Here is a 57,671-nt window from a genome sequence, read left to right on the forward strand (position 1 = left end):
TAATAAGTATGGACATGAATATTGGCATATCAATTAAATTTTTTACATAGTCATCAAAAAGATAAAACACCACAATCAACAAATTTAACGAGGAAGAATAAAAAATAAATCAACATATTAAATTGTAGTGTTATTCAACTCCGTAGCTAACAATTCTCTATGCATATTAAACAAATTGTCGAAAATATATCATAAATCTTCAAGCACAGACTTAGCGCATCAATCACTGAACTGTTATAATAGTTTGGGATTAAAGGAGGCCGGAACAATGCAAAAAGTTGAAAGTATCATAATTGGTGGAGGGCCATGCGGATTAAGTGCGGCTATTGAACAAAAAAGAAAAGGTATTGATACCTTAATTATTGAAAAGGGTAATGTCGTTGAATCAATCTACAATTATCCTACTCACCAAACATTTTTCTCATCAAGTGATAAATTAAGTATTGGGGACGTACCGTTTATTGTTGAAGAAAGTAAACCAAGACGTAATCAAGCGCTAGTTTATTACCGAGAAGTTGTAAAGCATCATCAATTAAAAGTAAATGCATTTGAAGAAGTATTAACTGTTAAAAAAATGAATAATAAATTTACTATTACTACGACGAAAGATGTTTATGAATGTCGATTTTTAACAATCGCGACAGGCTATTATGGTCAGCATAATACATTAGAAGTTGAAGGTGCGGATTTACCTAAAGTGTTCCATTATTTTAAAGAGGCACATCCGTATTTTGATCAAGATGTTGTTATTATCGGTGGTAAGAATTCGGCTATCGATGCTGCTTTGGAGTTGGAAAAAGCTGGTGCTAACGTGACGGTTCTATATCGTGGTGGAGATTATTCGCCTTCAATTAAACCGTGGATACTTCCAAATTTCACAGCATTAGTAAATCATGAAAAAATTGACATGGAATTTAATGCTAATGTTACCCAAATAACTGAAGATACTGTGACTTATGAAGTAAATGGTGAAAGTAAAACGATACACAATGATTATGTATTTGCGATGATTGGTTATCATCCCGATTATGAATTTTTAAAATCTGTAGGCATTCAAATTAATACAAATGAATTTGGAACAGCGCCTATGTATAATAAAGAAACATACGAAACAAATATCGAAAATTGCTACATTGCAGGTGTGATTGCTGCAGGGAACGATGCGAATACCATTTTTATTGAAAATGGTAAATTCCACGGTGGTATTATTGCTCAAAGCATGCTAGCTAAGAAACAAACGCCGTTAGAATCATAAAAATAAAGGTCTATGTACTAAATAACTTAGTTTTACAACGACTGACATTCATGATATGTCAAATGAGGTTGATGACTAATTATTGTACATAGACCTTTTTATGTTACGTAATCATTATAATTCAAAATATGATTTGATTTCAGCTTTATCTAAATTATTGCTTAACGCGACTAATAATTTTAATCTTGCTTTTGGACCATTCAAACCGTTAGAAAAAATAAAACCTTGTTGTGCGAGTTGGTAACCACCACCATCGTATGCGTAAGTTGGACTCACAATACCATTAAAGGAACGTGAAACTAGCACAATAGGTATATTTAAAGATACTAATTGTTGAATGCCTTCTAATGCGCTTGGAGGCATGTTGCCTTGCCCTAACGCTTCAATAACCATACCATCGATACCTTCACGACTATAAAAACTAAAAATGTCACCTGGCATACCCATATATGCTTTTACTAATGGTACATTTAGTTTCTCATTGACATTTTCCAATGCTTGTTGGCGATATGGCATATGATGGAATTGCACACGATCCTTTGTCAATACACCTAGCGGACCATGATTTGGACTTTGAAATGTGTTTGTATTAGACGTATGTGTTTTGGTAACATTACGCGCCGTATGTATTTCATCATTAAATACAACCATCACGCCTTTATGTCGGGCCTTTTCATCAGAGGCAACGCGAATAGCGGAAATATAATTATATAATCCGTCAGAACCAATTTCATTAGACGAGCGCATTGCGCCAGTAATAACAACAGGTTGCTCGATACCTAATATTAAATCAAGTAAAAAGGCAGTTTCTTCTAACGTATCGGTACCATGCGTGATAACGAAACCATCATAATATTTATTTGTTACTGCTTCTAAAATAATATCCTTTAATTGTTTAACATGTTGGATTGTCATATGAGGTGATGGTACATTAAAAGGATTTAATTCATCTATTTGTGCATATTGATTTATGACATCTTGATGCAGTGAAATAGGGTTAATATCATTTGTTACTACTTTATTAGATTGGTCTTGTGACATACTAATGGTGCCACCAGTATGAATAACAAGTAGATGTTTCATATATTTCCTCCTATATTTCATTTACCTAATTATGATAAAATATTATTCATAAAACGACAAGGAAGGGAAATGACGCATGAAAGCCATTAATATTGCATTAGATGGTCCAGCTGCTGCCGGAAAAAGTACAATTGCAAAACGTGTAGCCAGTGAACTATCAATGATTTATGTTGATACAGGAGCAATGTATCGTGCATTAACATACAAATATTTAAAATTAAACAAAACTGAGGACTTTGCAAAACTAGTTGACCAAACAACATTAGATTTAACTTATAAAGCAGATAAAGGTCAATGTGTCATTTTAGATAACGAAGATGTAACAGACTTTTTAAGAAATAATGATGTGACGCAACATGTTTCATACGTTGCATCTAAAGAGCCAGTACGTTCATTCGCCGTTAAAAAACAAAAAGAGTTAGCTGCAGAAAAAGGTATCGTAATGGATGGTCGCGATATCGGAACTGTAGTGCTACCAGATGCAGATTTAAAAGTATATATGATTGCATCAGTTGAAGAGCGAGCAGAAAGAAGATATAAAGATAATCAATTAAGAGGAATCGAATCAAATTTTGAAGATTTAAAACGTGATATTGAAGCACGTGATCAATATGACATGAACCGTGAAATATCACCATTAAGAAAAGCAGATGATGCAGTGACATTAGATACGACAGGCAAGACGATTGAAGAAGTTACTGACGAAATTTTAGCGATGGTGAGTCAAATTAAATAATCTAGTAAGTCATAAATATCTATTTGTAATGTGCAACGCTTAATGCATATACAAATTGAATGTGCTGATAATGATTTACTCAACTTAAAAGGTGATTTTTATTCAACGATGAATGAAAGTTGCCTTTTTACTTTTGGTAAAAGTTAATGCGTCAGTCAAGTGTGTATGTTTTTCAAAAAGTTAACAGAAATAATAAAGGTAAATTATTAGAATTCCAAAAATAATTCATTAAATTCATAAAGCATTTTACAAATGGTAAGAAAATGAGTGTTACAAATCTAAGAATTGCAAAAGAAGCTGATTTAGTCACAAAAAATGTCCTATGTAATAATTCGAGAAAGATGCACTATATACGGTCTTCTTACTATTCAAATGTAAAAGTTGCTTATTTGCGTGGCTTTTTGTTTTATAAAAGTATAAAATTTTACTATAATATATCTTGTAGAGAACAATGAAATGACAGACTTATAAAACAAAATAGTGAGCTATGCTAATTTTTATACAAAAAATATGTATAAACATAGCGGACTTTATTACTTGTTTGAATATATGGTTGTAATAAATATATGTCCAACTAATACACAGAATGAGATTAAGTGACATATTTATGGATACGACTAATTTACTAAATGTAATAAAGGTAGAATTTCTTGACAATTCTGTCAGTTTATAAGATGTTATAAATATGTAGTGTATAAGGAGGCAAACAAGATGACTGAAGAATTCAATGAATCAATGATTAACGATATTAAAGAAGGTGACAAAGTCACTGGCGAGGTACAACAAGTTGAAGACAAGCAAGTTGTTGTTCATATCAACGGTGGTAAATTTAATGGGATTATTCCTATTAGTCAACTATCTACGCATCATATTGATAGCCCAAGTGAAGTTGTAAAAGAGGGCGACGAAGTTGAAGCATATGTCACTAAAGTTGAGTTTGATGAAGAAAATGAAACTGGAGCTTACATCTTATCTAGAAGACAACTTGAAACTGAGAAGTCTTATAGTTATTTACAAGAAAAATTAGATAATAATGAAATCATCGAAGCGAAAGTAACAGAAGTAGTTAAAGGTGGTTTGGTTGTTGATGTAGGACAAAGAGGTTTTGTTCCGGCTTCACTAATTTCAACAGACTTCATTGAGGATTTCTCTGTGTTTGATGGACAAACAATTCGTATTAAAGTTGAAGAATTGGATCCTGAAAATAATAGAGTCATTTTAAGCCGTAAAGCAGTTGAACAAGAAGAAAACGATGCTAAAAAAGATCAATTATTACAATCTTTAAATGAAGGCGATGTTATTGATGGTAAAGTAGCGCGTTTAACTCAATTTGGTGCATTTATAGACATTGGCGGTGTCGATGGTTTAGTGCATGTATCTGAACTTTCTCACGAACATGTTCAAACACCAGAAGAAGTAGTTTCAATTGGTCAAGATGTTAAAGTTAAAATTAAATCTATTGATAGAGATACAGAACGTATTTCATTATCAATCAAAGATACGTTACCAACACCTTTCGAAAATATTAAAGGTCAATTCCACGAAAATGATGACATTGAAGGTGTCGTAGTAAGATTGGCAAACTTTGGTGCATTTGTTGAAATTGCACCAGGTGTACAAGGGCTTGTACATATTTCTGAGATTGCACACAAACACATTGGTACGCCAGGTGAAGTATTAGAACCTGGTCAACAAGTAAATGTTAAAATATTAGGTATTGATGAAGAGAATGAAAGAGTATCACTATCTATTAAAGCAACATTACCAAACGAAGATGTTGTTGAAAGTGATCCTTCTACGACTAAGGCGTACTTAGAAAGCGAAGAAGAAGATAATCCAACAATTGGCGATATGATTGGTGATAAACTTAAAAATCTTAAACTATAATTTAATATTTAATAGTCAACTCCACATGTTTATGATTGCATGTGGAGTATTTTTATGTAACAAAATATATCCGGAATGATAACGTGGACAAATTTAACTAAGTGTTTTTTAAGATAAAGTTTTAAGTGCTGATTTTTATCATTACAGTAATAAACTCATTTTGAATACACAGTCTCATGTGATATTATTAAAAAGATATAAGAAAGAGAGGAAGTTAGCTTATGACTAAACCTATAGTAGCTATTGTAGGTAGGCCTAATGTAGGTAAATCTACAATTTTTAATAGAATAGTTGGAGAACGTGTTTCGATTGTTGAAGATACGCCAGGTGTAACACGAGATCGTATTTATTCTTCAGGTGAGTGGTTAACACATGATTTCAATATTATTGATACAGGTGGTATTGAAATTGGTGATGCACCATTCCAAACACAAATTAGAGCGCAGGCAGAAATCGCCATAGATGAAGCGGATGTTATTATTTTTATGGTTAACGTGCGTGAAGGATTGACACAAAGCGATGAAATGGTCGCTCAAATTTTATACAAATCTAAAAAACCGGTCGTATTAGCGGTTAACAAAGTAGATAATATGGAAATGCGTACAGACGTGTATGATTTCTATTCATTAGGATTTGGTGAACCGTATCCGATATCAGGGTCACATGGTTTAGGTCTTGGTGACTTGTTAGATGCAGTTGTTTCTCATTTTGGTGAAGAGGAAGAAGATCCTTATGATGAAGATACAATTCGACTATCCATTATTGGACGACCAAACGTAGGTAAATCAAGTTTAGTAAATGCTATTTTAGGTGAAGATCGCGTTATCGTTTCTAATGTTGCAGGGACAACGAGAGACGCTATTGATACAGAGTATAGTTATGATGGACAAGATTATGTTTTAATCGATACTGCTGGTATGCGTAAAAAAGGAAAAGTATATGAATCAACTGAGAAATATTCAGTATTAAGAGCTTTAAAAGCGATTGAACGTTCAAATGTTGTTTTAGTGGTCATTGATGCAGAACAAGGCATTATTGAACAAGATAAACGTGTTGCAGGATATGCACATGAACAAGGTAAAGCAGTCGTGATTGTCGTAAATAAATGGGATACTGTGGAAAAAGATAGTAAAACGATGAAGAAATTTGAAGATGAAGTACGTAAAGAATTCCAATTTTTAGATTATGCACAAATTGCTTTTGTGTCTGCTAAAGAACGCACAAGATTACGTACATTATTCCCTTACATTAATGAAGCAAGTGAAAACCATAAAAAACGTGTTCAAAGTTCAACTTTAAATGAAGTCGTTACTGATGCAATTTCCATGAACCCTACACCAACAGACAAAGGTAGACGTTTGAATGTCTTTTATGCAACACAAGTTGCTATAGAACCACCGACATTTGTTGTATTTGTTAATGATGTAGAATTAATGCATTTTTCTTATAAACGCTATTTAGAGAATCAAATCCGTGCCGCTTTTGGTTTTGAAGGTACACCAATTCATATTATAGCTCGAAAGAGAAATTAACGATTGGGGGATAACAATGACTAAAATTACCGTTTTTGGTATGGGAAGTTTTGGGACAGCCCTTGCCAATGTTCTTGCAGAAAATGGACATGATGTTTTGATGTGGGGTAAAAATCAAGAAGCTGTTGATGAATTAAATACATGTCATACAAATAAAAAGTATTTAAAATACGCGAAATTAGATGTTAACATCATCGCTACTTCAGATATGACCAAAGCAATTCAATATGCAGATATTTACTTAATGGCTTTACCTACTAAAGCAATGCGAGAAGTTGCTACTCAAATTAATGATAAGCTGACATCTAAAAAGACTTTTATACATGTTGCTAAAGGTATTGAAAATGGGACATTTAAACGTGTGTCAGAAATGATTGAAGATTCTATTTCACCTGAATATAATGCAGGTATTGGCGTGTTGTCAGGGCCAAGTCATGCGGAAGAAGTTGTAGTCAAGCAACCAACTACAGTTGCTGCATCATCAAAAGATAAAAATGTAAGTAAATTAACGCAAGATTTATTTATGAATGATTATTTGCGTGTGTACACGAATGATGACTTGGTTGGTGTTGAACTTGGTGGTGCATTGAAAAATATCATCGCAGTAGCAAGTGGTATCGTAGCTGGAATTGGCTACGGTGATAATGCAAAAGCTGCATTAATGACTCGTGGCTTAGCGGAAATTAGCAGATTAGGTGAAAAGTTAGGTGCCGATCCTATGACATTTCTAGGTTTAGGTGGTATCGGTGACTTAATCGTTACTTGCACATCAACACATTCTCGAAATTTCACATTAGGATATAAGCTTGGACAAGGTGAATCGATGGATCAAGCATTATCTGAAATGAATATGGTTGTTGAAGGTATTTATACAACTAAATCCGTTTATCATTTAGCTAAAGAAAAAAATGTGGATATGCCAATTACAAATGCATTATATAGAGTATTATTTGAAAATATCTCAGTAAAAGAATGCGTAAAATATTTAATGGAGCGCGATAAAAAATCTGAATAAAATGTGTATTATTACACATATACAGCTAATAATTACGTAAAATGAATAGAAATGGCTTAAATTCAACGTTTTTGCCACATAAATGATTGCGATTTATGTAATGCTTGTGTTAAAGTTTTACCATAATGATATAAACATATCATTATCAAACCTCAGGAGGTGAATGTCTAATGAACAAAACAGATTTAATCAATGCAGTTGCAGAGCAAGCTGATTTAACTAAAAAAGAAGCTGGTTCAGCAGTAGATGCTGTATTCGAATCAATCCAAAACTCACTTGCTAAAGGTGAAAAAGTACAATTAATTGGTTTCGGTAACTTTGAGGTACGTGAACGTGCTGCACGTAAAGGTCGTAACCCTCAAACTGGTAAAGAAATTGATATCCCAGCAAGTAAAGTTCCAGCATTCAAAGCTGGTAAAGCATTAAAAGATGCTGTAAAATAATTTTACTTAAAAAGCCCTGAATAAGGGCTTTTTATTTTGCTTTTAATACTTACAACCTGTACATAAATTGTAATGTTCTTCTAAGTTTTTAATCTTTGGAACATTCATTGTTTAAGCGTTCAAAATATTACATGACATAATAGTTTTGATAAAAATAGCAACTACAAAATATACATATGAATAATGAGATTAATTGTTAGCGTTGAGTTTACTTAAAAGGTAACCATGTCTACTATAGTATTTTACGTTATTTAAAAAGATGAATAATGTAAATGAAGTAAGGGTTATTATGAGAATTACAAAAGCTACATAAATTACCGTTAGTTTAAATTGAAATTTAAAAATGATAAGTAATCTTAATGCTTCAAAAGATTTTAATTTCTTACATATAATGTTAATATGAATAGTGATAATATCGTGAGGTGTAGACATGGAAACAACTGTTAGCAAATTGGAAAGACAAATAGAAGAAAGATTAAAGGGTGTATCAGAATATGAATCCATTAATATTAATCATCGGTTAGGTAAGTTGCTTGATTCATATGATATTCCAGATGTTGCCAAAGTAGCATGCCTCACAATTGACACATCAATGAGACACCTTGATGACATTACATATAATCATTTGTCTAAACATTCCATTTTGATTGGAGATTTAATTAGTGCACATTTTTATACGCTACTAGCAGAAATCAATGATTTATCATTTCAAAATGAAATTAGTAAAGCAATTGTTGAAATTAATGAATTGAAATCTTCATTACATCATCAAGCTTTAAATGATTATGAAATTTCTCAAGCAATAGTAAAAATTGAAACACTTTTCCCATATATTACGTTATCTCATTTCGGTATCAATATTGATGAGTCGGAAATATATAATTATTTATTTGAAGATATGTCTGATTACTATCCATCATACTTCAAGAAATATAATCAAAGTGAAGTAAAGCATTACTTACACGATATCCAAAAAAGTTATTTAAAAAGTAGAGGTAATTAAGCATGGCTGACAATAAAGCAAATAAAGAGCAAGTACATCGCGTTTTTCAAAATATTTCAAAAAAATATGACAGATTAAATAATATTATTAGTTTTGAGCAGCATAAAGTATGGAGAAAACGTGTCATGAAAGACATGGGTGTTAGAAAAGGTACGAAAGCATTAGATGTTTGTTGTGGTACTGGTGATTGGACAATAGCATTAAGCAAAGCTGTAGGATCAACAGGAGAAGTTACTGGCATTGACTTTAGTGAGAATATGTTAGAAGTAGGAAAAGAAAAAACTGCTTCAATGGAAAATGTTAAACTTGTTCATGGTGATGCAATGGAATTGCCGTTTGAAGACAATTCTTTTGATTATGTAACAATTGGGTTTGGATTAAGAAATGTGCCAGACTATTTAGTCGCGTTAAAAGAAATGAATAGAGTACTTAAACCAGGTGGTATGGTTGTATGTCTTGAAACGAGCCAACCAACTTTGCCAGTCTTTAAACAAATGTATGCATTATACTTTAAATTTGTTATGCCTATTTTTGGAAAATTATTTGCAAAATCAAAAGAAGAATATGAATGGTTACAGCAATCTACGTTTAATTTTCCTGGAAAAGAAGAGTTGAAGCGCATGTTTGAAGAAGCGGATTTCATAAATGTAAGAGTACGTAGTTTTACAGGGGGCGTTGCTGCAATGCACCTTGGCTATAAAGAAAAAGATAATACCAAAGGTGATTAACGTGGCAAAGTTAAACATGAACAATGAAATTAAGAAAGTGGAACAACGACTTGAAAAGGCAATAAAAAGTAAAGATTCTGTATTAGAACAGGCATCATTACACTTATTGTCTTCTGGTGGTAAAAGAGTACGCCCAGCATTTGTAATTCTGAGTAGCCAATTTGGCAAAGATGAACAAACGTCTGAACAAACGTATCAAGTTGCAGTCGCATTAGAGTTAATTCATATGGCAACACTTGTTCATGATGACGTTATTGATAAAAGCGACAAGCGTCGAGGCAAGTTAACCATATCAAAGAAATGGGATCAGACAACTGCTATTTTAACTGGGAATTTTTTATTGGCATTAGGACTTGAACACTTAATGGCAGTTAAAGATAATCGTGTACATCAATTAATATCTGAATCTATCGTTGATGTTTGTAGAGGGGAACTTTTCCAATTTCAAGACCAATTTAACAGTCAACAGACAATTATCAATTATTTACGACGTATCAATCGCAAAACAGCACTGTTAATTCAATTATCAACTGAAGTTGGTGCAATTACATCTCAATCTGATAAAGAAACTGTACGAAAATTGAAAATGATTGGTCATTATATAGGTATGAGCTTCCAAATCATTGATGATGTATTAGACTTCACAAGTACCGAAAAGAAATTAGGTAAGCCGGTCGGAAGTGATTTGCTTAATGGTCATATTACGTTACCGATTTTATTAGAAATGCGTAAAAATCCAGACTTCAAATTGAAAATCGAACAATTACGTCGAGATAGTGAACGCAAAGAATTTGAAGAATGTATCCAAATCATTAGAAAATCTGACAGCATCGATGAGGCTAAGGAAGTAAGTTCGAAGTATTTAAGTAAAGCTTTGAATTTGATTTCTGAGTTACCAGATGGACATCCGAAATCACTACTTTTAAGTTTGACGAAAAAAATGGGGTCAAGAAACACATAGTATTTATGAAAAGTATTGAAAGCGCTTTACCAACCTGTTAATATATAATAGTAATATACATAAACCTATTAAACACAGGGGGATACATAAAGTGGAACGTACATTTTTAATGATTAAACCAGACGCAGTACAAAGAAATCTAATTGGTGAAGTAATTTCAAGAATTGAACGAAAAGGACTAAAACTTGTCGGTGGTAAATTAATGCAAGTACCAATGGAACTTGCTGAAACACATTATGGTGAACACCAAGGTAAACCATTTTATAATGATTTAATTTCATTTATTACATCAGCACCAGTGTTCGCAATGGTAGTTGAAGGTGAAGATGCAGTTAATGTATCTAGACATATTATTGGCAGCACCAATCCTTCAGAAGCTTCACCAGGATCAATTAGAGGTGATTTAGGTTTAACTGTTGGTAGAAATATCATTCACGGTTCAGATTCATTAGAGTCTGCTGAACGTGAAATTAATTTATGGTTTAATGAAAATGAAATTACTAGCTATGCTTCACCACGTGATGCATGGTTATATGAATAAAATATAAGCTATAAACCTTTATGATTAATAAAAGGAAAAAGGGTTTTGTTATGTGGTTAGTGATTTATGACCATTCATAACAAAACCCTATTTTTATACGGACTGATTAACTTTATAAAAAATGATCAGTCCATTTTCTTTTATATAAAGAAATATAGCTTGTATATTATTTATTCGTGGTTAGCTACGATTATATGCGGTATAAGTTGTTCGAATAAATTTTAAATTTTCAAATGGTTGTTTAAACAATCTAACAATATTAGAAATTCATAATACTTTTCTCGTTGTGAATATATTATAATGAATCTTAGTTCGTTTAATATTAAGATAATTCTGACATTTAAAAAGAGATATAAATCAATTTCTTAATTGAGCTTGAAAACAAACATTTATGAATGCACAATGAATATGATAAGATTAACAACATATTATAATGTTATCGTGGAAGTATGAAAGGAGCGAGTGTGTATGAGATACCTAACATCAGGAGAATCACATGGACCTCAATTAACAGTTATTGTTGAAGGTGTACCTGCAAATTTAGAAATTAAGGTTGAGGATATTAATAAAGAAATGTTTAAGCGTCAAGGCGGTTACGGACGTGGACGTCGTATGCAAATTGAAAAAGATACAGTGGAGATTGTTTCGGGTGTAAGAAATGGTTATACATTAGGTAGCCCTATTACAATGGTTTTTACTAATGATGATTTTACACATTGGCGAAAAATTATGGGCGCTGCGCCAATAAGCGATGAAGAACGAGAAAATATGAAACGTACAATTACGAAGCCAAGACCGGGACATGCAGATTTAGTTGGCGGTATGAAATATAATCATCGTGACTTACGAAATGTATTAGAACGTTCATCTGCCAGAGAAACAGCAGCACGTGTAGCGGTCGGTGCACTATGCAAAGTTTTATTAGAACAATTAGATATCGAAATATACAGTCGTGTTGTTGAGATAGGTGGCATTAAAGATAAAGATTTTTATGATTCAGAAACATTTAAAGCAAACCTTGATCGAAATGACGTCCGTGTAATTGATGATGGCATCGCACAAGCAATGCGCGATAAAATTGATGAAGCGAAAAACGATGGTGATTCAATAGGGGGCGTAGTTCAAGTTGTAGTTGAAAATATGCCTGTTGGTGTAGGTAGTTATGTACATTATGATCGTAAATTAGATGGAAGAATAGCACAGGGTGTTGTTAGTATTAATGCATTTAAAGGTGTAAGTTTTGGAGAAGGATTTAAAGCAGCTGAAAAGCCTGGTAGCGAAATTCAAGACGAAATTCTCTACAATACTGAATTGGGCTATTATCGTGGGTCAAATCACTTAGGTGGTTTAGAAGGCGGTATGTCAAATGGAATGCCAATTATTGTAAATGGTGTAATGAAACCTATTCCTACGTTATATAAACCATTAAATTCAGTTGATATAAATACTAAAGAAGACTTTAAGGCAACAATTGAACGTTCTGATAGTTGTGCTGTACCTGCAGCAAGTATAGTGTGTGAACACGTTGTTGCATTTGAAATAGCGAAAGCATTACTTGAAGAGTTTCAATCAAACCATATTGAACAACTTCAACAACAAATTGCTGACCGCAGACAATTAAATGTTGAGTTTTAACAACGAGAACAATTGAGGTGTGATCATGAAATTACAAACAACCTATCCTTCAAACAATTATCCAATATTTGTTGAACATGGTGCAATTGACCATATTAGCACGTATATTGATCAGTTTGATCAAAGTTTTATATTAATTGACGAGCATGTAAATCAATATTTTGCTGATAAATTTAATGATATTTTATCATATGAAAATGTGCATAAAGTCATTATTCCAGCTGGTGAAAAGACGAAAACATTTGAGCAATATCAAGAAACATTAGAATACATTTTGTCTCATCATGTAACACGTAATACAGCGATTATAGCTGTTGGTGGTGGTGCGACAGGAGATTTTGCAGGATTTGTAGCAGCAACACTATTAAGAGGTGTCCATTTTATACAAGTTCCCACAACGATTTTGGCGCATGATTCTAGTGTTGGCGGTAAAGTGGGTATTAACTCAAAGCAAGGTAAAAACCTTATCGGTGCATTTTATCGTCCAACTGCTGTTATTTATGATTTAGACTTTTTAAAGACGTTACCATTTGAGCAAATATTAAGTGGCTATGCAGAAGTTTATAAGCATGCGTTATTGAATGGTGAATCAGCGACGCAAGATATCGAACAGCACTTTAAAGATAGAGAGATATTACAGTCATTAAAAGGTATGGATAAATATATTGCTAAAGGTATTGAAACGAAGCTAGATATTGTTGTTGCAGATGAAAAAGAACAAGGTGTACGTAAATTTTTAAATTTAGGTCATACATTTGGGCATGCTGTTGAATACTATCATAAAATACCACATGGTCATGCAGTGATGGTTGGCATTATCTATCAATTTATAGTTGCGAATGCTTTATTTGATTCTAAGCATGATATTAATCATTATATTCAATATTTAATACAACTTGGCTATCCTTTAGACATGATAACTGACTTGGATTTTGAAACGTTATACCAATATATGCTAAGTGATAAAAAGAATGATAAGCAAGGTGTACAAATGGTCTTGATTAGACAATTTGGAGATATCGTTGTACAACATGTTGATCAACTAACATTACAACATGCATGTGAACAATTAAAAACATATTTTAAGTAGGTGAATGAAATGGTAAATGAACAAATCATTGATATTTCAGGTCCGTTAAAGGGCGAAATAGAAGTGCCGGGCGATAAATCAATGACACACCGTGCAATCATGTTGGCGTCGCTAGCTGAAGGTGTATCTACTATATATAAGCCACTACTTGGTGAAGATTGTCGTCGTACAATGGATATATTCCGATTATTAGGCGTAGATATTAAAGAAGATGAAGATAAATTGGTTGTGAATTCACCTGGATATAAAGCTTTTAAAACACCTCATCAAGTTTTATATACTGGAAACTCTGGCACAACGACTCGATTGTTAGCTGGTTTGTTAAGTGGTTTAGGTATTGAAAGTGTTTTGTCTGGCGATGTTTCCATAGGTAAAAGGCCGATGGATCGTGTTTTAAGACCGTTAAAAAGTATGAATGCAAATATTGAAGGAATTGAAGACAATTACACCCCATTAATCATTAAACCATCTGTAATTAAAGGTATTAATTACAAGATGGAAGTGGCAAGTGCACAAGTGAAAAGTGCCATCTTATTCGCAAGTCTATTTTCTAAGGAAGCGACCATCATTAAAGAATTAGATGTAAGTCGAAATCATACTGAGACGATGTTCAGACATTTTAATATTCCAATTGAAGCAGAAGGGTTATCAATTACTACAATCCCTGAAGCAATTCGATACATTAAACCTGCAGATTTTCATGTTCCTGGCGATATTTCATCTGCAGCGTTCTTTATTGTTGCAGCACTTATCACACCAGGAAGTGATGTAACAATTCATAATGTTGGAATCAATCCAACACGTTCAGGTATTATTGATATTGTTGAAAAAATGGGCGGTAATATTCAACTTTTCAATCAAACAACTGGTGCTGAACCTACTGCTTCTATTCGTATTCAATACACACCAATGCTTCAACCAATAAAAATCGAAGGAGAATTAGTGCCAAAAGCAATTGATGAACTGCCTGTAATAGCATTACTTTGTACACAAGCAGTTGGCACGAGTACAATTAAAGATGCCGAGGAATTAAAAGTAAAAGAAACAAATAGAATTGATACAACGGCTGATATGTTAAACTTGTTAGGGTTTGAATTACAACCAACTAATGATGGATTGATTATTCATCCGTCAGAATTTAAAACAAATGCAACAGTGGATAGTTTAACGGATCATCGAATAGGAATGATGCTTGCAGTTGCTTCTCTACTTTCAAGCGAACCTGTCAAAATCAAACAATTTGATGCTGTAAATGTATCATTTCCAGGATTTTTACCAAAACTAAAGCTTTTAGAAAATGAGGGATAATATAAAATGGAAGATATCTATAAATTAATAGACGATATCAATCTACAAAAACTAGAAAATTTAGACTCTCGTGTTAATGAAGCAATAACTACTGACAACGATGACGCATTATTTATTCTAGGAGAGACACTTTACAATTTTGGATTAATGCCACAAGGTTTAGAAGTATTCCGCGTGTTATATCACAAATATCCAGACGAAAGTGAATTGCTGATTTATTTTATTGAAGGTTTAATGTCTGAAAATCAAACTGACGAAGCGTTAGAATATTTAAGTTATGTTGAACCATCACCTGAAAAGTTGATGTTAGAAGCAGATTTATATCAACAAATTAATATGATGGAAGTTGCTATTGATAAATTACAAGAAGCACTTGAACTAGAGCCAAATGATCCAATAATCCATTTTGCGTTGGCTGAAATGTTATATTATGATGGTCAATATTTACGTGCTACCTCTGAATACGAAACTGTTTTAGAAACTGGTGAATATCAAGTTAATGGTGTAAACTTATTCTCTCGTATGGCAGATTGTAGCTTACAAAGTGGTAACTATAGTGATGCGATTCGCTTATACGATGAAATTAATGAAGATGAAATGACTTCAGAAGATTATCTCAAAAAAGCCATTTCTTACGATAAAAATGACATCACTCAAGAAGCAATTAAAATAATGACTACATTACTTTCTAAAGATCCTGATTATATTCAAGGCTACTTGTATTTACAATCATTATATGAAAATGAAAAAAATTATCCAGATGCCATTGAAACGGGTAAAGAGGGATTACGACTAAGTCAATTTTATAAAGAGTTAATGTATACAACTGGATGTTTGGAAATAGAACACGGCGATGCTAATGAAGGTGTATTATTGTTAAAACAAGCATTAGAGGTTGATAATGCTTACCAAGAACCATTATTGATTTTAAGCGATTTATATCGTAATGAAGAAGATTATGAAGCAATCATTGAATTATTAACATATGTAGATGAAGAAGATTTGGATCCTACATTCATCTGGCATTTAGCGTTCGCCTATGGTCAAGAAGAGCGAGATAAAGAAGCTCAACATTTCTTTGAATTAGCATATCCAACTATGAAAACAAATATTGATTTTATGAGTGATTATTATTTCTATTTAATTGAAATTGGTCAAATGGAACAAGCAATTACTATTTTAAATCAATTGTTGGAACTAGAACCAAGTAACGAAAATTGGCATGACGAATTATCAAGATTACAATCTTAAAATGGGGTATTTGATGTCAGAGACACTCAATCAAATTAAAGAAAGTTTTATTGAATATTTACTTTTTCAATATCGATTTAAGTCGCGTATTGCAGTTTGGGTGCTTAACTATATAAAAGTGAATGAGGCGAAATTGGCAAACATTCATTTTGTAGATACAAAAATTAATCATCATGAAACATTAGAAATTGCAGAAGTGGGAAGTCACGCTTCTGCAATTCAATTTACTAAGCATAATATAAAGTTAATGAATACAAATGAAATATTTGATTATATCGCTAATCATAACGGTGCTTTTGATATTCAAATTCACTTCGCAAACGTGTCAAAGCGTGAGCAAAGGCTAGATGATTTAATAGTTGCTCAACTAACGGAATCGCCCAGCTATCAAACTTATCTTCATGATTTAAATAGTATGGCTATAGATCGGCATAAACATGCGTTATTAATAGATTACTTGCTACATAATATTGATTTAAGTTTACAGATGAATGAAAAGCAACGTTTTTATCAACTAACGCAAATTTTAAATACACTCAAGCTAGTAAATAAACATAATCAATTTGAGGACTTAGCAGATGACGATTAATAAACTTTGGCAATATACTCTTTATCAACGTTCTTGGCTAATGATGCTACTCATTTGTAATATATTAGGGATGATTTATGGTTATATATGGTATGGTGAACAATTAAGTCATACGCCGTGGCAGTTTAAGATTTTTGTTCCAGATAGCCCAACTGCAATATTATTCTTAGTTATTTCAATCTCATTGATATTAATACAAAAACAAAATAGTATTATCGATGCACTGGCATTTGTAACATTATTCAAATATGGGATTTGGGCAGTTATTATGAATATATTATTTATTATTGAGCAAGGTGATATTACAGTAAATGGCCTGGTATTAATGTTTTCCCATAGTATAATGGCTGTTCAGGCAATTTACTTCTATCCTAGGTTTAAACGTTCTATGATTGGAATTAGTGTAGCGATGACTTGGGTATTTTTGAATGATTATATTGACTATTTTCACCTTCAATTTCCATATTATGATTTTATAACTACACATGTGTGGCAAATTGGTGTATTATCATGTTGTCTGAGTGTTTTTGGACTTTTGCTTTATATTGAATTAAACAAATTATTAAAGTGTAAATGATTTGATAAAAACTGCAAATGACAGTAAAATATTTATAAAGGAGAGTGAGTTTATTGTCTTCAATTTTTACTATGATAATTTATTTCGTAATATTAATGGTGCTTCCTTTATGGGCACAACACAAAGTTAAATCTAACTATGAGAAATATTCACAAGTTAGATCAACTAGTGGTAAAACGGGTCGTGAAGTTGCATTAGAGATTTTACATGCAAACGGTATTTATGATGTCGAAGTTGTTAAAGGTGAAGGATTCTTAACAGATCATTACGATCCTAAAAAGAAAGTTGTTTCACTATCTCCTGCAAACTATGACAGACCATCAGTTGCTGGAACTGCAATTGCAGCCCACGAAGTTGGTCATGCCATTCAAGATCACCAAGGATATTGGTTCTTAAGATTCAGAGCAGCATTAGTACCTGTTGCAAACCTAGGGAGTTCATTAAGTTATATGATCATCATGTTAGGTATTATCTTAACAGCGATAGGTAGTGCATTTGGTTCAACTGCTTTATGGATTGGTGCTGGTTTAATGTCATTAGCGGTATTATTCTCAATTGTTACGTTACCAGTTGAGTTTGATGCGAGTTCAAGAGCGATGAAACAAATTACGGCATTGAACATTGTAAATGAAAAGGAATACAAACATGCGCGTAAAGTATTATCTGCAGCAGCAATGACTTATGTAGCAGCAACTGCTGTCGCTGTAGCAGAGCTTGTACGTATTATTTTGATTGCGCGTTCAAGTGATTAATCTTATAGATTAACAATTAACTTAAATTAGACACTTATTAACTAGCTAATCACATTTTGTGTGGTTGCTAGTTTTTTTGTGCTTATTTTTCTAATGGTAGATTATTCAATATATTATTTTATTGTAGTGGTACGAATCATAAAGTTATAATCTCAATTTCAATTGATTTAATTTAGTTAGGAATGCATTACATTTATATAAACTGAATTATTAAACTACTAAAAAAAACAACTTGTCATCTAGTTTAGCTAGAGTCAGTAGATTGCACTAAACATGCATGAGACTTCAAATTGATATATACTATATTAGAAATGCAATATAAGGAGAACGTAGAAATGAAATCAATGGTAGAAATGCAACGTGAAGTTGATGAATATATTGGACAATTTAAAACAGGATATTTTTCACCATTAGCTAACTTAGCTAGATTGACTGAAGAAGTGGGCGAACTTGCACGTGAAATAAATCATACCTATGGTGAAAAAAAGAAGAAAGATTCAGAGGAAGCAAATACGATTAAAGCAGAATTAGGTGATAATTTATTTGTGTTGTTATGTTTAGCGAATTCAATGGGAATAGATATGACAGAGAGCTTTAATGAAACAATGGAAAAGTTTAATACAAGAGATAAAAATCGATTCAAAAGAAAGTGAATATAAAAATATATGCTTTATTTGGATTTGATTAAGATTAAAAACATAGACTAATGAATTGCATCGCATGAAATCATATTATTTTTAAAGTAAGTATAACTAGATAAATGATTATATATACAACACCTGTTTTTTAGATATTTGAAATTATAAACTCAACATTACTATAAACTTAAATTTAAACAATTATCTACGCATCGAGAATAATAGAAAGAGAAATAGAAAGAAAGGATGGGCAAGCGAATGAAGATAGGTATAACATGTTACCCGTCCATGGGTGGCTCTGGAATTATTGCCACAGAATTAGGAATTAAATTAGCAGAGCGAGGTCACGAAGTACATTTTATCACTTCAAATATCCCGTTTAGAATAAGAAAACCATTACCGAATATGATTTTTCATCAAGTTGAAGTGAATCAATATGCAGTTTTTCAGTATCCACCGTATGATATTACGTTAAGTACTAAAATCGCTGAAGTTATTAAAGAATATGATCTTGATTTGTTGCATATGCACTATGCTGTACCTCATGCAATTTGTGGGATTTTAGCTCGTGAGATGTCAGGTAAAGATATAAAAATTATGACAACGCTACACGGTACTGATATTACTGTTTTGGGCTATGATCATTCACTCCAAGGTGCAATTAAATTTGGCATTGAAAAAAGTGATATTGTGACAAGTGTGAGTAAATCTTTAGCGCAAGAAACACATGAAATTATCGAAACTAACAAAGAAATTATACCGATTTATAATTTTGTACGTGAAAATGAGTTTCCAACTAAACATAACACAGCATTAAAATCACAATTTGGTATAGCACCAGATGAAAAAGTGTTAATACATGTATCGAATTTTAGACAAGTAAAACGCATAGATACTATTATAGAAACATTTGCAAAAGTACGTGAAAAGATACCTAGTAAATTAATTTTACTTGGTGATGGTCCTGAATTAGTGCCAATGCGTCAAAAGACGAAAGAGTTAAACGTAGAAGAAGATGTTTTATTTTTAGGGAAACAAGATTGCGTAAGTGAATTTTACCAATTATCTGACTTAGTATTATTATTAAGTGAAAAAGAAAGCTTTGGACTAACTTTACTTGAGGCTATGAAAACAGGCGTCGTTCCAATTGGTTCAAATGCCGGTGGAATTAAAGAGGTTATTAAACATGGTGAAACTGGATTTGTCGTAGATGTGGGTGATAGTGATTCAGCGAGTGACTATGCTATCCGATTACTTGAAGACAAGGTGTTATACAACAAACTTCAGAAAAACATGCTAGCAGATATTGCTGAACGTTTTGGATCAGAACTCATTACAGATCAATATGAGTATTACTATCAAAAAATGCTAAATGAGCATAACAAAAGTAAAGGCGAGTAATAATATGGATAAATCATTATTTGAACAGGCAAGGCCTATATTAGAACAAATTCAAGACAATGGTTTTGAAGCATATTATGTAGGTGGCTCTGTAAGAGATTATGTCATGGGAAGAAATATTCATGATATAGATATCACAACAAGTGCAACGCCAGATGAAATAGAATCTATCTTTAGTCATACGATACCTGTAGGTAAAGAACATGGCACCATAAATGTAGTTTTTAATGATGAAAATTATGAGGTGACAACATTCCGGGCTGAAGAAGATTATGTCGATCACCGTAGACCAAGTGGTGTTACATTTGTTCGTGATTTATACGAAGATTTGCAACGAAGAGATTTCACGATGAATGCGATAGCAATGGATACAGCAAACAAATTGTATGATTATTTTGATGGTCAACAAGATATTAATAATCGAATAATAAGAACTGTAGGTATAGCTGAGGAACGATTCCAAGAAGATGCTTTACGTATGATTCGATGTTTAAGATTCCAGTCACAATTATCATTTGATATTGCAACGGAAACATTCGAAGCGATGCGTACACAAATGGCAGATATTAAATTTTTATCAATTGAGCGTATAGTGATTGAACTAACTAAATTAATGCGAGGTATTAATGTTGAAAAGAGTTTTAATCATTTAAAATCGCTGAAAGCATTTAATTATATGCCATATTTCGAACATCTTGATATGAATCAAATTAATGTGACTGAACCAATTGATTTAGAATTGTTGATTGCTATAGTATCAGTTAAATTTGATATTAATTACTCATTGAAGCCTTTAAAGCTAAGTAACCGACAAGTAAAAGATATCAATCAATATATTCAAATTATGAATGCATTACCAAGTATTATTACAAAAGAACAATTAAAAATGTTTGTTTATGATTATGATACGAATCTCATTAAAAATGTAATGGTTGCAGCAGACGTGTTAAAGGCAAATGATATTCAAGGACATGAACCATTAATCGTTAACCTTCAAACGATTGATGAAACATTACATCGTTTACCTATGCATAATAGAAAAGACATGATGGTTAATGGCGGTGTACTTATGGCACATTTAAATGCTAAAAGTGGTCCGTGGTTAAAAGATCTGCTAAGACAAATTGAGATAGCGATTGTAACTGGTAAAGTAAGCAACGAAGAAACTGAAATTTTGAAATGGGTGGATAATCATGTCAAAATATAGTCAAGATGTACTTCAATTACTCTATAAAAATAAACCGAATTATATATCTGGACAAAGCATTGCGGAATCACTTAATATATCGCGCACTGCAGTAAAAAAAGTGATTGACCAATTAAAGTTAGAGGGATGTAAAATAGATTCAGTAAATCATAAAGGACATTTATTACAACAACTCCCAGATATTTGGTATCAAGGTATAATAGACCAATACACAAAAAGTTCTGCTTTGTTTGATTTTAGTGAAGTATACGATTCAATAGATTCTACACAACTTGCTGCGAAAAAGTCACTTGTTGGAAATCAATCTTCATTTTTTATCTTGAGTGATGAACAAACGAAAGGTCGCGGGCGATTTAATAGACATTGGAGTTCTTCAAAAGGGCAAGGACTATGGATGTCTGTTGTATTAAGACCTAACGTTGCATTCTCAATGATATCTAAATTTAATTTATTTATTGCATTAGGGATAAGAGATGCGATTCAACATTTTAGTCAAGATGAAGTCAAAGTGAAATGGCCGAATGATATATATATTGATAATGGTAAAGTGTGTGGTTTCTTAACTGAAATGGTTGCTAATAATGATGGTATAGAAGCAATAATATGTGGTATAGGTATTAATTTGACGCAACAACTAGAAGACTTTGATGAAAGTATTAGATATAGAGCAACAAGTATACAATTACATGATAAAAATAAATTAGATAGATATCAATTTTTAGAGAGATTACTTCAAGAAATTGAAAAAAGATATAATCAATTTTTAACGTTACCTTTTTCTGAAATTCGTGAAGAATATATTGCAGCTTCTAATATCTGGAATAGAACGTTGCTATTTACAGAAAATGATAAACAGTTTAAAGGACAAGCAATTGATTTAGATTACGATGGCTATCTAATTGTTAGAGATGAAGCGGGTGAATCACACCGTTTAATTAGTGCAGATATAGATTTTTAACACTAAAGCAAGGAGAGATAGCTATGGGTATGGCAACCTATGCCGTTGTGGATTTGGAAACAACAGGCAACCAATTAGATTTTGACGATATCATTCAAATTGGTATAACGTTTGTGCGCAATAACCAAATTATTGATACATATCATTCTATGATTAGAACAAATTTAGAGATTCCGCCTTTCATTCAAGCGTTAACATCCATTGAAGAAAATATGCTACAACAAGCGCCATATTTTAACCAAGTTGCAGAAGAAATCTACGATAAGATAAAAGATTGCATTTTTGTCGCTCATAATGTAGATTTTGATTTAAATTTTATTAAAAAGGCATTTAAAGATTGTAATATTCAATATCGTCCCAAAAAAGTTATAGATACACTAGAAATCTTTAAAATAGCTTTTCCTACAGATAAAAGTTATCAATTAAGTGAATTAGCGGAGGCACATGGTATTACCTTAGCAAATGCCCATCGAGCTGACGAAGATGCCGCTACTACTGCTAAATTGATGATATTAGCTTTTGAAAAATTTGAAAAGTTACCGTTAGATACTTTAAAGCAATTATATTATTTAAGTAAACAGTTGAAATACGATTTGTATGATATTTTCTTTGAGATGGTTAGGCAATATGATGCAAAGCCATTGGATAAATCGTACGAAAAGTTCGAACAGATAATATATCGTAAGCAAGTTGATTTTAAAAAGCCGACAACAAATTATAATGGCAGCTTGAAGTCTTTATATAGCAAAGCTGTAGATCAACTTGGCTTAACATATCGACCGCAACAATTATATTTAGCGGAAACTATATTAGATCAGCTCATGCATAGTGAAAAAGCAATGATTGAAGCATCACTAGGCAGTGGTAAATCATTAGCATATTTACTTGCGGCCTTGATGTATAATATTGAAACTGGGAAGCATGTCATGATTTCTACCAATACTAAATTACTGCAAAGTCAATTGTTAGAAAAAGATATTCCAGCAATGAATGAAGCGTTGAATTTTAAAATTAATGCACTATTGATTAAAAGTAAAAGTGATTACATTTCATTGGGACTTATTAGTCAAATTTTAAAAGATGACACAAGTAATTACGAAGTGAATATCTTGAAAATGCAATTGCTGATTTGGATTACAGAGACGCCGTCCGGAGATATACAGGAATTAAATTTAAAAGGTGGTCAAAAGATGTATTTTGACCAGAAAATTGAAACATATGTACCGGCACGTCACGATGTTCATTATTATAATTTTATTAAGCGAAATGCACAGAACATTCAAATTGGTATTACAAATCATGCACATTTAATTCATTCTGATGTTGAAAATTCAATATATCAATTGTTTGATGATTGTATAGTGGATGAAGCACATCGCTTACCAGACTATGCCTTAAATCAAGTGACAAATGAGTTGAGTTATGCTGATATTAAATATCAGCTTGGTTTGATTGGTAAAAACGAAAATGAAAAATTGTTAAAGGCAATTGATCAACTGGAAAAGCAGCGGATTTTGGAAAAATTAGATATTGCACCAATTGATATTTTTGGCTTGAAGGCTAGTATGAATGAGATTCATGAGTTAAATGAGCAATTGTTCTCAACGATATTTACGATTATCAATGATTCTGATGTTTATGATGATGATATTCATCGCTTCCATAATGTATTTACTTTTGAAACAAAAGACATTTTGAAGGATTTACATGCGATTATCGATAAGTTAAATAAGACGCTAGAAATATTCAATGGCATTAGTCATAAAACAGTTAAATCATTACGGAAACAGTTGTTGTATTTAAAAGATAAATTTAAAAATATCGAACAAAGTTTAAAAGCTGGACATACTAGTTTCATTTCAATTAAAAATCTATCTCAAAAATCAACAATACGTTTATATGTGAAAGATTACGCTGTAAAAGATGTATTAACGAAACAAGTATTGGAAAAATTTAAATCACTTATTTTTATATCTGGTACTTTAAAATTTAATCATTCGTTTGATGCTTTCAAACAGTTATTCAACAAAGATGTTCACTTTAATACATTTGAAGTTAACACATCGTTACAAAGTGCAAAAAATACAAGTGTATTTATACCGAGTGATGTAGCATCTTATCAATATAAAAATATAGATGAGTATGTAGCATCGATTGTAAGCTATATTATTGAATATACGACTATAACGTCATCAAAATGTTTAGTCTTATTTACGAGTTATAAAATGATGCATATGGTACAAGATATGCTAAATGAATTGCCAGAATTTGAAGATTATGTTGTATTAACACAACAGCAGAACCAAAATTATAAAATAGTACAACAGTTTAATAATTTTGATAAAGCCATACTGCTTGGTACGTCAACATTTTTTGAAGGCTTTGATTTTCAAGCAAATGGTATTAAATGTGTGATGATAGCGAAGTTACCGTTTATGAACAAGCATAATGCAAAATATTGGCTTATGGATTCTGAATTCACTTCAACTTTCAAGGAATATGTATTACCTGATGCAGTTACACGTTTTAGACAAGGACTTGGAAGATTAATTAGAAATGAAAATGATCGCGGCATAATAGTTTCATTTGATGATCGACTCATAAACAGTAATTATAAAAACTTTTTTGAACAAACACTTGAAAATTATCGTCAGAAAAAAGGCGACATTCAACAGTTTGGAAAATTATTAAGACAAATTCAAAAAAAGAAAAAGTAAAATACAAAGTAAAATTCTTGTGACATGACATGTGCTATGTTCTGTTACAAGAATTTTTGTTTGGTCGTCAAAATTTGAGTTTTATAATTAAACTTGAATGTTAGCACAAAAAACGACCTTCATACTAATAATATTGAGGCTTTATTATATATTTTGTCTGAAACTGATGATTGTATTGTCTTAATATAAATTAATGTTCAAATCTGTGCTTAAATCATTACCATTTACACGTTATCTTTTAGTCTAGTTCTAGAACTTGAAAGCGGATTTTGTTAAAATGAATGAGTATTGTATAACGAAAAAATAAATAGGAGAATGGTTATGAAAACAACGATTAAACAAGCGAAAGATCATTTAAACCAAGACGTTACAATTGGTGCTTGGCTAACAAATAAACGTTCAAGTGGTAAAATCGCCTTTTTACAATTACGTGATGGAACAGGCTTTATGCAAGGCGTAGTAGTTAAATCAGAAGTTGATGAAGAGGTATTCAAACTTGCGAAAGAAATTACTCAAGAATCATCTCTATATGTTACAGGCACAATTACAGAAGATAATCGTTCTGACTTAGGATACGAAATGCAAGTGAAATCAATTGAAGTTATTTCAGAAGCGCATGACTATCCGATTACACCTAAAAATCATGGTACAGAATTCTTAATGGATCACCGTCATTTATGGTTACGTTCTAAAAAACAACATGCTGTAATGAAAATTAGAAATGAAGTTATTCGTGCAACGTATGAATTTTTCAACAAAGATGGATTTACAAAGGTTGATCCACCAATTTTGACAGCAAGTGCACCAGAAGGTACAAGTGAATTATTCCATACTAAATACTTTGATCAAGATGCGTTTTTATCTCAAAGTGGTCAGTTATACTTAGAAGCTGCGGCAATGGCACACGGAAAAGTATTTTCATTTGGTCCAACTTTCAGAGCTGAAAAATCAAAAACACGTAGACACTTGATCGAGTTCTGGATGATTGAAGGGGAAATGGCTTTCACAAATCATGCTGAAAGTTTAGAAATTCAAGAACAATATGTAACACATGTAGTAAAATCAGTTTTAGAAAATTGTAAACTAGAGTTGAAAATGTTAGAGCGTGATACATCAAAACTTGAAAAAGTTGCGACACCATTCCCTAGAATTTCATATGATGATGCAATTGAGTTCTTGAAAGCAGAAGGCTTTGATGATATTGAATGGGGCGAAGATTTTGGTGCGCCACATGAAACAGCCATTGCTAATCATTATGATTTACCGGTATTTATTACTAATTATCCAACTAAAATTAAGCCTTTCTATATGCAACCAAATCCTGAGAATGAAGAAACTGTATTATGTGCAGACTTAATTGCACCTGAAGGATACGGTGAAATTATAGGTGGTTCTGAACGTGTGGATGACTTAGAATTGTTAGAACAACGCGTTAAAGAACATGGATTAGACGAAGAAGCATATAGTTACTACTTAGACTTACGTCGTTATGGTAGTGTACCACACTGTGGATTTGGTTTAGGTTTAGAGCGTACAGTCGCATGGATTTCTGGTGTTGAACACGTTCGTGAAACAGCGCCATTCCCAAGATTATTAAACCGTTTATATCCATAAGTTTTAGGGTCGTTACTTAAAATTTATATTATGATAATAAAAAGAATCGTCCAGCCTATATTAATAGCTGGGCGATTTATGCTTGGAAAATGAAGAATGATAACGGCTTATATTAATCATGAACAAACTTTTGTTTAGTAACTATATTTGGAAAATAAATAGCTCGTCTGATTATACATAAAGTTCATTGTTAAAATCTAGTTTTAAAAAATACTGTTATTTAAAATTTGTTTGCTACTAGTTAAATATATTAAGCATTTTAGTCGAAAATTAAAGAAAATGATTTATACTATTAAGTAATGGTTAAATTTAAAAGGGGGCACGAACATGGATAAATATCAATTAAAAGCAAGACCTGTAGTGATACGAAGAGAATTATTAGACCATTACAGTGACTTAGGTTTAGATGAGCAAGATTTAGTCATTTTGCTTAAATTGATTTATGCTTCCGAAACATCAAACAAACAGCCTTCAATTGAATTACTTCAGAAGGGCTCAACTATGCAACCACGTGATATTACAATGGTTATTCAAAATTTGATTCAACGTGAATTGCTAGAATTACAAGTTCAAAAAGATGAAGAAGGTAGATTTACTGAATATATGAATCTAGATCCTTTTTTCGAAAAATTAAGTCATATATTGAAGCAACAAAGTATGGAAACGAAAGAGCAAAATAGTAAAGAAAAATTTAAACAATTATTTAGAGTTTTAGAGGATACATTTGCAAGGCCGTTATCTCCATATGAAATAGAGACGTTAAATCAATGGATTGATGTTGATAAACACGATACTGCAATTATACAAGCGGCATTAGACGAGGCGAATAGTTTGAATAAACTTAGCTTTAAATATATGGATCGTATTTTACTTAATTGGAAGAAAAACAATGTCAAAACAATTGACGATTCTAGAAAAATAAGAGAAAAATTTAATAAACCGAAAATGACGCACACAGTTAAAACGGTACCTAAATTTGATTGGTTAAACGGGGAGAACCTTGATGGTAAGTAAGAAAAAAGCATTAGAAATGATTGATGTTATAGCAAATATGTTTCCGGATGCAGAATGTGAACTAAAACATGATAATCCGTTCGAATTAACTATTGCTGTATTATTGTCAGCGCAATGTACAGACGTTCTAGTAAATAGAGTAACAACTGAGCTGTTTAAAAAATACAAAACGCCTGAAGATTATTTGGCAGTCAGTGATGAAGAACTTATGAATGATATTCGTTCTATCGGTCTGTATCGTAACAAAGCTAAGAATATTAAGAAACTTTGTCAATCTTTGATTGATCAATTTAATGGAGAAATACCACAAACACATAAGGAATTAGAAAGTTTAGCAGGTGTAGGACGTAAAACTGCTAATGTAGTCATGAGTGTAGCATTTGATGAACCTTCATTAGCTGTTGATACGCATGTAGAACGTGTTTCTAAACGCTTAGGTATTAATCGTTGGAAAGATAATGTGAGACAGGTAGAAGACCGTTTATGTTCTGTCATACCTAGAGATAGATGGAATAGGAGCCATCATCAACTCATTTTCTTTGGAAGATACCACTGTTTAGCCCGAAAACCTAAATGCGATATTTGTCCATTATTAGAAGATTGTAGAGAAGGACAAAAACGTTATAAAGCTAGTTTGAAAGAAGCGTGATAATATGACAAATATTACAAAAGAGGTATTTGATAATTTAGAACAAAAGATTGATGTATTTGCCAAAAATAAGACATTAGGTTCTAGTGAAGCAAAACCTTACTTGGATGAATACCATAGTAAAATTATTGATTATTTTAAGCAGGTTAATGACATAACTGGCAATATTGATTTTGATAATTTAAATCAATATCCTGTTGTGCCAATGAATTTTAAAGAAAGATATGATTATATGATTGAACGTAAATATCATTTTATGGGCTATCGACAAATGAAGACCTTTAAAACTGAATTGATTAAAATGAATGCTAGTTATCAAACAAGGTTAAAGAATAAGCAGGTATAGACAAGTTTGATCATTTCCTAATGTTGAAAAGATGTAAAACTAATTCATGCACACATATTTGTATTTATGTTAGGTGTCATGTCATTACAACGTCTTAATATAAAAAATGTCCATCTACATCATAATGGATATCTTGAGGTATGGTTTAAGATATCTATTTCGAATCGTAGGTGGATTTCTTATATCTATGATTGTGAATATACGTTGCAAACATGTTGATATTTCACTGATTAACGTACTCAGGGAATTGATAAACATATCAATTTAAAACAACGTCTAAGATGACTATGAGAAAATATAATCATAATTTTAAAAATGGGTACAACCACTTTTGCAATTTCAATAATTTTACATAGCTAAAGATGTGAATATGAAAGACTATTTAGATGTTTCAAAATGTATGTGAATAACTGATTTTACGGTTTCTACTAATATAGCAATAGCGTATGAATACATATAAAAAAACCTCAGCTACACCATAAATATGGTATAACTGAGTTTTTTATGTTGAGTGGATTAGTTGAATATACCTGTTAATCCACCGCTGTTTCAAGATTGTTGAGATCTAGTATTGTTATTTGATTGTGCAGTACCACTGCTGTTTGCTGATGTGTCACTACCACCGTGTGTACTACGATTTGTAGTGTTGTTATCTTGACTACCAGAAACATTGATTGATGGGATACTACCACTTACTGAGCTAGGACGTTTAAAGTCTTCGCCATCTCTAGATGAAATTTTTGACATCACATTTTCATATAAGAACTGTGGATATTCTTGTTGGCTATGTCCCACAAATGAGTTTTCACCATATTGTTTAACTTTACTGAAGCCCATCCACACTGACATAGTGTATTGAGGTGTAAAGCCGTTAATCCACACGTCTTTCGCTGCATTATCAGGTAAATTATATTGTGAATAAGTTTCAGCACCGTAAGTACCAGTACCTGTCTTAGCACCCATATTTACTCCAGATACACCATGGCCATATGCAGAACCATATGGTTTAAATGTACCTTTTAGCATCTCAGCTAACATGTATGCAGTGTAATCACTCATCGCTTTATGGCTAGTATGATCGTATTCGATTGTTTCACCATCACGAGTAACTACTTTTTGAATTGAATGCGCGTTGTTATAAGTACCACCGTTAGCGATTGCAGCAAATGCTGATGCTAATTGTGTTGGTGAGAATTCTGAAGCAGAACCACCAAGTACTTCAGATGGACCAATATCGCCTTCGTAGTTTAAGCCAAGTTTGGCAGCGAATTTCTTAGGTGCATCATTACCAGCATTTTGCTTAACTGATTGCCAAGCTTTTAAAGCTGGGATATTGAAACTTTGTCGTAAAGCATCATAAATAGATACAGTACCGTGACTCTTCGTATCATAGTTTCTAAATGTAGATCCATCAACTTGATATGAAGATTCATCTTGAATCGCATGGTTTGTTGCCCATTTCATATTTTCAATGGCAGGTCCATACGCTAAGAAAGGTTTTAAAGATGAACCAGTAGGGTGTGGATCTGTTGCTTGGTTTCTGTTAACGACGTCTTTGAAATCACGTCCGCCAGATATAGCAACTAAACCACCAGTTTTACTATCAAGAATCGTTGCACCAACTTGTTGGTCTTTATTCTTGTAGAAGCTACCATTATCAACATCATTTTGTAATGTTTTTTGAACATCTTTATCCATGTTTGTATAAATTTTAATACCACTTTGTAATACATTACCTAAATTTTCATCTTTGAATGCTTTATTATTCATTAATTCAGATTTTACAAAGTTAACGTATGAATTATACTCAGAATCTTGATTTGTATCAATGTTTTGACGTTCTTCAGCAGTACGATTTACTAAGTTCGCTTTTAAATCGATTTTCTTAGCATCTTCCCACTGTTTATCTGTAATGCGTTTATGATAATGCATTAAGTATAAAACAGTGTTTTTACGATCTTCAGCAGCTTTTGGATGATCATAAATATTATAGTTGTTTGGAACCTGAGGTAAACCGGCTAAATAAGCTTCTTCCGCTAAGTTTAAATCTTTTAAATCTTTATTAAAGTAATACTTAGCAGCAGCTTTAATACCTGTTACGCCATCAGAATAGTAAATTTTATTTAGATATACTTGGAAGATATCATCTTTACTATACTCTTGTTCTAAACGATATGATAAGTATGCTTCTTGAGCTTTACGTCCAATAGATTTATGTTGTGATAAAAATGCATCTTTAACAACTTGTTGTGTTAATGTTGAGGCACCTTCAGAACCAAATCCACCAGTCAAGTTCTTACCAATTGCACCGAATAAACGTTTATAATCAAGTGCGCCATGTTCGTAGAAACGATTGTCTTCAGTTGCAAGTACTGCGTCTTTCATTGATTTCGGCACGTCTTTTAAATTTACATGCTCATGTCTTTGGCCATTATCTAATGTTTTAACAAGTTCTCCGTTCTTGTCATATATCTTTGCAGGAATCGGATCTTGTAATTTAGCTTCGGTAAAAGCAGGTGCTTTCCAAGCATAATAAGCAAACAATAAGATACCTAGTAAAAGAACAACAAAAAATGCAATAATCATGAAGCCAATAATCTTAATAATCGTTCTCTTCACATTTCTATTCTTTTTTGAGTTGGATTTCCCACCATTATTACCATTTTTCTTAGGCTGAGAAGATCCTTTGTTTTCCGTCATACGCGGTCCTCACTTTCATCTAATATCAACTTATCAACTGCTTTTAGATAGTCTAATCTTGGTTGATACTGATAAGGAATATGGTAACCATTTTTTCGTATTTCATCAACTGTTATAGACTTTTTAATATTATCTTTATATCTCTTCCAAAATATTTCGAATTTTGAATAGGGTAAAAGATAAACTTCATCTAGCGTTTTAAAACGAATCATTAAAAACACAATACCTTTTTGTTGATATGCATTTTTCATATGTTCGACTTGATGGTCATGAATATTATTTAAAGGAAAGGACGTCTTGTTTTTAGTTTCCTTTGCTTCAAAATCAATATAATAACCTTGATAAACGCCGTTGTAATCAGTTGTTGAAGGTGTACGAAAATAAGCTTCGTTAATCACAGCTTTACTCCGCTTAGGATAGTTGACATTAACTATTTGTACTGGCGTAGGCTTTTTGTGAATAACTGCAATGTCGCTTTTAAGATAAAACGCATTTGAATGTTCGATATCTTTTTCAAGTGACATACCACGTCCACCATACTCAATATTACTAAAGGCAGCGGTCTTTTTCCCTCCGTCTATAGCACTATTTTTACGATATGGTTTACCATTTGGATAATTCATAAATTTCACCACACAAGTTTGGTAGTAAACGTTGTTTATTATACACAACATTATAGTGAAATACCAAACTTAAATTAGTATAAATGCGAAAGACACAATACACCAAAGCTTATTTTAACGTGATTTCAGCATTAACACAATAATATTATAATACATTTACCGTTAATGTTGGAATTTTACACACAATTTTAATTAATTGAAAAGTTTTGCTTATAAAAATGAATACTCATTACAATATTTTTGAATTTTGTTATAAAAGTCAAATCATGATCAGTAATTATTATTTTTGAGGCAAGTACAAGTATGTGTTGTTAATCAACAGAGGTGTATTTGATTTAAATGATTTTATTAGATTAAAAGTATTTTCATCGTATAACAACATACACGATAAAATTTTGTATTTATATAGGAAGTTTTTAGATTTACTTGATTTAACAGATAACACATTTGAAAATAAGTTAAATCAAATTATATAGAGTGTTAAAACATGACGAATACAGTATATTGTGATAAATTAAAAAATGTAGGAGGCGTCCTCATGAATGATGTAGTCGAATCACTAATTTATGAAGTTAACAACATGCAACAAAATTTCGAAAATGTGAAATCACAACAACAAGATCATGATTTTTACCAAACTGTAAAGCCATATACTGAACATATTGATAGCTTGCTCAATGAGATCAAATTACATCGTGAATTTATTATAGAAGTACCTTATATGAATTCAAGGAAATTTGAGCTATTGATTGCTAACATTGAACAACTTTCTGTCGAATGTCATTTTAAGCGAACAAGTCGAAAGTTATTTATTGAAAAGCTTAAAAGTGTTCAATATGATTTACAAAATATATTAGATGGCGTAACTAAAGAGGGTACTTATGGTTAAAACAGTTTATGTAACAGGTTACAAATCATTCGAATTAAACATTTTTAAAGATGACGCACCTGAAGTACATTATTTAAAACAATTTATAAAACATAAAATTGAACAACTGTTGGATGAAGGATTAGAATGGGTGTTAATACAAGGGCAAATGGGTATAGAATTATGGACTGCAGAAGTTGTTATTGAATTACAACGAACATATGATTCGTTAAAGTTTGCTGTAATTACACCGTTCCAAGGACATACAGAAAAGTGGAATGAACATAATCAAAGTAAGTATGCCAACATAATTAAGCATGCAGATTATGTTGATAGTATTTTTCATACGTCGTATCAAGGTCCTTTTCAATTTAAACAAGCAGATCAATTTATGCTTGAACATTCGGATCAAACATTGCTCATTTATGATGAGGAACAAGAGGCGAGTCCTAAGTTCTTCAAGCAGATGTTAGTTGATTTTATGGATAAAACAAACTATACTTGTGATATTGTGACGTTCGATGAATTAACAGCATTCATCAATGACTTACAGTGGTCTGAAGATCAAAGTTTCTAATGAGGTGGAAAAAATGTCAGATGTTTCATTGAAATTATCAGCAAAAGATATTTATGAAAAAGATTTTGAAAAAACAATGGCTCGTGGCTATAGAAGAGAAGAAGTAGATGCATTTTTAGATGACATTATTGCTGATTATCAAAAAATGGCCGATATGAATAATGAAGTTGTAAAATTATCAGAAGAGAATCATAAACTTAAAAAAGAATTAGAAGAATTAAGACTACGTGTAGCAACATCTAGACCTCAGGACAATAAAAGTTTTTCTTCGAATAATACAACAACAAATACATCTTCAAATAATGTAGATATTTTAAAACGTATTTCAAACTTAGAAAAAGCTGTATTTGGTAAATAATTACTAAATACAAAAGTTTAACTGTCTTACTAATAATGACTATGTTATAATTTTAAAAGTGATATTTTGGGTAATCGCTATATTATATAGAGGAAAGTCCATGCTCACACAGTCTGAGATGATTGTAGTGTTCGTGCTTGATGAAACAATAAATCAAGGCATTAATTTGACGGCAATGAAATATCCTAAGTCTTTCGATATGGATAGAGTAATTTGAAAGTGCCACAGTGACGTAGCTTTTATAGAAATATAAAAGGTGGAACGCGGTAAACCCCTCGAGTGAGCAATCCAAATTTGGTAGGAGCACTTGTTTAACGGAATTCAACGTATAAACGAGACACACTTCGCGAAATGAAGTGGTGTAGACAGATGGTTATCACCTGAGTACCAGTGTGACTAGTGCACGTGATGAGTACGATGGAACAGAACATGGCTTATAGAAATATCACTACTAGTTTAGCTCTCCTAGATGATGGAGAGCTTTTTTCATGAAAAGAACACTTAAAATTAACGCCTTATCTTGATATAATGACACTGCTTTGTTTTAAAATGATAAGCAAATGCGTTAATGTATCAGCGATTAAATTTGTTGGAAATGTATAAAAAACACAAGCTAAGAATAAAATACCTGTATAAAAGGAGAATCATATATGTTTCAATTACTTGCAGTTTGTCCGATGGGATTAGAAGCTGTTGTTGCTAGGGAAATTCAAGAATTAGGCTATGAAACAAATGTTGAAAATGGCCGTATATTTTTTGAAGGAGACGCAAGTGCAATTGTAAAGGCAAATTTATGGTTGCGCACAGCAGACCGAATCAAAATTGTTGTTGGACGTTTTAACGCAACAACATTTGACGAATTATTCGAACAAACCAAAGCGCTCCCTTGGGAATCTATTATTGATAAAGAAGGTAACTTCCCAGTTCAAGGTAGAAGCGTTAAATCAACACTACATAGTGTGCCAGATTGTCAGGCGATAACTAAGAAAGCTATTGTTGAACGATTACGTCGCGCATATAACGAAAAAGGTTGGTTAAATGAATCAGGTGCGAAATACCCCGTTGAAGTTGCCATTTTAAAAGATAATGTATTATTGACTATCGACACATCAGGTTCTGGTTTGAACAGACGTGGTTATAGATTAGCACAAGGTGAAGCACCAATTAAAGAAACGTTGGCAGCAAGTTTAATCCGTCTTGCAAACTGGAAAGGTGATACACCTTTAATTGATCCATTTTGCGGTTCGGGTACAATAGCTATAGAAGCTTGTTTAATTGCTCAAAATATCGCACCTGGTTTTAATCGAGAGTTCGTATCAGAGCAATGGAACATCATGCCAGCAAATATTTATGATGATTACCGTGATGAAGCGGATAAGATGGCTGATTATGATAAAGAAATCGAAGTATATGCTTCTGATATCGATCCTGAAATGGTAGAGATTGCTAAGCGTAACGCTGAAGAAGTGGGGTTGTCTGATATTATTAAATTTAGTGTAAAAGATGTCAATACATTAACAATTGATACAGAAGAACCGGTTGCGTTAATTGGAAATCCTCCATATGGTGAACGTATTGGTGATCGTGAAGAAGTTGAAGAAATGTACCGTTATATTGGTAAACTAATGAAACAACATCCATTTTTATCTACATACATTTTAACAAGTAATAAAGAATTTGAATATTTAGTAGATCGTAAAGCAACGAAGCGACGTAAGTTATTTAATGGATATATAGAATGTACTTATTATCAATACTGGGGTAAAAAGACAGAACGTAAAACTATTGAAAACTAAAGTGTTTCTAATGCGTGACTAAAACTAGTAATAATTATGTTCTCATGATAATAGGTACTTTTGAAAAATGGAGGAGTCTATAAATGGGTAAAAAAATGGGTCTAGGTTTATCTATAGCATTGGTTGTTATTGGTATTGCCGTTGTATGTTTAATGATTTTTTCTAGTCAAAAAACGACTTATTTTGGTTATATGAATAGTAATACAAATGCAGAAAAAGTTGTCAGTGAAAAAGATGGATTAGTCAAACATAATATCAAAGTAGAACCATCAAATGATTTTAAACCGAAAAAAGGAGACTTTGTAAAATTAGTTTCTAAAGATGATGGGAAGACATTTTATAAACAAGAGATTGTTAAACATGATGACGTCCCACACGGTTTAATGATGAAAATTCACGACATGCATATGAATTAATAAAAAGCATCTATAACGTAATTTGGAAGAAGTAAAGTAATCTTCTTATACGTTTTAGATGCTTTTTTATCTTCAAATTCAAAAAATCGGACAGATGGGAGTGGGACAGAAATGATATTTTTACAAAATTTATTTCGTTGTCCCACCCCGGCAAGGTTGACTAGAGTTGAAAAAAGCTTGTTGCAAGCGCATTTTCATTCAGTCAACTACTGCCAATATAATATTATAGACCCTAGAACATTGATTTATCTCCCAAGCTCCATCAGTTCGATTTATTATAGAACCTGTTTTAAGTAATTAGAGAATCATTTTGTAAATTTCGTCAGTTCAAAACTTTAAGTGCATTATTGTTTAGCACGACGATCTTTAATATATAATATTAATTCAATTATAAATACTAGGATAAGTGATAATCCAAATAATGGCATTAATAGTCCTAATACAATTAAACATATGATGAGTGATATAGATGCTGGTTTTTTTACGCGATGTGGTACTTTTACTGCAGTATTTTTTGTACGATTTATCCAAGAGACAAATCCCATACCAATGGCTACTAATAAAGCGATACATACAAATAAATTAATGATTTTGTTTACAATACCGAATAAATGACCTTCGTGAAGCGGAATGCCCCACGTAAACCATTTAGCAATAATACCGTAGTCATCATATTTAATCGTACCTAGCTTTTTACCGCTATATTGATCAAAATAAAGTGTTTGTTCCTTGTAAGGAGATACATCTAGCCCAGTAACACCTGAATTACTAGTATTAGATACAATAAAGGTGCCAATTTTATCACTTGGATATACGATTGAAAACGGCTTTTTAATACCAGATTTTTGCGCCTGTTCAACGACCTTATCAATAGATATTTGATAATCTAATTTAGTTTGAGGCATTGCTGCATTACCATGATGACCACTTGAACCTTTTTCGGATGAAGCTGGCTGTTTATTTTTACGTGTAGCCCAAGGTAATTCATTCAAATCTGATTTAGGTGGATTAATCGCTAATTCACCTTGACCAAGGTCACCGTTTGTGTCCATCATACCGGCAATTTTACTGCCCATAAAACCAGACCATGGCAATCCAGTTAAGACTAATACAAATACTGGAATTGCAATGATAATTCCAATCATTGCGTGCCACTTTTGCCAATGAAGTGCCTTACTTTTGTTAGAAATTAAATGCTTCTTAATGAGTAAATAAGTACCAGATAAAATCATGAATATCGTCCAACATGCGGTTAACTCAACTAAATAATTAATAATAGTATTTTCAGTAAACAAAGAACTATGTATACTTCGCATCACATTAGAATACGTATGTTTCGCATTTTGATCTGCAACAAATTGATTGTTATGATCTAGAAAGACGTAACGCTGATTTCCTGCCATATCACTCAGTGTAATTCGTTTGTTATATGGTTCATCAAGTATGCTAACTTTACTTACAAAGAATCCTTCATATTGTCGTTCAACTTGATGTACTGCATCATTTAATGTTTGATGCGTTTTGACATCACTGTCACCAAAAAACTCATTCTTATAAATATTATTTTCAACTTCTGGAAAGAACAAATAACCAATGCCCGAAATGGTTAAAGTGATTAACAGTGGAGCAATAAATATTGCTGCGTAGAAATGTAATCTTTGTAATGGATTAAATGTATTTTTCATATTTCCCTCCCAATTGGCTATTATACGGTGTCAATTCTGTGACGTGTGTGAACAAACTGTGACAATATTTATTTTCTAGAAAAATTTAACAATGATTTGTGATTTTTAGAAAAATGAACTTTTAAGTTGGAATGTTTGAAGAAAATTGATTATTCATATGTTTTATCAAGCAGCTATGATAAAATTTAAACATAATACAATGCGAGCCATTCAACGACCTTTGTTTAAATGGACATCGATATTGTATGAATTCGTTTTAACAAGCAAGCATTTCTATGTGAACGAACCAAAGGGGAAAGTAACATGATTAATAAAGAACAATTAGATCTTTTATATAAATTAAAAAAAGAAGTTGAAAAGTCGCGAAATGAAGCACTTTTACATACAATTAACCAAGTAATTAAGAAAGTATATTTGCAGCAATATACATGTTCGTTCGTTGGACATTTTTCTGCAGGTAAATCGACACTGATAAATTTATTAATTGAACAAGATATCTTACCAAGTTCACCTGTACCAACGACAAGTAATACTGCTATCGTGTCAGTTTCAGACAATCACGATATTATTGCTAATTTGCCGAATCAAACGTATGCCAAATTATCTAATTATGATGAAGTAAGGGAAATGAATCGCCAAAATGTCGACGTTGAATCTGTAGAAATTAATTTTCAATCAGCTAAATTTGAAAATGGGTTTACGTTGCAAGATACACCAGGTGTTGATTCAAATGTTGCATCACATCAGTCAATAACAGAACAATATATGTATACAAGTAATATGATATTTTATACGGTTGACTATAACCACGTTCAATCTGAACTTAACTTTAAGTTTATGAAGCATATAAATGATGTTGGAATACCTGTTGTGTTTATCATTAATCAAATTGACAAGCATCAAGACGATGAATTGTCATTCGCTACGTTTAAATCTCGAGTTGAAAAATCAATTGCAGATTGGGACATTAAATTAGAACACACCTTTTATGTATCGAAATTTGATCACTCTGAAAATGAACTTGGAGCATTATCAACTTATCTAGTTTCATTAGATCAACATAGAGAAACAATAGAGGATTATACATCAAGAACGGTTGAATATATTACCGAAGCTCAGCTAGATTACATTCAGTCTGAAATTCAGGAAGTACTAGAAGATTTGGGTATCGAAGAAGCAGAGTTTGAACAAGCATTTTTAAATAGTCAACAACATCAAGCAATTAGTGAAGAGGCGCAACTTTTAAATAATCCAGATGAATTAATGGCATTTTTAAAGAATAAGCGTAAAAATATTTTAGAAAATGCATACATTATGCCGCATAATATGAGAGAAATGTTACGAAGTTATTTGGAAAGTATGTCTCAAGACTTTAATGTTGGTGGCCTTTTTAATAAAAAGAAGAAAAAGCTTCAAATTCAACAACAGCGATTATTAACAGCGACAGATGCGTTACAAGAACATGTTAATCAACAAATTCGTCAACCAATGCGAGAAGATATGTCATTTGTTACGCGTTTTATCAATAAAAAAGAAGCTTCAGATAAAGTATTAAATCAGCATTATGACGTTAAGCCGGAAATGATTGAAGGTTTATATCAACCACAAACATCAATCAGCAATACTTATGTACTTACATTTTCAGACGAAGTGGTTAAAGCCATTAAGAAATATGTTGAACAACAATCAACACCAATTTTTAAAGAAATAATAGAAAATGTGCAGGCAGATGAATTACCAACAGAAGAAAGTGATGATTTAAAAGAATATCAACGTTATACAGAATTAAATGAGCTGCGTCAGTCATTGACGACTAAGAATTATCGTCATTACTATATTCATTTAGATGAATCTCTAGATAAATTAGTAGATCGACAAGAGACAACATATCAAGTGGCTACTGATAATGCTAAGGATAATCGTGATAATCAGCAGCTAAATCAGAATACAGCTACAACAAATATGTCTATAGATATTCAAAAAGCACTTGATATAATTTCGGATGTGCCTTTGTTCAAGCGTACAAAGCAGGATATCCACGAAACATTAACACGTATAGATAATAAATTAATAAAAATAGGTGTATTTGGAACGTTTAGTGCGGGTAAAAGTAGTTTGATAAATGCATTATTAGGCGAGCATATTTTAGTTAGTTCTCCAAATCCTACTACAGCAGCTACTACAGAAATATCTTATGGAGACGAGAGTTATATAACGCTAAAATCACAATCGCAATTATTAGATGAAATTAATGCAGTAGTTGAATACCAAGATATATCTTTTTCAACTATAGAAGACTTTATTAATTCAGATTTAGAAAAGTTAAAATCACATTTAAATAAAAATCAACTCGCTTTTGTTCATGCAGTTGAAAAACATTATAATTTGTATGTCAGTATGTTGGAAAATGGAGAAAAACATGCCATTAATCAACAGGAATTGAAAAAGTGGAGTGCAGAAGATGAATACGCAACATTTGTTAAAACAGTACACATTGCATTAATGCATGATTGGTTAAAAGGTAAAATAATTGTTGATTCATTAGGGCTACACTCAAATAACCAAAGGCATACAAATGAAACCGAGCAAATTTTAACTTCTTCAGACTTAATCTTGTATGTAAGTTATTTTAATCATTCGTTTACTGATAATGACAAGGCGTTTATAGAACACATGAAAGATATGAACCAGTTGAATGAAAACCAAGCATTTAAAATGGTAATTAATGCTGCTGATTTAGCAGAAAGTCAAGATGATCTTGAAGCGGTTGAAACATATGTATCAGATGCATTAAGACAAGTACACTTACAATCAGACATTTTTGCTGTATCAAGTCGAAATGCATTGCAAGCTGAAGATAAGGGCATTGATCAATTAAAACAAAGCATACAACAATTTGTTGATGTTGAATCTAAATCAATTTTAGAACAACAAATGATTCATCAGCTTCAACAAATGGATCATTCTTATGTAGAGATGATTACAGAATTTGAAACAAATAAAGCTGATATTTCACGTCGCCAACATAGGTTAACAGTCTATAAAGATAAACAGCGTTTACAACATCAATTAATTGATGCGACGCTACAACATACAGACAACGAAGTTGAAGAACAAGTTTATCATTTAAATGCCCGTTTAAAACTACAACTACTAGACGATATTAAATCAGTGTTTAATTCTCAAATGACGCAAAATAGTGATTTTAATGAAGAAAAGAAAGTGTCTACGAAAGTATACTTAGATCAAATTCATCAACGATTGTTTTTAGAGCAATCTTTAATTACAGAACGTATAAAAAAATACTTTAAAAATCAACTCACTGAGCAAATTGCACCAATCGTTCAACAATTAGCAGATTTACATGTCATTGTTAATCCTCAGTTTAACTTTGAATCAGCTAATATAGAGCAACCATTATTGCACATTGATTTCAACGATATGCTAAATGCATTGCCTAAACAATTAACAAAACGTAAAATTTTGAATCCAAATGGGCAAAGAGATATACATGAATCAATTTGTCAAAGTACGTTAGGATTATTACAACCACAAATGGGATTATTGAGGCAACAGCTTGAATTATATGTAAAGCAAATGGCTGTAGAAGCTGAATCGCAATTTGAAAGTTTTGAAGCTAATATTCAAACGCAAATAAACGATTTATTAGCATTTGATTTAGATACAACACTTATCAATCAATTGAAAGATAAACATCAACAACTGAAAACTATTTTATATTAAGAAAGAAGGAACGTTTTAAATGCCAAATAAAATATTACTTGTAGATGGTATGGCGCTATTATTTAGACATTTCTACGCTACAAGTCTTCATAAACAATTTATGTACAATTCACAAGGTGTACCTACAAATGGAATACAAGGATTTGTGCGTCATATCTTTTCGGCAATACATGAAATACGCCCTACACATGTAGCTGTATGTTGGGATATGGGGCAATCAACTTTTAGGAATGATATGTTTGACGGTTATAAGCAAAATCGTTCTGCACCACCAGAAGAATTGATACCACAATTTGATTATGTTAAAGAAATTTCAGAGCAATTTGGCTTTGTAAATATTGGCGTTAAAAACTATGAAGCGGATGATGTTATAGGTACATTAGCACAACAATATTCAACTGATAACGATGTCTATATTATTACGGGCGACAAAGATTTACTGCAATGTATTAATGACAATGTTGAAGTCTGGCTAATTAAAAAAGGTTTTAACATTTATAATAGATATACATTACATCGTTTTAACGAAGAATATGCTCTTGAACCACAACAACTAATCGATATTAAAGCGTTTATGGGTGATACAGCAGATGGATATGCAGGTGTTAAAGGTATTGGCGAGAAAACGGCTATTAAGTTAATTCAGCAATATCAAAGCGTTGAAAATGTGGTTGAAAACATTGATGCATTATCAGCTGGTCAACGTAATAAGATAAATGACAATTTAGATGAACTATATTTATCGAAGCGACTTGCTGAAATTCACACACAAGTACCAATTGATAGTGAAGCGCTTTTTGAGAAAATGTCATTTGCAACAACGCTTAATCATATTTTATCAATTTGTAACGAACATGAATTACATGTTTCAGGAAAATATATTTCATCCCATTTTTAAAAAGTATAAGATTTTATGAAAAATTAAACCAATTAAGTATAAAAAGACTATTTCTATCGATACAAGGTAGAAATAGTCTTTTTGCGTATTTGAATATGTCAGAGTGAATAAATAAGCCGAATTTTGATAGATACATATTTGATTAATCAATAGAGTATAAAGAATTATATTTCATCCAAATAAATTACCATACACTACAAAATAGTACAGTTACAACTTTATTAATCTAAAAAACATATTTGATTAATTAGTTTTTGAGTCAATGTATTAATACAACTATAAATCAAATGGAGTATAAGAAATAAATATAGTGGTATAATTGCACATAATATTTAAGAATAATAATAATATATTAAATATTTATTAACAAATTATAGATAAAATATGAATAATTAATTAATGGTATTTACATATTCATAACCAAAGGATAAAATAATTGTGAAATTATTCACAAATGAAAGAGGAGTGTTGCAAATGTTAGTTGCAGTAGTCAAAGAATTAAAACAAGGTGAAGGACGTGTAGCTTGCACACCCGAAAATGTGCGTAAGTTAACGGATGCAGGACATAAAGTAATTGTTGAAAAAAATGCTGGCATTGGTTCAGGATTTTCTAACGATATGTATGAAAAAGAAGGCGCTAAGATCGTAACTCACGAACAAGCATGGGAAGCTGATCTTGTTATCAAAGTAAAAGAACCTCATGAAAGCGAATATCAATATTTCAAAAAGAATCAAATTATCTGGGGATTTTTACATCTAGCATCTTCAAAAGAAATAGTAGAAAAAATGCAAGAAGTTGGTGTAACTGCGATTAGTGGTGAAACCATTATAAAAAATGGAAAAGCAGAATTATTAGCGCCAATGAGTGCTATAGCAGGTCAACGCTCAGCAATTATGGGAGCTTACTACTCTGAAGCACAACATGGTGGTCAAGGTACTTTAGTGACTGGTGTACATGAAAATGTGGATATACCTGGTAGTACATATGTGATTTTCGGTGGTGGCGTAGCAGCAACAAATGCAGCAAATGTTGCCTTGGGACTAAATGCTAAAGTAATCATTATCGAGTTAAACGATGACCGCATTAAATATCTTGAAGATATGTATGCAGAAAAAGATGTCACAGTAGTCAAATCAACACCAGAAAATTTAGCAGAACAAATTAAAAAAGCAGATGTATTTATTTCTACAATTTTAATTCCTGGTGCGAAACCGCCAAAATTGGTTACTCGTGAGATGGTTAAATCAATGAAAAAAGGTTCAGTATTAATCGATATAGCTATTGACCAAGGTGGAACTATTGAAACAATTAGACCAACTACAATTTCTGATCCGGTGTATGAAGAAGAAGGTGTGATTCATTATGGTGTACCAAATCAACCAGGAGCAGTCCCAAGAACTTCAACAATGGCATTAGCACAAGGAAATATTGATTATATATTAGAAATTTGTGACAAAGGCCTAGAACAAGCAATTAAAGATAATGAAGCCTTAAGTACTGGAGTAAACATTTACCAAGGACAAGTGACAAACCAAGGATTAGCTACATCACATGACCTAGATTATAAAGAAATATTAAATGTTATCGAATAGATAGTAATTTAAATGAAATTGAGTGAAATGAATATTTTAAATATAGCATTATAGTTTGGACTAAAAATTTACAAAACGGAAGGATGTAATTATTATGACAACCAACACAGTTACATTACAAACAGCACATATTGTAAGTTTAGGAGATATCGAAGAAGCTAAAGCAAGCATTAAACCATTTATTCGTCGAACACCTCTAATTAAATCAATGTATTTAAGCCAAAGTATAACTAAAGGGAATGTATTTCTAAAATTAGAAAATATGCAATTCACAGGATCTTTTAAATTTAGAGGCGCTAGCAATAAAATTAATCACTTAACGGATGAACAAAAAGAAAAAGGCATTATCGCAGCATCTGCTGGGAACCATGCTCAAGGTGTTGCTTTAACAGCTAAATTATTAGGCATTGATGCAACTATCGTAATGCCTGAAACAGCACCACAAGCGAAACAACAAGCAACGAAAGGCTATGGGGCAAAGGTTATTTTAAAAGGTAAAAACTTTAACGAAACTAGACTTTATATGGAAGAATTAGCGAAAGAAAATGGCATGACAATCGTTCATCCATATGACGATAAGTTTGTAATGGCAGGCCAAGGAACAATTGGTTTAGAAATTTTAGATGATATTTGGAATGTGAATACAGTCATCGTACCAGTTGGCGGTGGAGGATTAATTGCAGGTATTGCCACCGCATTAAAATCATTTAACCCTTCAATTCATATTATCGGTGTTCAATCTGAGAATGTTCATGGTATGGCTGAGTCTTTCTATAAGAGAGATTTAACTGAACATCGAGTGGATAGCACAATAGCAGATGGTTGTGATGTAAAAGTTCCTGGTGAACAAACATATGAAGTAGTTAAACATTTAGTAGATGAATTTATTCTTGTTACTGAAGAAGAAATTGAACATGCTATGAAAGATTTAATGCAGCGTGCCAAAATTATTACTGAAGGTGCAGGCGCATTACCAACAGCTGCAATTTTAAGTGGAAAAATAAACAATAAATGGCTTGAAGATAAAAATGTTGTTGCTTTAGTTTCAGGCGGGAATGTTGACTTAACTAGAGTTTCAGGTGTCATTGAACATGGACTGAATATTGCAGATACAAGCAAGGGTGTGGTAGGTTAAAACATTTAATCTGAAAAATGAGGTGTAATTATGTCAAATGGTAAAGAATTACAAAAAAATATAGGTTTCTTCTCAGCGTTTGCTATTGTTATGGGGACAGTTATTGGTTCAGGAGTATTCTTTAAAATATCAAACGTAACAGAAGTAACAGGAACAGCAGGAATGGCCTTGTTTGTATGGTTCCTAGGCGGCATCATTACCATTTGTGCGGGGTTAACAGCAGCAGAACTTGCTGCTGCAATCCCTGAAACAGGTGGCTTAACAAAGTATATAGAATATACATACGGTGATTTCTGGGGCTTCCTATCAGGCTGGGCACAATCATTTATTTATTTTCCGGCAAACGTAGCAGCATTGTCTATCGTATTTGCGACACAGTTAATTAATTTATTCCATTTATCTATAGGTTCATTAATACCAATAGCAATCGCATCTGCGTTATCTATTGTGTTGATAAATTTCCTAGGTTCAAAAGCAGGCGGAATTTTACAATCAGTTACCTTAGTTATTAAATTAATTCCAATTATTGTTATCGTTATCTTTGGTATTTTCCAATCAGGAGACATCACTTTTTCATTAATTCCAACTACAGGTAATTCAGGAAATGGTTTCTTTACAGCAATTGGTAGTGGTTTATTAGCAACTATGTTTGCATATGATGGTTGGATTCATGTAGGAAATGTTGCGGGAGAACTTAAAAATCCTAAACGCGATTTACCTTTAGCGATTTCAGTTGGTATCGGTTGTATTATGGCTGTGTATTTATTAATTAACGCTACATTCTTATTAACACTGCCAATAGAACTACTTGCAGGAAATTTAAATGCAGCATCAGATACATCAAAAATATTATTTGGAGAAAATGGCGGTAAGATTATCACAATCGGTATATTAATATCTGTTTATGGTACGATCAATGGCTATACTATGACTGGTATGCGCGTACCATATGCAATGGCTGAAAGAAAATTATTGCCATTTAGCCACTTATTCGCAAAATTAACAAAATCTGGTGCACCATGGTTTGGCGCAATTATACAACTTATAATCGCTATCATCATGATGTCAATGGGTGCCTTTGATACAATTACAAACATGTTAATTTTTGTTATTTGGTTGTTCTATTGTATGTCATTTGTTGCGGTAATAATTTTAAGAAAACGTGAACCAAATATGGAACGACCATATAAAGTACCGTTATATCCAATCATACCTTTAATTGCTATTTTGGCAGGATCATTTGTATTAATTAATACACTGTTTACACAATTTATATTGGCAATTATTGGGATTCTAATAACAGCACTTGGTATACCAGTTTATTACTATAAGAAGAAACAAAAAGCAGCATAAGGTAAGATAACTAGCATTGAGAATAATTGAATGGACTACTAATAAATTTAAAGTTTTGCACATTAAAATCAAAAACCATTCAATTATTCTATCGAACAGACAAATTTCTGTTATGGAATTTGTCTGTTTTTCAAAAGTATAGGGAGGCAAATAGAGATGGAAAAGCCGTCAAGAGAGACATTTGAAGGCAATAATAAGTTGTTAATAGGAATTGTTTTAAGTGTAATAACGTTTTGGCTATTTGCACAATCATTGGTTAATGTTGTACCAATACTTGAAGATAGTTTTAATACAGATATTGGAACGGTTAATATCGCTGTTAGTATAACTGCTTTATTTTCAGGAATGTTTGTAGTAGGAGCAGGTGGTCTTGCTGATAAATATGGCAGAATTAAACTCACGAACATTGGTATTATCTTAAATATATTGGGTTCATTATTAATCATTATTTCAAATATTCCTTTATTACTTATTATAGGAAGATTAATTCAAGGACTTTCAGCAGCATGTATTATGCCTGCAACTTTGTCTATTATTAAGTCATATTACATTGGGAAAGATAGACAACGCGCTTTAAGTTATTGGTCAATTGGCTCATGGGGCGGCTCTGGTGTTTGTTCATTTTTTGGAGGTGCAGTTGCAACACTTTTAGGTTGGCGTTGGATTTTCATCTTATCAATTATAATTTCATTAATTGCGCTGTTTCTTATTAAAGGCACACCTGAAACTAAATCTAAATCGATTTCTCTAAATAAATTTGACATTAAAGGTCTGGTTCTTTTAGTCATTATGCTTCTCAGTTTAAATATTTTAATTACTAAAGGATCAGAATTAGGTGTTACCTCACTTCTTTTTATCACTATATTAGCAATTGCAATTGTATCTTTTAGTTTATTTATAGTTCTTGAAAAGCGTGCTACAAATCCTTTAATCGATTTTAAATTATTTAAAAATAAAGCTTATACAGGTGCAACAGCTTCAAACTTTTTGTTAAATGGTGTTGCAGGAACATTAATAGTAGCCAACACATTTGTTCAAAGAGGTTTAGGATATTCTTCCTTGCAAGCAGGAAGTTTATCAATCACTTATTTAGTAATGGTACTAATTATGATTCGTGTTGGTGAAAAGTTACTTCAAACATTCGGATGCAAGAAACCAATGCTAATTGGAACAGCAGTTCTTATTGTCGGAGAATGTCTCATTTCATTAACTTTTTTGCCAGAAATATTATATGTCATTTGTTGTATTATAGGTTATTTATTCTTTGGTTTAGGACTAGGAATATATGCTACACCATCAACAGATACAGCAATTGCAAATGCACCGTTAGAAAAAGTAGGCGTAGCTGCAGGTATCTATAAAATGGCTTCTGCATTAGGAGGAGCATTTGGCGTCGCATTGAGTGGTGCAGTTTATGCAATCGTATCAAATATGACAAACATTGATACTGGTGCAATGATTGCATTATGGTTAAACGCAGGTATGGGAATTTTATCATTCGTTATCATTTTGTTACTTGTGCCTAAACAAAACGACACTCAATTATGATAATTGAGAATTAAATTGAAATCATAAAGGTCGCTACAATATTAAACAAAAATATAAACCGATTCTTATGTGTAATCATTATAAATGATTCTACATAAGGTCGGTTTTTTATTACCCTTTTACACTACTTTATTTATAATTATTATAAATTGTCACAAATTCAATTTACCTACCAATATATTTTGTGTTATTATATTCTGGAGCATAAATAAATTGTTCAACACATAGTTGTAATGTATTTCAATACTTTTTAGATAGATTGCGAAATTGTATTGAATCGTCATTGTTTTAAATTTTTAAATGAGAATGGAATGAGCATTACAATACACATGAAATCAAATGTAAATACATTCACAACACAACAGAGACATAACAACAAGATAAGGAGTGAACAATAGCTGTGAATTATCGTGATAAAATTCAAAAGTTTAGTATTCGTAAGTATACCGTTGGAACATTCTCGACGGTCATTGCGACGTTAGTATTTCTAGGATTAAACACATCACAAGCACAAGCTGCTGAGACAAATCAACCAGCTAGTGCATTAAAACAGAAACAACAAAATGGTGATACGCAGACTGAGAATCGAGAAGTAGAAGTTCAAAATTCACAAAATGGTCAATCATTATCTGCGCCTATTGAAAATGAACAACCAAATAATAATCAAACAAACCATGTAGATGCTAGTGCAGTACAATCATCTACAACAGAACATGACCAACCAGTATCTCAAAATGAGCAAGCAAAGAAAGATACGGCAGCTGCTACGCCAACACAATCGGCTAAAGCGGCAAGTAAGCATGAACAAAGCGAAAGTCGCGCTGCTAACAAAAAGGAAAACGACAATAAAGCGACACATGTAGAAAGTCATGAAGCAAATGTAGTCACAGCTTCAGATTCATCAGATAGTGGTAACGTACAACACGATCGTAATGAATTACAAGCATTTTTTGATGCTAATTACCATGATTATCGCTTTATTGACCGCGAAAATGCAGATTCTGGGACATTTAACTATGTAAAAGGCATTTTTGACAAGATCAATACGTTATTAGGTAGTAATGATCCAATAAACAATAAAGACTTGCAACTTGCATACAAAGAATTAGAACAAGCTGTTGCTTTAATTCGTACAATGCCTCAACGTCAACAAACAAGTCGACGCTCAAGTAGAATTCAAACGCGTTCGATTGAATCAAGAGCTGCAGAACCAAGATCAGTATCAGACTATCAAAACGCAAACTCATCATATTACGTTGAAAATGCTAATGATGGTTCTGGGTATCCTGTAGGTACATATATTAATGCTTCTAGTAAGAGGGCACCATATAATTTACCTACTACGCCATGGAATACGTTAAAAGCATCAGACGCAAAAGAAATCGCACTTATTACAGCAAAGCAAACTGGAGACGGTTATCAATGGGTGATTAAGTTTAACAAAGGTCATGCACCACATGAAAATATGATCTACTGGTTTGCACTACCGGCCGGACAAACTCCAGTTGGTCGAACGGAGTTTGTAACAGTGAATGCAGACGGCACAAATGTACAATGGAGTAACGGTGCAGGAGCCGGTGCGAACAAACCACTTCCAGAAATGTGGCCATATGGGGTAAACGACTCACGTTCGTGGGACTACAAAATTAGAAATAGGAGTGGGCAGGTGATTTATGATTGGCCAACTGTCCATATTAATAGCTTAAAGGATTTAGCACGTGCAAGTGACTATTTTAGTGAAGCTGGAGCAACACCTGCTACAAAAGCTTTTGGTAGACAAACATTCGAATATATTAATGGTGAAAGGCCGACAGAATCACCTGGTGTACCAAAAGTTTATACATTTATTGGTAAAGGTGATGCAAGTTATACGATTTCATTTAAAACGCAAGGTCCAACAATTGATAAGCTGTACTATGCAGCAGGTGGGCGTGCTTTAGAATACAATCAATTATTTATGTATAGTCAGTTATATGTCGAATCAACACAAGACTATCAACAACGTCTTAATGGTTTAAGACAAGTGGTTAATCGTACTTATCGTATAGGTACAACTAAACGAGTAGAAGTGAGTCAAGGAAATGTACAAACAAAAAAGGTATTAGAAAGTACGAACCTAAATATAGATGACTTTATGGATGATCCATTAAGTTATGTTAAGACACCAAGTAATAAAGTATTAGGTTTTTATCCAACTAGTGCAAACACTAACGCTTTTAGACCGGGTGGAGTCAATCCATTAAATGAATATCAATTAAGTCAATTATTTACTGATGATAAATTGCAACAGGCAGCTAGAACTGGCAGCCCAATACGATTAATGATTGGTTTCGACTATCCTGATGCTTTTGGTAACGGTGAAACTTTAGTGCCTGTTAACTTAACAGTATTACCTGAAATTCAACATAACATTAAATTCTTTAAAAATGATGACGGTCAAAATATTGCTGATAAACCTGCTTCAAAACAAGCTGGACATCCGGTTTTCTATGTATATGCAGGTAATCAAGGGAATGCTTCAGTAAACTTAGGTGGTAGTGTAACATCTATACAACCGTTACGTATTAATTTAACAAGTAATGAAAACTTTACAGATAAAGATTGGCAAATTACAGGTATTCCACGTACATTACACATTGAGAATTCAACAAATAGAACTAATAATGCTAGAGAACGTAATATTGAACTGGTTGGTAATTTATTACCAGGCGATTACTTTGGAACAATACGATTTGGACGTAAAGAACAATTATTCGAGATTCGTGTTAAGCCACATACGCCTAGAATTACTACAACAGCAGAAGAATTAAGAGGTACAGCATTACAAAAGGTACCTGTAACCGTTACGGATATTCCATTGGATCCATCTGCATTAGTATATTTAGTTATACCTACGTCTCAAACAAGAGATGGTGGTTCTGAGGCAGATCAAATACCATCAGGTTATACAAAAATTGCGACGGGTACACCTGATGGGGTTCATTCAACGATAACGATACGACCAGAAGATTATGTAGTATTTATACCTCCGGTAGGTAATCAAATTAGGGCGTTAATATTTTACAATAATGTAGTTGCCTCAAATATGAGTAATGCAGTAACTATTTTACCTGATGATATTCCACCGACAATTAATAACCCAGTTGGATTAAATGCGAAATATTATCGTGGCGATGAAGTTAGCTTTACTATGGGGGTTTCAGATAGACATTCTGGATTAAAAAGTACAACTATTACGACATTGCCAAGTGGTTGGACATCAAATTTAACTAAATCCGACAAGAAAAACGGCTCATTAGCTATTTCAGGTAGAGTCTCTATGAATCAGGCCTATAATAGTGATATTACATTCAAAGTGTCAGCAACCGACAATGTCAATAATACGACGAATGATAGTCAGTCTAAACATGTGACAGTGCATGTAGGTAAAATTAGTGATGATGCGCATCCAATTGTCTTAGGAAATTCTGAAAAAGTTGTCGTTGTAAATCCGACTGCTTTAACTGGTGATGAAAAGCAACGTATTACTACTGCGTTTATGAATAAAAACCAAAATATAAGAGGTTATTTAGCTTCATCAAATCCAGTTACAGTAGATAATCATGGTAATGTCACATTGCAATATCGTGATGGGTCATCAACTACGCTTGATGCGACAAACGTGATGACATACGAACCAGTTGTTAAGCCTGAATATCAAACTGCTAATGCTGCTAAAACGGCAACGGTTACAATTGCTAAAGGGCAATCTTTTAATATTGGAGATATCAAACAATATTTCACTTTAAGTAATGGACAAGCGATTCCAAGCAGTTCATTTACAAACATTACATCGGATAGAACGATTCCAACTGCGCAAGAAGTTAGTCAAATGAACGCTGGCACACAGCTATATCATATAGTTGCTACAAATGCGTATCATAAAGACACTGAAGATTTCTATATCACTTTGAAAATCATTGATGTGAAACAACCAGAAGGTGATCAACGTGTATATCGTATGTCAACATATGATATAACTACTGATGAAATTTCAAAAGTGAAACAAGCATTTATCAATGCCAATAGAGATGCGATTTCATTTGCAGAAGGAGATATTTCAGTAACAAATACACCGAATGGTTCTAATGCGAGTACCATTACTGTCAATATAAATAAAGGTCGATTAACGAAATCGTTCACATCAAATCTTAATAATATGAACTTCTTACGTTGGGTTAACTTCCCTCAAGATTATACAGTGACATGGACAAACGCAAAAATTGCAAATAGACCGACTGATGGTGGTTTATCATGGTCTGATGATCATAAATCATTAATTTATCGCTATGATGCAACATTAGGTACGCAAATTACGACGAATGATATTTTAACTTTGTTAAAAGCGACAACAACGGTGCCTGGATTACGTAATAACATTGCTGGTAATGAAAAAGCACAAGCAGAAGCTGGTGGTAGACCAAACTATAAAACAACTGGTTATTCACAATCAAATCCAACATCTGATGGTCAACGACAATTTACGTTGAATGGTCAAGTCATTCAAATAATGGATATTATTAATCCTTCAAATGGATTTGGTGGGCAACCTGTTACAAATTCAAATGTCCGTGCGAACCACAGTAACTCGACTGTCGTTAGTGTTAATGAATCAGCAGCTAATGGTGCGGGTGCATTTACAATAGATCATGTAGTAAAAAATAATTCTACGCATAATGCAGCTGATGCAGTTTATAAAGCGCAGTTATACTTATCGCCATATGGACCAAAACAATATGTTGAACATTTAAATCAAAATACGGACAATACGAATGAAGCAATTAACATTTATTTTGTACCTAGTGATCTAGTAAATCCAACGATTTCAGTAGGTAATTACACAAATCATCAAGTATTCTCTGGTGAAACATTTACCAATACGATTACAGCGAATGATAATTTTGGTGTGCAATCTGTAACAGTACCAACGACATCACAATTGACAGGCACTGTTGATAATAATCATCAACATGTTTCAGCAACAGCACCAAATGTGACATCTACTACAAATAAAACAATTAATTTGGTTGCAACTGATACAAGCGGTAATACTGCAACAACGTCATTCAATGTCACAATTAAACCTTTACGTGATAAATATCGAGTTGGAACATCATCAACGGCTGCTAATCCAGTGAGAATTGCCAATATTTCGAATAATGCGACAGTATCGCAAGCTGATCAAACAGCAATTATTAATTCATTAACGTTTACAAGCAATGCACCAAATAGAAACTATGCAACAGCAAGTGCAAATGAAATCACTAGTAAAACAGTGAGTAATGTGAGTCGTACAGGAAATAACGCACAAGTAACTGTAACTGTTACTTATCAAGATGGAACAACATCAACAGTGACAGTACCTGTAAAGCATGTTATTCCAGAAATCGTTGCACATTCGCATTACACTGTACAAGGGCAAGACTTCCCAACAGGTAATGGAGCAAGTGCATCTGATTACTTTAAATTATCGAATGGTAGTGCCATTCCAGATGCGACGATAACATGGGTAAGTGGTCAAGCGCCAAACAAAAATAACACAACTATAGGTCAAGATATCAATGTAACTGCACATATCTTAATTGATGGTGAAACAACCCCAATTACGAAAACAGCAACATATAAAGTGGTAAGAACTGTACCAAAGCAAGTCTTTGAAACAGCCAGAGGTGTCTTATACCCAGGTGTTTCAGATATGTATGATGCGAAACAATATGTTAAGCCAGTAAATAATTCTTGGTCGACAAATGCGCAACATATGAATTTCCAATTTACAAATTCATATGGACCAAGTAAAGATGTAGTAGGTATTTCAACAAGGGATATCCGAGTTACTTATGATAATCACCAAACACAAATTATCAAGATTTTATCTAAAGTTAAGCCTGATCCACCGAGAATTGACGGAAACTCTGTGACATACAAAGCAGGCTTAACTAACCAACAAATCAAGATTAATAATGTTTTAAGTAGTTCTTCTATTAAATTATTTAAAGCAGATAATACACCATTAACAATTACTAACACGACTTATGGTAGTGGAAATACTGCAGTAGTTACTGTAAGTGATGCGTTACCAAATGGTGAAATTAAAGCAAGATCTTCGATTTCAATGAATAATGTAACTTATACGACACAAGACGAACATGGACGAGCTATAGATGTAACAAGAAATGAATCTGTTGATTCAAATGACAGTGCTTCTGTACATGTGACACCTCAATTACAAGCGACTACTGAAGGCGCTGTATTTATTAAAGGTGGCGACGGTTTTGATTTCGGTCATGTAGAACGATTTATTCAAAATCCACCACATGGGGCAACGGTTGCATGGCATGATAATCCAGATACATGGAAGAATACAGTCGGAAACACTCATAAAACTGCGGTTGTAACATTACCAAATGGTCAAGGGACACGTAATGTAGAAGTACCTGTCAAAGTTTATCCAGTTGCTAATGCCAAAGCGCCATCTCGTGATGTTAAAGGTCAAAATTTGACTAATGGAACGGATGCGATAAACTACATTACATTTGATCCAAATACAAACACAAATGGTATCACTGCAGCATGGGCAAATAGACAACAACCAAATAACCAACAAGCAGGCGTTCAACATTTAAATGTCGATGTAACATATCCAGGTATTTCAGCTGCAAAACGTGTACCTGTTACTGTGAATGTATATCAATTTGAATTCCCTCAAACTTCTTATACAACAACAGTTGGTGGCACTTTAGCAAGTGGTACGCAAGCATCAGGATATGCACATATACAAAATGCTACTGGTTTACCAACAGATGGATTTACGTATAAATGGAATAATGCAGCAACAGGTACAAACGATGCAAACTGGGCAGCAATGAATAAACCAAATACTGCACAAGTCATTAATGCAAAATATGATGTCATCTATAATGGACATACATTTGCAACATCTCTACCAGCGAAGTTTGTAGTAAAAGATGTTCAACCAGCGAAACCAACTGTTACAGAAACGGCAGCAGGAGTAATTACGATTGCACCTGGAGCAAACCAAACAGTGAATACACATGCCGGTAACGTAACGACATACGCTGATAAATTAGTTATTAAACGTAATGGTAATGTTGTGACGACATTTACTCGTCATAATAATACGAGTCCATGGGTGAAAGAAGCATCTGCAGCAAATGTAGCAGGTATTGCTGGAACGAATAATGGTATTACTGTTGCAGCTGGTACTTTCAATCCTGCTGATACAATTCAAGCTGTTGCAACACAAGGTAGTGGTGAAACAATCAGTGACGAACAACGTAGTGATGATTTCACAGTTGTCGCACCTCAACCGAACCAAGCGACTACTAAGATTTGGCAAAATGGTCATGTTGATATCACGCCTAATAACCCGTCTGGACATTTAATTAATCCAACTCAAGCAATGGATATTGCTTACACTGAAAAAGTGGGTAATGGTGCAGAACATAGTAAGACACTTAATGCTGTTCGTGGTCAAAATAATCAATGGACAATCGCCAATAAACCTGACTATGTAACGCTAGATGCACATACTGGTAAAGTGACGTTCAATGCCAATACTATTAAGCCAAATTCAGCAATCACCATTACACCGAAAGCAGGTACTGGTCACTCAGCAAGCAGTAATCCAAGTACATTAACTGAACCGGCAGCACATACTGTCAACACAACTGAAATTGTAAAAGATTATGGTTCAAATGTAACAGCAGCTGAAATTAACAATGCAGTTCAAGTTGCTAATAAACGTACTGCAACGATTAAAAATGGCACAGCAATGCCTACTAATTTAGCTGGTGGTAGTACAACGACGATCCCTGTGACAGTAACTTACAATGATAGCAGTACTGAAGAAGTACAAGAGTCCATTTTCACAAAAGCGGATAAACGTGAGTTAATCACAGCTAAAAATCATTTAGATGATCCAGTGAGTACAGATGGTAAAAAGCCAGGTACAATTACGCAGTACAATAATGCAATTCATAATGCGCAACAACAAATCAATACTGCGAAAACAGAAGCGCAACAAGTGATTAATGATGAGCGTGCAACACCACAACAAGTGAACGCAGCATTATCTAAAGTTCAAGCTGCACAAACTAAGATAAATGAAGCTAAAGCATTACTTCAAAATAAAGAAGATAATAGCCAATTAGTAACATCTAAAAATAACTTACAAAGTTCTGTGAACCAAGTACCATCAACTACTGGTATGACGCAACAAAGTATTGATAACTATAATGCGAAGAAACGTGAAGCAGAATCTGAAATTACAGCAGCTCAACGTGTCATTGATAATGGTGACGCAACAGCACAACAAATTTCAGATGAAAAACATCGTGTCGATAACGCATTAACAGCATTAAACCAAGCGAAACAAAATTTAACAGCAGATACACATGAATTAGAGCAAGCAGTACATCAATTGAATCGTACAGGTACAACGACAGGTAAGAAACCAGCAAGTATCACTGCATACAATAATTCGATTCGTGCACTTCAAAGTGACTTAACAAGTGCTAAAAATAGTGCCAACGCTATTATTCAGAAGCCAATTAGATCAGTGCAAGAGGTACAAACAGCATTAACGAATGTAAATCGTGTAAATGACCGATTAACGCTAGCTATTAATCAATTAGTACCTTTAGCTGATAATAGTGCTTTAAGAACTGCTAAAACGAAACTTGATGAAGAAATCAATAAATCAGTAACTACTGATGGTATGACACAATCATCAATCCAAGCATATGAAAATGCTAAACGTGCGGGTCAAACAGAATCAACAAATGCACAAAATGTTATTAACAATGGTGACGCAACAGACCAACAAATTGCCGCAAAAAAAAACTAAAGTAGAAGAAAAATATAATGGCTTAAAACAAGCTATTGCCGGATTAACACCAGACTTGGCACCATTACAAGCTGCGAAAACTCAGTTGCAAAATGATATTGATCAACCAACGAGCACGACAGGTATGACAAGTGCATCAGTTGCTGCATTTAATGACAAACTTTCAGCAGCTAGAACTAAAATTCAAGAAATTGATCGCGTACTAGCATCGCATCCAGATGTTGCAACAATTCGACAAAACGTGACAGCAGCGAATGCTACTAAAACAGCACTTGATCAAGCACGCAATGGCTTAACAGTAGATAAGGCGCCTTTAGAAAATGCGAAAAATCAACTACAACAAAGTATTGATACGCAAACAAGTACAACTGGTATGACGCAAGATTCTATTAATGCATACAATGCGAAGTTAACAGCTGCACGTAATAAGATTCAACAAATCAATCAAGTATTAGCTGGTTCACCTACTGTAGATCAAATTAATACAAATACGTCTGCAGCAAATCAAGCGAAATCTGATTTGGATCATGCGCGTCAAGCTT

General features: G+C 32.8%; 44 protein-coding genes, 1 other RNA gene and 1 pseudogene (1 of these 46 only partly in view). 42 read left to right on the plus strand and 4 right to left on the minus strand.

The annotated features are described in order from the left end of the window. Nucleotides 1-18: 18 nt before the first annotated feature. Both NST10_RS02770 and ypdA read left to right on the plus strand, forming a co-directional pair. A complete protein-coding gene (locus NST10_RS02770) occupies nucleotides 19-108 on the plus strand; it encodes a hypothetical protein (RefSeq protein WP_223200500.1) in 90 nt (29 codons plus the stop codon). A gap of 160 nt (nucleotides 109-268) precedes the next feature. Beyond that, a complete protein-coding gene (gene ypdA, locus NST10_RS02775; RefSeq protein ID WP_001174260.1) occupies nucleotides 269-1,255 on the plus strand; it encodes a bacillithiol disulfide reductase YpdA in 987 nt (328 codons plus the stop codon). Nucleotides 1,256-1,369: 114 nt separating this feature from the next. Here ypdA and NST10_RS02780 read toward each other — a convergent pair whose 3' ends face one another. Further along, the gene (locus tag NST10_RS02780) at nucleotides 1,370-2,338 is read right to left on the minus strand and encodes an asparaginase (RefSeq protein ID WP_000681744.1); all 969 of its coding nucleotides are present in this window, start codon (nucleotides 2,336-2,338) and stop codon (nucleotides 1,370-1,372) included. Between the two features lie 76 nt (nucleotides 2,339-2,414). On the opposite strand from NST10_RS02780, the gene cmk reads away from it, so the two are divergent. From cmk to NST10_RS02915, 27 genes are all read left to right on the plus strand, one after another. Beyond that, nucleotides 2,415-3,074 carry a (d)CMP kinase gene (cmk, locus tag NST10_RS02785; RefSeq protein WP_000644393.1) on the plus strand — a complete coding sequence of 220 codons (660 nt, stop codon included), beginning with the start codon at nucleotides 2,415-2,417 and terminating at the stop codon, nucleotides 3,072-3,074. A 30-nt stretch (nucleotides 3,075-3,104) separates the two neighbouring features. Next, nucleotides 3,105-3,221, plus strand: a complete 117-nt coding sequence (locus NST10_RS02790) for a hypothetical protein (RefSeq protein ID WP_001791200.1) — start codon at nucleotides 3,105-3,107, stop codon at nucleotides 3,219-3,221. A 116-nt stretch (nucleotides 3,222-3,337) separates the two neighbouring features. Further along, a complete protein-coding gene (locus tag NST10_RS02795) occupies nucleotides 3,338-3,529 on the plus strand; it encodes a hypothetical protein (protein WP_001791199.1) in 192 nt (63 codons plus the stop codon). 256 nt (nucleotides 3,530-3,785) lie between these two features. Then, complete coding sequence (rpsA, locus tag NST10_RS02800) at nucleotides 3,786-4,961, plus strand: 30S ribosomal protein S1 (RefSeq protein ID WP_000133953.1); 1,176 nt, start codon at nucleotides 3,786-3,788, stop codon at nucleotides 4,959-4,961. Between the two features lie 221 nt (nucleotides 4,962-5,182). Then, the gene (gene der, locus NST10_RS02805; protein WP_000165530.1) at nucleotides 5,183-6,493 is read left to right on the plus strand and encodes a ribosome biogenesis GTPase Der; all 1,311 of its coding nucleotides are present in this window, start codon (nucleotides 5,183-5,185) and stop codon (nucleotides 6,491-6,493) included. Nucleotides 6,494-6,509: 16 nt separating this feature from the next. Further along, on the plus strand, nucleotides 6,510-7,508 hold the full coding sequence (locus tag NST10_RS02810; RefSeq protein WP_339211104.1) for an NAD(P)H-dependent glycerol-3-phosphate dehydrogenase: 999 nt from the start codon (nucleotides 6,510-6,512) through the stop codon (nucleotides 7,506-7,508). 170 nt (nucleotides 7,509-7,678) lie between these two features. Beyond that, nucleotides 7,679-7,951 (plus strand): HU family DNA-binding protein, encoded by a 273-nt coding sequence (locus tag NST10_RS02815; RefSeq protein ID WP_001043863.1) that lies wholly within the window; start codon nucleotides 7,679-7,681, stop codon nucleotides 7,949-7,951. 430 nt (nucleotides 7,952-8,381) lie between these two features. Further along, nucleotides 8,382-8,954, plus strand: a complete 573-nt coding sequence (locus tag NST10_RS02820) for a heptaprenyl diphosphate synthase component 1 (RefSeq protein ID WP_000450555.1) — start codon at nucleotides 8,382-8,384, stop codon at nucleotides 8,952-8,954. Nucleotides 8,955-8,956: 2 nt separating this feature from the next. Beyond that, nucleotides 8,957-9,682, plus strand: a complete 726-nt coding sequence (locus NST10_RS02825; RefSeq protein ID WP_000774688.1) for a demethylmenaquinone methyltransferase — start codon at nucleotides 8,957-8,959, stop codon at nucleotides 9,680-9,682. Nucleotide 9,683: 1 nt separating this feature from the next. Then, entirely contained in the window at nucleotides 9,684-10,643 is a 960-nt protein-coding gene (locus tag NST10_RS02830) for a polyprenyl synthetase family protein (protein ID WP_001096481.1), read from the plus strand. Between the two features lie 91 nt (nucleotides 10,644-10,734). Next, on the plus strand, nucleotides 10,735-11,184 hold the full coding sequence (ndk, locus tag NST10_RS02835) for a nucleoside-diphosphate kinase (RefSeq protein WP_000442480.1): 450 nt from the start codon (nucleotides 10,735-10,737) through the stop codon (nucleotides 11,182-11,184). Nucleotides 11,185-11,652: 468 nt separating this feature from the next. After that, the gene (gene aroC, locus NST10_RS02840) at nucleotides 11,653-12,819 is read left to right on the plus strand and encodes a chorismate synthase (protein ID WP_339211117.1); all 1,167 of its coding nucleotides are present in this window, start codon (nucleotides 11,653-11,655) and stop codon (nucleotides 12,817-12,819) included. 25 nt (nucleotides 12,820-12,844) lie between these two features. Then, entirely contained in the window at nucleotides 12,845-13,909 is a 1,065-nt protein-coding gene (gene aroB, locus NST10_RS02845; RefSeq protein WP_000776318.1) for a 3-dehydroquinate synthase, read from the plus strand. Between the two features lie 9 nt (nucleotides 13,910-13,918). Next, on the plus strand, nucleotides 13,919-15,217 hold the full coding sequence (gene aroA, locus NST10_RS02850) for a 3-phosphoshikimate 1-carboxyvinyltransferase (protein ID WP_000245891.1): 1,299 nt from the start codon (nucleotides 13,919-13,921) through the stop codon (nucleotides 15,215-15,217). 6 nt (nucleotides 15,218-15,223) lie between these two features. Beyond that, nucleotides 15,224-16,468 carry a tetratricopeptide repeat protein gene (locus tag NST10_RS02855; RefSeq protein WP_000389521.1) on the plus strand — a complete coding sequence of 415 codons (1,245 nt, stop codon included), beginning with the start codon at nucleotides 15,224-15,226 and terminating at the stop codon, nucleotides 16,466-16,468. A 13-nt stretch (nucleotides 16,469-16,481) separates the two neighbouring features. Beyond that, nucleotides 16,482-17,057: a YpiB family protein gene (locus NST10_RS02860; protein ID WP_000005208.1), complete on the plus strand. Its 576-nt coding sequence runs from the start codon at nucleotides 16,482-16,484 to the stop codon at nucleotides 17,055-17,057. After that, nucleotides 17,047-17,634: a DUF1405 domain-containing protein gene (locus NST10_RS02865; RefSeq protein WP_000154479.1), complete on the plus strand. Its 588-nt coding sequence runs from the start codon at nucleotides 17,047-17,049 to the stop codon at nucleotides 17,632-17,634. Before NST10_RS02860 ends, NST10_RS02865 begins: the two co-directional genes overlap by 11 nt. 71 nt (nucleotides 17,635-17,705) lie before the next feature. Continuing rightward, entirely contained in the window at nucleotides 17,706-18,386 is a 681-nt protein-coding gene (locus NST10_RS02870; RefSeq protein ID WP_001827022.1) for a zinc metallopeptidase, read from the plus strand. Between the two features lie 335 nt (nucleotides 18,387-18,721). Next, nucleotides 18,722-19,039, plus strand: a complete 318-nt coding sequence (locus NST10_RS02875) for a nucleotide pyrophosphohydrolase (protein ID WP_000839927.1) — start codon at nucleotides 18,722-18,724, stop codon at nucleotides 19,037-19,039. A 243-nt stretch (nucleotides 19,040-19,282) separates the two neighbouring features. Further along, a complete protein-coding gene (gene bshA, locus NST10_RS02880) occupies nucleotides 19,283-20,425 on the plus strand; it encodes an N-acetyl-alpha-D-glucosaminyl L-malate synthase BshA (protein WP_000690024.1) in 1,143 nt (380 codons plus the stop codon). Nucleotides 20,426-20,429: 4 nt separating this feature from the next. Continuing rightward, the gene (locus NST10_RS02885) at nucleotides 20,430-21,632 is read left to right on the plus strand and encodes a CCA tRNA nucleotidyltransferase (RefSeq protein WP_000361536.1); all 1,203 of its coding nucleotides are present in this window, start codon (nucleotides 20,430-20,432) and stop codon (nucleotides 21,630-21,632) included. Then, nucleotides 21,619-22,590 (plus strand): biotin--[acetyl-CoA-carboxylase] ligase, encoded by a 972-nt coding sequence (locus NST10_RS02890; protein WP_000049917.1) that lies wholly within the window; start codon nucleotides 21,619-21,621, stop codon nucleotides 22,588-22,590. Before NST10_RS02885 ends, NST10_RS02890 begins: the two co-directional genes overlap by 14 nt. 23 nt (nucleotides 22,591-22,613) lie before the next feature. Then, the gene (locus NST10_RS02895) at nucleotides 22,614-25,307 is read left to right on the plus strand and encodes an ATP-dependent DNA helicase DinG (RefSeq protein WP_000525060.1); all 2,694 of its coding nucleotides are present in this window, start codon (nucleotides 22,614-22,616) and stop codon (nucleotides 25,305-25,307) included. Nucleotides 25,308-25,628: 321 nt separating this feature from the next. Continuing rightward, on the plus strand, nucleotides 25,629-26,921 hold the full coding sequence (asnS, locus tag NST10_RS02900) for an asparagine--tRNA ligase (protein ID WP_000858795.1): 1,293 nt from the start codon (nucleotides 25,629-25,631) through the stop codon (nucleotides 26,919-26,921). A gap of 327 nt (nucleotides 26,922-27,248) precedes the next feature. After that, nucleotides 27,249-27,935: a DnaD domain-containing protein gene (locus tag NST10_RS02905; RefSeq protein ID WP_000362222.1), complete on the plus strand. Its 687-nt coding sequence runs from the start codon at nucleotides 27,249-27,251 to the stop codon at nucleotides 27,933-27,935. Then, on the plus strand, nucleotides 27,925-28,584 hold the full coding sequence (nth, locus tag NST10_RS02910; protein ID WP_000253765.1) for an endonuclease III: 660 nt from the start codon (nucleotides 27,925-27,927) through the stop codon (nucleotides 28,582-28,584). Before NST10_RS02905 ends, nth begins: the two co-directional genes overlap by 11 nt. A gap of 4 nt (nucleotides 28,585-28,588) precedes the next feature. Beyond that, the gene (locus NST10_RS02915; protein WP_000182035.1) at nucleotides 28,589-28,930 is read left to right on the plus strand and encodes a YpoC family protein; all 342 of its coding nucleotides are present in this window, start codon (nucleotides 28,589-28,591) and stop codon (nucleotides 28,928-28,930) included. A 549-nt stretch (nucleotides 28,931-29,479) separates the two neighbouring features. On the opposite strand, the gene NST10_RS02920 is transcribed toward NST10_RS02915, so the two are convergent. Both NST10_RS02920 and recU read right to left on the minus strand, forming a co-directional pair. Continuing rightward, on the minus strand, nucleotides 29,480-31,630 hold the full coding sequence (locus NST10_RS02920; RefSeq protein ID WP_000138342.1) for a transglycosylase domain-containing protein: 2,151 nt from the start codon (nucleotides 31,628-31,630) through the stop codon (nucleotides 29,480-29,482). Next, entirely contained in the window at nucleotides 31,627-32,253 is a 627-nt protein-coding gene (recU, locus tag NST10_RS02925; RefSeq protein WP_001108885.1) for a Holliday junction resolvase RecU, read from the minus strand. The genes NST10_RS02920 and recU overlap by 4 nt, the downstream gene beginning before the upstream one ends. Before the next feature lie 538 nt (nucleotides 32,254-32,791). Here recU and NST10_RS02930 point away from each other — a divergent pair. From NST10_RS02930 to NST10_RS02955, 6 genes are all read left to right on the plus strand, one after another. Further along, the gene (locus NST10_RS02930) at nucleotides 32,792-33,142 is read left to right on the plus strand and encodes a YppE family protein (RefSeq protein WP_001000803.1); all 351 of its coding nucleotides are present in this window, start codon (nucleotides 32,792-32,794) and stop codon (nucleotides 33,140-33,142) included. Continuing rightward, nucleotides 33,135-33,698, plus strand: a complete 564-nt coding sequence (locus NST10_RS02935; protein WP_000241308.1) for a DUF1273 domain-containing protein — start codon at nucleotides 33,135-33,137, stop codon at nucleotides 33,696-33,698. The genes NST10_RS02930 and NST10_RS02935 overlap by 8 nt, the downstream gene beginning before the upstream one ends. A gap of 13 nt (nucleotides 33,699-33,711) precedes the next feature. Then, nucleotides 33,712-34,056, plus strand: a complete 345-nt coding sequence (gene gpsB, locus NST10_RS02940; protein WP_001286320.1) for a cell division regulator GpsB — start codon at nucleotides 33,712-33,714, stop codon at nucleotides 34,054-34,056. A gap of 62 nt (nucleotides 34,057-34,118) precedes the next feature. Then, nucleotides 34,119-34,498: RNase P RNA component class B (gene rnpB, locus NST10_RS02945), an RNA gene on the plus strand. Nucleotides 34,499-34,706: 208 nt separating this feature from the next. Beyond that, the gene (locus tag NST10_RS02950; protein ID WP_000487150.1) at nucleotides 34,707-35,852 is read left to right on the plus strand and encodes a class I SAM-dependent RNA methyltransferase; all 1,146 of its coding nucleotides are present in this window, start codon (nucleotides 34,707-34,709) and stop codon (nucleotides 35,850-35,852) included. Nucleotides 35,853-35,935: 83 nt separating this feature from the next. Beyond that, complete coding sequence (locus NST10_RS02955; protein ID WP_000516800.1) at nucleotides 35,936-36,268, plus strand: DUF4889 domain-containing protein; 333 nt, start codon at nucleotides 35,936-35,938, stop codon at nucleotides 36,266-36,268. Between the two features lie 344 nt (nucleotides 36,269-36,612). Here the strand turns inward: NST10_RS02955 and NST10_RS02960 are convergent, their stop codons facing one another. Beyond that, complete coding sequence (locus NST10_RS02960; protein ID WP_000798995.1) at nucleotides 36,613-37,953, minus strand: PepSY domain-containing protein; 1,341 nt, start codon at nucleotides 37,951-37,953, stop codon at nucleotides 36,613-36,615. 303 nt (nucleotides 37,954-38,256) lie between these two features. Between NST10_RS02960 and NST10_RS02965 the strand changes: the two genes are divergently transcribed. The 7 genes and pseudogenes from NST10_RS02965 to ebh all read left to right on the plus strand — a co-directional run. Beyond that, the gene (locus NST10_RS02965) at nucleotides 38,257-41,697 is read left to right on the plus strand and encodes a dynamin family protein (RefSeq protein ID WP_000608490.1); all 3,441 of its coding nucleotides are present in this window, start codon (nucleotides 38,257-38,259) and stop codon (nucleotides 41,695-41,697) included. A gap of 19 nt (nucleotides 41,698-41,716) precedes the next feature. Continuing rightward, nucleotides 41,717-42,595, plus strand: coding sequence for a 5'-3' exonuclease (locus NST10_RS02970; protein ID WP_001133021.1), 879 nt, complete (start codon nucleotides 41,717-41,719; stop codon nucleotides 42,593-42,595). A 474-nt stretch (nucleotides 42,596-43,069) separates the two neighbouring features. Further along, nucleotides 43,070-44,188, plus strand: a complete 1,119-nt coding sequence (gene ald / locus NST10_RS02975; protein WP_000959426.1) for an alanine dehydrogenase — start codon at nucleotides 43,070-43,072, stop codon at nucleotides 44,186-44,188. 94 nt (nucleotides 44,189-44,282) lie between these two features. Beyond that, nucleotides 44,283-45,323 (plus strand): bifunctional threonine ammonia-lyase/L-serine ammonia-lyase TdcB, encoded by a 1,041-nt coding sequence (gene tdcB, locus NST10_RS02980; RefSeq protein ID WP_000210828.1) that lies wholly within the window; start codon nucleotides 44,283-44,285, stop codon nucleotides 45,321-45,323. A 30-nt stretch (nucleotides 45,324-45,353) separates the two neighbouring features. Then, nucleotides 45,354-46,676 (plus strand): amino acid permease, encoded by a 1,323-nt coding sequence (locus NST10_RS02985; RefSeq protein ID WP_000064778.1) that lies wholly within the window; start codon nucleotides 45,354-45,356, stop codon nucleotides 46,674-46,676. Nucleotides 46,677-46,832: 156 nt separating this feature from the next. Continuing rightward, a complete protein-coding gene (gene norB, locus NST10_RS02990; RefSeq protein ID WP_000414703.1) occupies nucleotides 46,833-48,224 on the plus strand; it encodes a multidrug efflux MFS transporter NorB in 1,392 nt (463 codons plus the stop codon). A gap of 400 nt (nucleotides 48,225-48,624) precedes the next feature. Beyond that, a pseudogene (gene ebh, locus NST10_RS02995) lies at nucleotides 48,625-57,671 on the plus strand (hyperosmolarity resistance protein Ebh) (it continues 16,676 nt past the right edge of the window).

Origin of the sequence: Staphylococcus sp. FSL W8-0305 (assembly GCF_037966415.1) — a bacterium.
Taxonomy (GTDB): domain Bacteria; phylum Bacillota; class Bacilli; order Staphylococcales; family Staphylococcaceae; genus Staphylococcus; species Staphylococcus aureus.

What these genes read in the sequence shown, in the direction of transcription:
- ypdA (WP_001174260.1), top strand. Translation starts at nt 269, where the DNA reads ATGCAAAAAGTTGAAAGTATCATAATTGGTGGAGGGCCATGCGGATTA.
- NST10_RS02780 (WP_000681744.1), bottom strand. Translation starts at nt 2,338, where the DNA reads ATGAAACATCTACTTGTTATTCATACTGGTGGCACCATTAGTATGTCA.
- cmk (WP_000644393.1), top strand. Translation starts at nt 2,415, where the DNA reads ATGAAAGCCATTAATATTGCATTAGATGGTCCAGCTGCTGCCGGAAAA.
- NST10_RS02795 (WP_001791199.1), top strand. Translation starts at nt 3,338, where the DNA reads ATGAGTGTTACAAATCTAAGAATTGCAAAAGAAGCTGATTTAGTCACA.
- rpsA (WP_000133953.1), top strand. Translation starts at nt 3,786, where the DNA reads ATGACTGAAGAATTCAATGAATCAATGATTAACGATATTAAAGAAGGT.
- der (WP_000165530.1), top strand. Translation starts at nt 5,183, where the DNA reads ATGACTAAACCTATAGTAGCTATTGTAGGTAGGCCTAATGTAGGTAAA.
- NST10_RS02810 (WP_339211104.1), top strand. Translation starts at nt 6,510, where the DNA reads ATGACTAAAATTACCGTTTTTGGTATGGGAAGTTTTGGGACAGCCCTT.
- NST10_RS02815 (WP_001043863.1), top strand. Translation starts at nt 7,679, where the DNA reads ATGAACAAAACAGATTTAATCAATGCAGTTGCAGAGCAAGCTGATTTA.
- NST10_RS02820 (WP_000450555.1), top strand. Translation starts at nt 8,382, where the DNA reads ATGGAAACAACTGTTAGCAAATTGGAAAGACAAATAGAAGAAAGATTA.
- NST10_RS02825 (WP_000774688.1), top strand. Translation starts at nt 8,957, where the DNA reads ATGGCTGACAATAAAGCAAATAAAGAGCAAGTACATCGCGTTTTTCAA.
- aroC (WP_339211117.1), top strand. Translation starts at nt 11,653, where the DNA reads ATGAGATACCTAACATCAGGAGAATCACATGGACCTCAATTAACAGTT.
- aroB (WP_000776318.1), top strand. Translation starts at nt 12,845, where the DNA reads ATGAAATTACAAACAACCTATCCTTCAAACAATTATCCAATATTTGTT.
- aroA (WP_000245891.1), top strand. Translation starts at nt 13,919, where the DNA reads ATGGTAAATGAACAAATCATTGATATTTCAGGTCCGTTAAAGGGCGAA.
- NST10_RS02855 (WP_000389521.1), top strand. Translation starts at nt 15,224, where the DNA reads ATGGAAGATATCTATAAATTAATAGACGATATCAATCTACAAAAACTA.
- NST10_RS02860 (WP_000005208.1), top strand. Translation starts at nt 16,482, where the DNA reads ATGTCAGAGACACTCAATCAAATTAAAGAAAGTTTTATTGAATATTTA.
- NST10_RS02865 (WP_000154479.1), top strand. Translation starts at nt 17,047, where the DNA reads ATGACGATTAATAAACTTTGGCAATATACTCTTTATCAACGTTCTTGG.
- NST10_RS02870 (WP_001827022.1), top strand. Translation starts at nt 17,706, where the DNA reads ATGATAATTTATTTCGTAATATTAATGGTGCTTCCTTTATGGGCACAA.
- NST10_RS02875 (WP_000839927.1), top strand. Translation starts at nt 18,722, where the DNA reads ATGAAATCAATGGTAGAAATGCAACGTGAAGTTGATGAATATATTGGA.
- bshA (WP_000690024.1), top strand. Translation starts at nt 19,283, where the DNA reads ATGAAGATAGGTATAACATGTTACCCGTCCATGGGTGGCTCTGGAATT.
- NST10_RS02885 (WP_000361536.1), top strand. Translation starts at nt 20,430, where the DNA reads ATGGATAAATCATTATTTGAACAGGCAAGGCCTATATTAGAACAAATT.
- NST10_RS02890 (WP_000049917.1), top strand. Translation starts at nt 21,619, where the DNA reads ATGTCAAAATATAGTCAAGATGTACTTCAATTACTCTATAAAAATAAA.
- NST10_RS02895 (WP_000525060.1), top strand. Translation starts at nt 22,614, where the DNA reads ATGGGTATGGCAACCTATGCCGTTGTGGATTTGGAAACAACAGGCAAC.
- asnS (WP_000858795.1), top strand. Translation starts at nt 25,629, where the DNA reads ATGAAAACAACGATTAAACAAGCGAAAGATCATTTAAACCAAGACGTT.
- NST10_RS02905 (WP_000362222.1), top strand. Translation starts at nt 27,249, where the DNA reads ATGGATAAATATCAATTAAAAGCAAGACCTGTAGTGATACGAAGAGAA.
- nth (WP_000253765.1), top strand. Translation starts at nt 27,925, where the DNA reads ATGGTAAGTAAGAAAAAAGCATTAGAAATGATTGATGTTATAGCAAAT.
- NST10_RS02915 (WP_000182035.1), top strand. Translation starts at nt 28,589, where the DNA reads ATGACAAATATTACAAAAGAGGTATTTGATAATTTAGAACAAAAGATT.
- NST10_RS02920 (WP_000138342.1), bottom strand. Translation starts at nt 31,630, where the DNA reads ATGACGGAAAACAAAGGATCTTCTCAGCCTAAGAAAAATGGTAATAAT.
- recU (WP_001108885.1), bottom strand. Translation starts at nt 32,253, where the DNA reads ATGAATTATCCAAATGGTAAACCATATCGTAAAAATAGTGCTATAGAC.
- NST10_RS02930 (WP_001000803.1), top strand. Translation starts at nt 32,792, where the DNA reads ATGAATGATGTAGTCGAATCACTAATTTATGAAGTTAACAACATGCAA.
- NST10_RS02935 (WP_000241308.1), top strand. Translation starts at nt 33,135, where the DNA reads ATGGTTAAAACAGTTTATGTAACAGGTTACAAATCATTCGAATTAAAC.
- gpsB (WP_001286320.1), top strand. Translation starts at nt 33,712, where the DNA reads ATGTCAGATGTTTCATTGAAATTATCAGCAAAAGATATTTATGAAAAA.
- NST10_RS02950 (WP_000487150.1), top strand. Translation starts at nt 34,707, where the DNA reads ATGTTTCAATTACTTGCAGTTTGTCCGATGGGATTAGAAGCTGTTGTT.
- NST10_RS02955 (WP_000516800.1), top strand. Translation starts at nt 35,936, where the DNA reads ATGGGTAAAAAAATGGGTCTAGGTTTATCTATAGCATTGGTTGTTATT.
- NST10_RS02960 (WP_000798995.1), bottom strand. Translation starts at nt 37,953, where the DNA reads ATGAAAAATACATTTAATCCATTACAAAGATTACATTTCTACGCAGCA.
- NST10_RS02965 (WP_000608490.1), top strand. Translation starts at nt 38,257, where the DNA reads ATGATTAATAAAGAACAATTAGATCTTTTATATAAATTAAAAAAAGAA.
- NST10_RS02970 (WP_001133021.1), top strand. Translation starts at nt 41,717, where the DNA reads ATGCCAAATAAAATATTACTTGTAGATGGTATGGCGCTATTATTTAGA.
- ald (WP_000959426.1), top strand. Translation starts at nt 43,070, where the DNA reads ATGTTAGTTGCAGTAGTCAAAGAATTAAAACAAGGTGAAGGACGTGTA.
- tdcB (WP_000210828.1), top strand. Translation starts at nt 44,283, where the DNA reads ATGACAACCAACACAGTTACATTACAAACAGCACATATTGTAAGTTTA.
- NST10_RS02985 (WP_000064778.1), top strand. Translation starts at nt 45,354, where the DNA reads ATGTCAAATGGTAAAGAATTACAAAAAAATATAGGTTTCTTCTCAGCG.
- norB (WP_000414703.1), top strand. Translation starts at nt 46,833, where the DNA reads ATGGAAAAGCCGTCAAGAGAGACATTTGAAGGCAATAATAAGTTGTTA.